This is a genomic window from Absiella sp. AM29-15, from assembly GCF_003434225.1.
Lineage (GTDB): Bacteria > Bacillota_I > Bacilli_A > Erysipelotrichales > Erysipelotrichaceae > Hoskinsella > Hoskinsella hominis.
The window spans coordinates 3,662-49,612 of record NZ_QVFL01000025.1 but is presented as its reverse complement, the minus strand read 5'-3'; the positions used below and the strand labels follow the sequence as shown (position 1 = coordinate 49,612).

The 45,951-nt window shown below is 33.0% G+C and carries 48 protein-coding genes and 2 pseudogenes; 6 read left to right on the top strand and 44 right to left on the bottom strand.

What is annotated here, in order from left to right:
• Positions 1-123 precede the first annotated feature (123 nt).
• Genes DW761_RS19625 through srtB form a run of 5 tightly spaced genes read right to left on the bottom strand, consistent with a single transcriptional unit; the run spans position 124 to position 2,633 of the window.
• Entirely contained in the window at positions 124-408 is a 285-nt protein-coding gene (locus DW761_RS19625) for a hypothetical protein (protein WP_117453519.1), read from the bottom strand.
• A gap of 21 nt (positions 409-429) precedes the next feature.
• Positions 430-633 (bottom strand): hypothetical protein, encoded by a 204-nt coding sequence (locus tag DW761_RS19620; RefSeq protein ID WP_117453518.1) that lies wholly within the window; start codon positions 631-633, stop codon positions 430-432.
• A complete protein-coding gene (locus tag DW761_RS19615; protein ID WP_117453517.1) occupies positions 581-1,642 on the bottom strand; it encodes an XRE family transcriptional regulator in 1,062 nt (353 codons plus the stop codon). Before DW761_RS19615 ends, DW761_RS19620 begins: the two co-directional genes overlap by 53 nt.
• A gap of 8 nt (positions 1,643-1,650) precedes the next feature.
• Positions 1,651-1,776: a hypothetical protein gene (locus DW761_RS21720; protein ID WP_255411932.1), complete on the bottom strand. Its 126-nt coding sequence runs from the start codon at positions 1,774-1,776 to the stop codon at positions 1,651-1,653.
• Positions 1,777-1,835: 59 nt separating this feature from the next.
• Positions 1,836-2,633, bottom strand: coding sequence for a class B sortase (srtB, locus tag DW761_RS19610; protein ID WP_117453516.1), 798 nt, complete (start codon positions 2,631-2,633; stop codon positions 1,836-1,838).
• 183 nt (positions 2,634-2,816) lie between these two features.
• Here srtB and DW761_RS19605 point away from each other — a divergent pair, with 183 nt between their 5' ends.
• From DW761_RS19605 to DW761_RS19585, 5 genes are read left to right on the top strand one after another with little or no spacing between them, the layout of a single operon-like run.
• On the top strand, positions 2,817-3,086 hold the full coding sequence (locus DW761_RS19605) for an autorepressor SdpR family transcription factor (protein ID WP_117453515.1): 270 nt from the start codon (positions 2,817-2,819) through the stop codon (positions 3,084-3,086).
• A gap of 1 nt (position 3,087) precedes the next feature.
• Positions 3,088-3,735 (top strand): SdpI family protein, encoded by a 648-nt coding sequence (locus tag DW761_RS19600; RefSeq protein WP_158552332.1) that lies wholly within the window; start codon positions 3,088-3,090, stop codon positions 3,733-3,735.
• A gap of 17 nt (positions 3,736-3,752) precedes the next feature.
• Entirely contained in the window at positions 3,753-4,478 is a 726-nt protein-coding gene (locus DW761_RS19595) for an ABC transporter ATP-binding protein (protein ID WP_117453513.1), read from the top strand.
• Positions 4,471-6,117, top strand: coding sequence for a putative ABC transporter permease subunit (locus DW761_RS19590; RefSeq protein ID WP_117453512.1), 1,647 nt, complete (start codon positions 4,471-4,473; stop codon positions 6,115-6,117). The genes DW761_RS19595 and DW761_RS19590 overlap by 8 nt, the downstream gene beginning before the upstream one ends.
• Positions 6,118-6,122: 5 nt before the next feature.
• Positions 6,123-6,677, top strand: coding sequence for a DUF3783 domain-containing protein (locus DW761_RS19585; protein ID WP_117453511.1), 555 nt, complete (start codon positions 6,123-6,125; stop codon positions 6,675-6,677).
• Between the two features lie 306 nt (positions 6,678-6,983).
• Here DW761_RS19585 and DW761_RS21565 read toward each other — a convergent pair whose 3' ends face one another.
• From DW761_RS21565 to DW761_RS19385, 39 genes and pseudogenes are all read right to left on the bottom strand, one after another.
• Positions 6,984-7,121 carry a hypothetical protein gene (locus DW761_RS21565; protein WP_158552732.1) on the bottom strand — a complete coding sequence of 46 codons (138 nt, stop codon included), beginning with the start codon at positions 7,119-7,121 and terminating at the stop codon, positions 6,984-6,986.
• 950 nt (positions 7,122-8,071) lie between these two features.
• Entirely contained in the window at positions 8,072-9,457 is a 1,386-nt protein-coding gene (locus tag DW761_RS19580) for a lipopolysaccharide biosynthesis protein (RefSeq protein ID WP_117453510.1), read from the bottom strand.
• The gene (locus DW761_RS19575; protein ID WP_117453509.1) at positions 9,450-10,646 is read right to left on the bottom strand and encodes a Coenzyme F420 hydrogenase/dehydrogenase, beta subunit C-terminal domain; all 1,197 of its coding nucleotides are present in this window, start codon (positions 10,644-10,646) and stop codon (positions 9,450-9,452) included. Before DW761_RS19575 ends, DW761_RS19580 begins: the two co-directional genes overlap by 8 nt.
• A gap of 116 nt (positions 10,647-10,762) precedes the next feature.
• Positions 10,763-11,887, bottom strand: a complete 1,125-nt coding sequence (locus DW761_RS19570; RefSeq protein ID WP_117453508.1) for a polysaccharide pyruvyl transferase family protein — start codon at positions 11,885-11,887, stop codon at positions 10,763-10,765.
• 15 nt (positions 11,888-11,902) lie between these two features.
• Positions 11,903-12,991: an EpsG family protein gene (locus DW761_RS19565; RefSeq protein ID WP_117453507.1), complete on the bottom strand. Its 1,089-nt coding sequence runs from the start codon at positions 12,989-12,991 to the stop codon at positions 11,903-11,905.
• Positions 12,992-13,429, bottom strand: coding sequence for a serine O-acetyltransferase (locus DW761_RS19560; RefSeq protein WP_117453506.1), 438 nt, complete (start codon positions 13,427-13,429; stop codon positions 12,992-12,994). It abuts the gene before it with no gap.
• Positions 13,430-13,443: 14 nt separating this feature from the next.
• A complete protein-coding gene (locus tag DW761_RS19555) occupies positions 13,444-14,529 on the bottom strand; it encodes a glycosyltransferase (protein ID WP_117453505.1) in 1,086 nt (361 codons plus the stop codon).
• Positions 14,530-14,532: 3 nt separating this feature from the next.
• Entirely contained in the window at positions 14,533-15,315 is a 783-nt protein-coding gene (locus DW761_RS19550) for a glycosyltransferase family 2 protein (RefSeq protein WP_199483635.1), read from the bottom strand.
• Positions 15,302-16,107: pseudogene (locus tag DW761_RS21560) on the bottom strand (ATP-grasp fold amidoligase family protein). The gene DW761_RS19550 and the pseudogene DW761_RS21560 overlap by 14 nt, the downstream one beginning before the upstream one ends.
• Positions 16,108-16,207: 100 nt before the next feature.
• Positions 16,208-17,452: a nucleotide sugar dehydrogenase gene (locus tag DW761_RS19535; RefSeq protein ID WP_117519098.1), complete on the bottom strand. Its 1,245-nt coding sequence runs from the start codon at positions 17,450-17,452 to the stop codon at positions 16,208-16,210.
• 28 nt (positions 17,453-17,480) lie between these two features.
• Entirely contained in the window at positions 17,481-17,918 is a 438-nt protein-coding gene (locus tag DW761_RS19530) for a hypothetical protein (RefSeq protein ID WP_158552330.1), read from the bottom strand.
• A gap of 292 nt (positions 17,919-18,210) precedes the next feature.
• Positions 18,211-18,342: pseudogene (locus DW761_RS19520) on the bottom strand (sugar phosphate nucleotidyltransferase); the annotation flags it as partial.
• Positions 18,339-19,796 carry an LCP family protein gene (locus DW761_RS19515; RefSeq protein WP_117519097.1) on the bottom strand — a complete coding sequence of 486 codons (1,458 nt, stop codon included), beginning with the start codon at positions 19,794-19,796 and terminating at the stop codon, positions 18,339-18,341. The gene DW761_RS19515 and the pseudogene DW761_RS19520, both read right to left, overlap by 4 nt.
• A 9-nt stretch (positions 19,797-19,805) precedes the next feature.
• Complete coding sequence (locus DW761_RS19510; RefSeq protein WP_117519096.1) at positions 19,806-20,372, bottom strand: hypothetical protein; 567 nt, start codon at positions 20,370-20,372, stop codon at positions 19,806-19,808.
• A gap of 15 nt (positions 20,373-20,387) precedes the next feature.
• Positions 20,388-21,113: a CpsD/CapB family tyrosine-protein kinase gene (locus DW761_RS19505; protein WP_117453498.1), complete on the bottom strand. Its 726-nt coding sequence runs from the start codon at positions 21,111-21,113 to the stop codon at positions 20,388-20,390.
• 1 nt (position 21,114) lies between these two features.
• The gene (locus DW761_RS19500) at positions 21,115-21,906 is read right to left on the bottom strand and encodes a tyrosine-protein phosphatase (RefSeq protein WP_117453497.1); all 792 of its coding nucleotides are present in this window, start codon (positions 21,904-21,906) and stop codon (positions 21,115-21,117) included.
• A gap of 3 nt (positions 21,907-21,909) precedes the next feature.
• Complete coding sequence (locus DW761_RS19495; RefSeq protein WP_117453496.1) at positions 21,910-22,602, bottom strand: YveK family protein; 693 nt, start codon at positions 22,600-22,602, stop codon at positions 21,910-21,912.
• Positions 22,603-22,718: 116 nt separating this feature from the next.
• Positions 22,719-23,243 (bottom strand): antiterminator LoaP, encoded by a 525-nt coding sequence (loaP, locus tag DW761_RS19490; protein ID WP_117453495.1) that lies wholly within the window; start codon positions 23,241-23,243, stop codon positions 22,719-22,721.
• A 4-nt stretch (positions 23,244-23,247) separates the two neighbouring features.
• On the bottom strand, positions 23,248-23,931 hold the full coding sequence (locus DW761_RS19485; protein ID WP_117519095.1) for a sugar transferase: 684 nt from the start codon (positions 23,929-23,931) through the stop codon (positions 23,248-23,250).
• Positions 23,932-24,294: 363 nt separating this feature from the next.
• Entirely contained in the window at positions 24,295-26,157 is a 1,863-nt protein-coding gene (locus tag DW761_RS19480; protein WP_117453242.1) for an ABC transporter ATP-binding protein, read from the bottom strand.
• Positions 26,150-28,396: an ABC transporter ATP-binding protein gene (locus DW761_RS19475; protein ID WP_117519094.1), complete on the bottom strand. Its 2,247-nt coding sequence runs from the start codon at positions 28,394-28,396 to the stop codon at positions 26,150-26,152. The genes DW761_RS19480 and DW761_RS19475 overlap by 8 nt, the downstream gene beginning before the upstream one ends.
• Positions 28,393-28,857 carry a MarR family winged helix-turn-helix transcriptional regulator gene (locus DW761_RS19470; RefSeq protein ID WP_117453240.1) on the bottom strand — a complete coding sequence of 155 codons (465 nt, stop codon included), beginning with the start codon at positions 28,855-28,857 and terminating at the stop codon, positions 28,393-28,395. Before DW761_RS19470 ends, DW761_RS19475 begins: the two co-directional genes overlap by 4 nt.
• A gap of 186 nt (positions 28,858-29,043) precedes the next feature.
• Positions 29,044-30,309, bottom strand: a complete 1,266-nt coding sequence (locus DW761_RS19465) for a hypothetical protein (RefSeq protein ID WP_117453239.1) — start codon at positions 30,307-30,309, stop codon at positions 29,044-29,046.
• A 95-nt stretch (positions 30,310-30,404) separates the two neighbouring features.
• Positions 30,405-31,994: a putative ABC exporter domain-containing protein gene (locus DW761_RS19460; RefSeq protein WP_233509551.1), complete on the bottom strand. Its 1,590-nt coding sequence runs from the start codon at positions 31,992-31,994 to the stop codon at positions 30,405-30,407.
• A complete protein-coding gene (locus DW761_RS19455) occupies positions 31,972-32,664 on the bottom strand; it encodes an ABC transporter ATP-binding protein (RefSeq protein ID WP_117453237.1) in 693 nt (230 codons plus the stop codon). The genes DW761_RS19460 and DW761_RS19455 overlap by 23 nt, the downstream gene beginning before the upstream one ends.
• Entirely contained in the window at positions 32,661-33,374 is a 714-nt protein-coding gene (locus tag DW761_RS19450; protein WP_117453236.1) for a DUF2812 domain-containing protein, read from the bottom strand. Before DW761_RS19450 ends, DW761_RS19455 begins: the two co-directional genes overlap by 4 nt.
• Complete coding sequence (locus tag DW761_RS19445) at positions 33,364-33,702, bottom strand: PadR family transcriptional regulator (protein ID WP_117453235.1); 339 nt, start codon at positions 33,700-33,702, stop codon at positions 33,364-33,366. The genes DW761_RS19450 and DW761_RS19445 overlap by 11 nt, the downstream gene beginning before the upstream one ends.
• A 130-nt stretch (positions 33,703-33,832) precedes the next feature.
• Complete coding sequence (epsC, locus tag DW761_RS19440; protein WP_117519093.1) at positions 33,833-34,387, bottom strand: serine O-acetyltransferase EpsC; 555 nt, start codon at positions 34,385-34,387, stop codon at positions 33,833-33,835.
• A 1-nt stretch (position 34,388) separates the two neighbouring features.
• Positions 34,389-35,267 (bottom strand): cysteine synthase A, encoded by an 879-nt coding sequence (cysK, locus tag DW761_RS19435; RefSeq protein WP_117519092.1) that lies wholly within the window; start codon positions 35,265-35,267, stop codon positions 34,389-34,391.
• 286 nt (positions 35,268-35,553) lie between these two features.
• Positions 35,554-36,243, bottom strand: a complete 690-nt coding sequence (locus DW761_RS19430) for a manganese catalase family protein (protein ID WP_117519091.1) — start codon at positions 36,241-36,243, stop codon at positions 35,554-35,556.
• A gap of 66 nt (positions 36,244-36,309) precedes the next feature.
• A complete protein-coding gene (locus tag DW761_RS19425) occupies positions 36,310-37,704 on the bottom strand; it encodes a glutamate synthase-related protein (protein WP_117519090.1) in 1,395 nt (464 codons plus the stop codon).
• 118 nt (positions 37,705-37,822) lie between these two features.
• Positions 37,823-39,388, bottom strand: a complete 1,566-nt coding sequence (locus tag DW761_RS19420) for an AAA family ATPase (RefSeq protein WP_117519089.1) — start codon at positions 39,386-39,388, stop codon at positions 37,823-37,825.
• A gap of 80 nt (positions 39,389-39,468) precedes the next feature.
• Positions 39,469-40,104 carry a lactate utilization protein gene (locus DW761_RS19415; RefSeq protein ID WP_117519088.1) on the bottom strand — a complete coding sequence of 212 codons (636 nt, stop codon included), beginning with the start codon at positions 40,102-40,104 and terminating at the stop codon, positions 39,469-39,471.
• A gap of 3 nt (positions 40,105-40,107) precedes the next feature.
• Entirely contained in the window at positions 40,108-40,614 is a 507-nt protein-coding gene (locus DW761_RS19410; RefSeq protein ID WP_117453229.1) for a gamma carbonic anhydrase family protein, read from the bottom strand.
• A 40-nt stretch (positions 40,615-40,654) separates the two neighbouring features.
• Positions 40,655-40,849: a FeoB-associated Cys-rich membrane protein gene (locus DW761_RS19405; protein WP_233509553.1), complete on the bottom strand. Its 195-nt coding sequence runs from the start codon at positions 40,847-40,849 to the stop codon at positions 40,655-40,657.
• Positions 40,850-40,889: 40 nt separating this feature from the next.
• Positions 40,890-42,905 carry a ferrous iron transport protein B gene (gene feoB, locus DW761_RS19400; RefSeq protein WP_117519087.1) on the bottom strand — a complete coding sequence of 672 codons (2,016 nt, stop codon included), beginning with the start codon at positions 42,903-42,905 and terminating at the stop codon, positions 40,890-40,892.
• Positions 42,906-43,139, bottom strand: a complete 234-nt coding sequence (locus DW761_RS19395) for a FeoA family protein (RefSeq protein ID WP_117519086.1) — start codon at positions 43,137-43,139, stop codon at positions 42,906-42,908.
• Between the two features lie 132 nt (positions 43,140-43,271).
• Positions 43,272-43,874 (bottom strand): DnaJ domain-containing protein, encoded by a 603-nt coding sequence (locus DW761_RS21785; protein ID WP_117453225.1) that lies wholly within the window; start codon positions 43,872-43,874, stop codon positions 43,272-43,274.
• On the bottom strand, positions 43,861-44,724 hold the full coding sequence (locus tag DW761_RS19385) for a DUF5685 family protein (RefSeq protein ID WP_317286401.1): 864 nt from the start codon (positions 44,722-44,724) through the stop codon (positions 43,861-43,863). The genes DW761_RS21785 and DW761_RS19385 overlap by 14 nt, the downstream gene beginning before the upstream one ends.
• Positions 44,725-44,893: 169 nt before the next feature.
• Here DW761_RS19385 and DW761_RS19380 point away from each other — a divergent pair, with 169 nt between their 5' ends.
• A complete protein-coding gene (locus DW761_RS19380) occupies positions 44,894-45,787 on the top strand; it encodes a haloacid dehalogenase-like hydrolase (protein ID WP_117519084.1) in 894 nt (297 codons plus the stop codon).
• Positions 45,788-45,951: the final 164 nt, after the last annotated feature.

Below are 45,951 nucleotides of genomic sequence, written 5' to 3'. Positions count from 1 at the left end.
CAACCAGTATTAATATCTCAATTGTTAGTCGTCTGCTTTTTTTATTGAACATGGGAAACCACCTCATCCAAGTGTATGCGAAAAAGCAAAAAAAAGTAGTTTTTCTACTTTTTTCATGTTTCCTTAGTGATTGGTTTCTTTCAAAATATACCTTGTATTTTTTGACGCACCAATCCTTGTGATTATATTTTTATCTATCATTTCTTTTAATATCGCACGTGCCCTTCTTTGTTTTACTCCTAATAGATTTTCCACTTCAACCGTGGTAACTTCACCTTTTTCTACAATTCGTTTATAAATAATTTGTTGCTGCTTTGTTAACTCGACTTTAATATAGTTGCCAACACTTTTTAGTAATCCATTATCACTTTCCGGCACTTTTTCGGCACTTTTTCGGCACTTTGCCATCGCTTTCCGGCATCTCTATTTTTAGATATCTATATCATTTTTTCTTTGAATTTCTTCAATTTTGTTTTCAATAAACGTCACAACATCCATCAGTTTTAAATCATCAGAATGGATCATCAAACGATCTAATTGAAGAGATTCACCTATCAGAATACATAATCCACCTTTTTCTTCATTCCCTGTAAACTGATAACGAACACCAAGGAATTCTCCTTGTATAATCATCCGTATCTGTATCTTGTTTGATTACTTCTTTTTCCCCATGAAGAATCAATTCACTTAATTCTATGGAACGCATATAAATATAATTTTCCAGTATTTTTAATCGCTCATCACTCAAATTATAGTGTGGATGCTTATAGAAATGAAAATTATACAGTTTCTTTAGATATTTTATATCCTCATGATCACAAAACCATGTAATCAGTTTTTCATGCGTTGCTCCAAGCGCTGATTGACTATGTGCTATCTTGTATTCATCAAAGCGTTTTTTATTCATGATATCTTCATCTTTCAAATAAGAGAATAATGAAATACCATGGTCAAATAAAGGCGCAAACCCTGTAAATTTATTTGTTGCATTATTTTTTAGTAATCCAAAATTGCCAAAGTGACGATCTTCATTTAATATCAATGCATCAAACAAAATCATGTGCTTAAAATCTTTTACAAAGCCTAACTTTTTGACTTTATCCACTAGGCATGAAATAGAATATTCTTCCAATACATGACCAATAGGTACATAAGATATATCTTTTGATGTAAAGTTTTCACAAACAGATGCCAATATGCCTTTCCAAATTTCTAAATCATATGAAACATGTATAATTCCCATAGCCTTCGCTACTTGTGCTGCATAACATTCTGAATAAGGTTCTCTTCCTCCATTTGAATATAGTTCTGCATTTATTCCCCCTTTATATAAATATAAAGTATTTTGCACTCTTTTCCATGCTTTTGGCAACATACCATTGGTTGTCATTTCTGGACTAGGGCTAAGTTCTTTAAGTGTTTCACTGTATCCGGTAAATGCCACCAAGCTTAATGCCTCTGAAAAACTATTATCATAAAGATTATAATCATCAAAGCGTCCATGAAAGTCTTCTTCTACCACCCAATAGATATCATTCACAGACAATGCCATGCAGATTTTCAAAGATTCTTCTAAGTCATTTTCATTTAATCCCTGACTCATCAATATTTCTTTTACAAACGCTCGATTACGAGGAATCATTCTGCTCTTCAACCATAATCAAATACATCCTTGCTTTTCCATAATATTTCCACAATCATTTCATCATAAAAATTCTTATGCATCTCAAACTTGATAAGCTCTTTATCATATTTTTTTAAAATAAACACACTCATTTTTAAACCTCCCTTCTTTACAAAATCAGGCACAAAGTCATTTCTTCGTGCCTTTTATATTATTTTTTATTTTCTTTTACTTTATATTCTCCATTCCATGGTACCATCTTCGCATGCAACAAATATCTGGCATCACTTGCTTCCCCATTAACTTCATAGGAACAGGTTGATAATGTAATCATACGATCACTTGCATTCATTTCGACATCTCGTTTGTTTTCTGCCAAGCCTTTAATCATATCAATATATGCTAAATAGCTTTGTTCATCTCCGGAATATGTGGTATAAGATGGACTGCCATCTTTTGTAGAATACATACTGATGACTTCACAACGATAATTGCCATCTGGTGTAAACAGATATACATATGGATGAGATGTATAGAATCCAGCATCCTTAAAATTTTCTAATTCCGCAAACATCGTTCCATGTTTAACATTATGTCCAAAAATAAAAGTGTTATTATCCTTAAATTCACCATTTGCCTGATAATCCATGAAAATCGCACCCGCATAGTTTTCAGCCTTTAAAAAAGTATGTGTCAAATAGAAAGAATTATCACTTCCATGAACGATGGGATAATTGATATCCGTATCAGGAATAATGATCCATCCAACAATTTCAGGATTTGCTTCTTTTAAAGCCTTCCAGTTGATTGTAAAAGGTTCTTCTTCCGGTTTCGGTTTTTCTGGTATCTCTGCAATATTAATTAATTCCGCTTTTTCTTTTCCTTCTTCATGATTTTGAGAAAATATATCATACAGCTGGTATCCACTATAAATGAACACCCCCAGTGCAATTACAAATAAAATACGCCATATCCATGGATTTTTCTTTTTTCCTGATTTTTTACTCATGCGAATCACTCCTCGTGTTTTATTTTACCATATATTTTACATACTGCCATTCCATTTGATATAATAAGAAAAATAAGATTTATGCAAATAGATAAGAAATGTGCAATTTTGATTTACAAAGTTTTTTGATTGTGCTATCATACATTTAGACATTTATCTAAATGTTCTAGTCGAGGTGATGAAATGGGATTTCAGGAAACTTTTAAAGCGTTATCTGATCCTACTAGAAGGGAGATCATCACGTTGTTGAAGGATGGAAAAATGAGTGCTGGTGAAATCGTCTCGCACTTTTCTATGACAAACGCAACTATCTCCCACCATCTGTCAGTTCTTAAGCAGGCTGATTTGATCAGTGATGAGCGAATCGGCAAGCATATTTATTATGAGCTGAATACCAGTGTGATTGATGAAATCATAGGATGGATCACATCTTTGAGGAAAGGAAATGAATGATATGGGGAAACAGAAAATCTTTTATGTATTATTCTTTGGCATGATCATTGTGAACCTTTTATTTTACACAAAACTGCCTGATCAAATTCCTGTCCATTGGAATTTAAACGGTCAGATTGATGATTATGCATCAAAATTATTTATCTTCTTTCCAGCAGTATTCTTATTATTGATGAAAATCGGTTTTGCTATCTTGAAGTATATTGATCCAAAAGGCAGCAACTACGAACGTTTCAAACATACATTGGAAGTGATTCAATTAGCAGTTTACCTATTTATTTTTTGTTTATGGGTAATCACGTGGGTTGCATGTTTTGATCCTGATTTAATCAATATCTCTTTTATGATGAGTTTATTATGTGGTGCTGTATTCACAATCATGGGTAATTTGATGCCAAAGTTTAAAACAAATTATTTCATTGGTATCAAAACACCATGGACATTATCCAATGAAACCGTATGGATGAAAACCCATCGCATGGCAGGAAAGCTTTGGTTCTTTGGTGGAATCCTGATGATTATCATAACTATGTTTCTTAAAAGCAGTCACATGATCATGGACTTATTTATGATTACTATTTGTATATTAGCAATTGCTCCTTGTATCTACTCTTATGTATTATATCGTAAAATCACACAAAACGTGTGAAAGAAAGGATGAACAACATGATTGAAATTAAAAATGTCACAAAAGTATATGGAGGAAAACATAAAGCCGTTGATGCTATTTCATTAACGATACCAACTGGTGAAATCATAGGCTTTATCGGACCAAATGGTGCAGGTAAAACCACAACGATCAAAATGATTACTGGTGTATTGAATCCAGATGAAGGGGAAATTTTAATCAATGGCAAAAACATTGTAAAAGAGCCATTAGAAGCAAAAAAAGAATTTGGCATCGTACCTGACAACGCAGATATCTTCTTGCGTTTAAAAGGAATCGAATATTTAAATTTTATGGGCGATATTTATGAAGTAGAAAGCAATGTAAGAAAAGAGCGTATTGCACATCTTGCGAAAGTATTTGAAATGGAAAATGCTTTAAATGATAAGATCTTATCTTATTCTCATGGTATGCGTCAGAAAATTGTCATTATGGGTGTATTGATTTCTGATCCAAATGTATGGATTCTGGATGAACCAATGACTGGTCTTGATCCACAATCTTCTTACTCATTAAAAGAAATGATGAAGGAGCATGCTGCCAAAGGCAATACAGTATTCTTCTCTACTCACGTTTTGGAAGTTGCGGAAAAGCTTTGTGATAAAGTTGCGATCATTGATAAAGGTCATATCATTTTCTTTGGCACTTTGGAAGAATTACAAGCACAGCATCCTGATTGTGATTCTCTGGAATCCTTATTCTTAGAGGTCATTCAACATGCGTAAGTTTTTATCTCTGACCAAAGTTCTTGTCAAGAATACAATGGGGTCATTAACGGATGGAAAAAGTAAAAAAGGATTCCAGATCTTTATGTATATCATCTTATTCATCTGTTGTTTCCCTATGGTATTTGTATTCTATTACATGTTTGATGAACTAATTAAAGTCTTAGCACAAATTCACCAGGAAGGTGTAATGATTGGTTTTGGATTCCAGATTGCAAATTTCGTCACATTCTTATTTTCTATCTTTCTGATTCCAAGTGTCTTTTATTTCAGTAAAGACAGTGAAACATTATTGTCCCTGCCTATTAAGCCACAGACCATTCTGGCAAGTAAGTTTACGGTCTGTCTGATTTATGAATATATATTCTCTTTGGCAGTTGCGATTCCCTTACTTGTGGCATATGTACACAATGTAGATGTTACCCCTTTATTCTATATTTTTGCTGTGATTGTAGTTTTAACACTACCTGTTTATCCACTAATTTTAAGCAGTATCATTTCAATGTTAGTTATGCGTTTTGTGCCATTCTTTAAGAATCGTGATCGTTTTAATATGATTGGTGGTATCGTAGCAGTTATAATCGCCATGGGATTTAGTTATTTCATGAATTCTGAGAGTATGCAAAATATAGAGCCACAACAGTTGATATCTATCTTGATGGATGGAAATAATTCCTTGATCAATATGTTGTCTTTGATCTTCCCTGGTGTCCCATACGCCGCAAAGGCCTTGTATAACGCTGATATTCTCTCATTTATCATAAATATCGTTATCACCATTGCCGCAGTAGCATGCTTCTTGTTTATTGGCAAAATGGTATATTTCAAAGGTGCTATTGGATTTAATGAAACCGGAAGCAATCGTAAGAAATTATCTGACAAAGAATTTGATAAAACAACACATCAGAAAAACAAGGTACAGACCTATATGATGAAAGAATTCAAATTATTGATCCGCACCCCTGTATATTTCTTGAATTGTATTGGTACAAGTGCTATCATGCCTATTGTATTTATCATCATATACTTTACAAGTGCATCGGACATAGATTTATCTGCATTATCAGGATTCTCTTTTGAAGGCTTTTTGCCTTATGCCGTTTTAATTGGTCTTGCTGGTGGTATCCTGTTTGCGAATATGAATCTGATTTCAGCGACAGCTATTTCTCGTGAAGGCAGCAATGTGATGTTTATGAAATACATTCCGATGGAATTTAAGCAGCAGATTCATGCGAAAACAAACTGCGGTATTATCGTTTCCCTGATTTCCATGCTGGTTACGGTAATTATCGCCTATGTGATTTTCCCTTACCTGCCAATCTATTATTATATTGTTTGTTTCTTGGCAAGTATCATTACGACACTTTTAGGAAATTATGCTGGTATCTTAGTAGATATGGCACATCCAAAGCTTGTTTGGGAACAGGAAGCTGCCGCTGTTAAACAAAACATGACCGCAATGATTGCCATGATGGGTGGTATGGCTTTATGTGGTTTAATGGTATTTGCAGTATTTATGTTACCATTTGATGATATCACAATGACTACTACCCTTGTTACTGTGGTATGTATTGCTTTAACACTTGTACTTCGTATACTTGTTGATAAATCCGCAAAAAAACTATTTGAAAGGATTTAATACACATGAAAAACGTACTATTATATTTTGGTGCAAACCCTGAAAAGAAAGACAATGTTTGTAAAATATTAGAAGATTTACATTTAACTCCGATTGTTGTAAGTGATGAAGAAAACAGCCAGCAGGTGGGATATCTGATGAAACTTGCAGACTTTACGAAGCAATCAGAAAAAGGTGAACGTATCGCTATGGATTTGATGGTATTTGAAGACGTGGATGATGATACCATTAGAGAATTCACAAAATTCAGTAAGTTATTACATTGTGAAATGCCACAAAAAGCAATGCTTACCGAACACAACAAAAACTGGAAGCTATGTGATCTATTACAAGAAATCGAAAAGGAACACGCCTATTTCGCTTATGTAGAAAAGATTCACACCATGTTAAATGAAAGTCAACATCTAATCATTGATGATTATACCAAAGACTCCTGGAAAGCTTACGAAACAGCCTTCTACGCAGCCTATGATGCCATCCAGAAGCAATGTTCTATGGATGAGATAAAAGCTGTCTATGAGCGTTTCTATAAGGCTAAGGAAGGATTGAAAAAAGCATAAAAATAAACCCCGTCAAAATGAATTGGCGGGGTTTATTTTATATATTGCCTTTTAGATATGAGATGATATCTACTATTTGAATATTATTCGTTGATAGTTTTTTCGCAAGGCTTATTAACTGATTATATGTTAACTCATTACATTTTTCAATATCAAGCAAGATGCGGTATGCAATAGATAACTCATTAATAGAAAAGCCATATTTTTCATGAAACAGTTCTTCTTAATTTGCTAAATACATTGCCTTATATTGTAATTTCCAATACATTCCACATGCCTTTTGTCTAACTTTATCATCGCTACTCTCTAATGATTTTTCTCTACAATCTTTTTCACCATGGAATCATCAAAGATAAGTTCTTGTTCATACTCTTTCATGGATGCCTTGTAAAAGTCATGAAATTTTTCTTTAAATGCATGAAATGCATCTACAACATCTGTCATTAGATTAATTTACAAAACTCAACATTTTTCTTTAGTTCTTCTTCTGTCATATTCTTGGGAATCATACTCATGTTCCTCCTATTCTTTAAGGAAATTATAACACTCAGTATTTTCTGCTTCAATATAATATTTTTAAAAATTAATTAATTGGCGCCTGAAACGATTGTTTTCGGTTCTAACCATAAAGTAAAGACAACATGATATTTTAGAAGATTTACATTTAACTTTAATTCAAAAAGTGATATGTTGTATTTGAAGATGCTAATGATGACATTAGAAAATTCACGAAATTTACTAAACTACTTCATTGTGAAATGCAAAAAAACTATATTCATCAAACATAACAAAAACTGGAAGTTGTAGGATCTATTAAAAGAAATAGAAAAAGAACACGTCTATTTCTCTTATGTAGAAAAGATTTATAGCTCATTAAAAATGAAAAGAGCAAAAACTGTCTATGAGCGTTTCTACGGACTAAAACGATTGTTTAAAAAAATCTGAAAAATTGATAATGTAATTCTTATTAGCATATTAAAAAATTATTATCCTATATGTACACAACAAAACGCATTTAATTTCATATTTCTTATTTTTAACCTAATTCAACAAATCCAGTTTATTCATTACTACATTCTTCATTAATTTTATTTTTCATTTGTAATATAATTGATTCAATTTGATGTTTTTTTTACATTCATCTTCTCGGATGTTAATTATATTGCTTCAATATTCTATTTGTTCTTCCATATTTTGTCTTGGCATTAACAGTACCTCCTTCATCTTATTTGAATTTTATAAGATTCAGTTAACGTTTACTAGCTACGAGTTATTTGATGTTTACTTCGTAAAATAGTCCTAAAAAAAGACACAGATCATAATTTTCTGTGTATTCTATACTTTGTTCTGATAATATTCTATTAAAAACAGCATTTACAAAAAGTAATATGATACTATTTTAGTTTAACTAATTTTAATATATATTTAAAATTTAATAAACACTCAACTAATGCAATTAAAATCATCATAATTGTACAATATACGTTTTTTTGATAAAATAATGCAAATATAACTATCATTAATATAACGCTTTTAAACATATATTTTCTATCCAAATGGATATCAATCATTTTTTTGATGTCAAAATGTCGATAAATAGCCATAACAGCATACGCAATTAAAGTTGAAATTGATGCAGCATATAAACCAATATAACTAATTAACAATAGATTAATTATTATATTAACGATAGCTGAAACAATTGATGTATTCATTACCTGTTTCGTCATTTTTTTTGCAATGTATATAGCACTATATAATCCAACCGCAACATTGAAAATCATTGCAACTATTAATATTGGTACATTGTCTAAAGCTGCATTATATTTATCATCTATGAACAATCTGAATACTATTGGCATTACTGCAATCAAAAGCATACCTAGACAAGTAAATGCTTTTAATACTATATTAATCACATTAGATATGAATCTATTACTATCATTTTCATTTACATGTAAACTAACTGATTCAGCCCATGATAGCTGAAATACGTTAAACACACCTATAAAAAGAGAAGAGAACTTATTAGATACAGCATAAATACCATTTGCCGATACACTAAGCATTATTGATATAATTGTTCTATCCGATGCATTCACTATCCACCATGATATACCATTTGGAATTAATGGTATTGAATATGATAATATTTCTTTCAAATAGTTTAATCTTATAGCATTAAACGATATATATTTTTTTAAATCTAGAGAATAGAAAAGATAACTAATAGTCATAATATTTGCTATTATCATACTCAAAAGCATTCCGTCAGCTTCCATTTTTAAAACTGGAATAAAAATTACATTTAAAAAAACCGTAGTTATACCATTGATGCAACAAGATATTGAATAATTAATATTTTTCCCTAAACCTCTAGAAACTTGAATAAAATATTGAGAAAAATAACTCATAATTATCACAATATATATTAAATATTTGTATTTAATATTAAGAAAGAAAGAAAGTGGAATAAATAAAATAGTGCAAAAAATTGCAATAACTGTTAAAGTAAAAAGAATGGTAGTAATAATGCGTTTCGATTCTTCAATATCTTTTCTTTTATCAACTAAAAATCTAAATGCTGCCATTTCTAAATCAAGTGATAGTATAGGTACAAACAACGATATATAAGTAATTACTAAATCAACTATTCCAAATTCAGATGAAATTAAATACTTTGTATATAATGGTAATAATAAAATCGTGATAAACTGTGTACAAGCTTTCCCAATAAAGATTATAATGGTATTTTTTACCAGTTCTTTATTTTTATTCATTGATTAATCCTCTACGCTTATACTTTTCACTAAATAGTTTATTTCTAATAAATCTAGGTAGTAGATAAGCATGATCATTTATAAAAAATGACAATTTTCTTTTTGAACTAGTATATTGTTCTGTATAGTATTTATTAATACAGTAATTATATCCTTCTTTTTCATAATCTAGCCAAAAATCAGTATACAATTTATTTTTCTTGAATGCGCTTGTTAAACATTTATTACCATTTTTTGCTTCAATGAAATTTTTTTCAAACAATTTTACATTTGGTAACTTTTTAATAAGATTATTCCCTTTTTCTGAATTTATTAATATTAAAGAAATTCCTTTTTCATCATTACGTAGTTGCCTTGTTTCAGAAACATATCCCCAAAAATCTGCTAATGTTATATCAGATACTCTCTCTTCACCAACATATTTGCATGTGTCGCATACGTCATTTGTTATCAAGTCGGTCAAAAACAATCTCAAATATGGATCAACACAAGTATTTTTTTCATATACTCTATTATCCTTCAGATCAATTCTCATACTAAATACATTCCAACTTGGTTTTTTATATCTAAAATTTATATTATCAATCTTAGTTAATTTGTTATCTTGTAAATAATCATTAAATACTCTTGGAGATGGTGCTCCGTGACACAAAACATCAATTGTAATTAAATTTTCATATTCTTTTCGTAAATATTTTTTTAAGCCTGCGATTTGACAAGCAACACCACTAAATAAAACAAATTTCCCTTGTATTAAGTCCTTTTCAACATCAATAAATATATTTCCGACATAACTTTGAACGTATTTACTACCTTGTGATTTCTTTATATCATTAATATTTACAAAACGTTCGTGCTTTATTAAATTTCTATCGTCTATGCTAACGCCATAAACAATTCCGCCAATTGAAATAATTACTGAAGCCATCTCAAAAAATAGACCTCCGGAACTACTTTTTTCTCTAACACTATCGTTTTTTGTCCATCCTGCATAGCATTTTTCCCATTTACTTTTACTTATTTCACTTAATTCTGGACAAACATGCTCACATTGATGACAACCAACACATAATGAATCATCAATTAACGGAATGTAAAACCCTTTTGTATTTTGAGAAATTTGAATAGCATTTTTTTTACATGTAGAATAACATGCCATGCATCCAGTACATCTTTTTGGTAAGTTCATAACTACAAAATTCACTCCTTAACTCTTCTAGAAAATATTTTAAAAGAAAAAAATCAAACTCTTTATAAAAATTTTCATTTGGTTTAATACAATAATTAGATAACATCTATAATGATTTAAATTTTTTCAAAAATACTCTTAAGTTTATCGTAGTATTCTCGTTTAAAATAAGGTTTAATTTCAGTATTATTTTGCGAAGATATTATATTACTTGCTAAATTACTAATATTTTTAATATCATCGCAGTAAAAGGCATAATCATCATATATGTTCTTAAACCACTTTACTCCTGTTGAAACTTTGTGATCTTTTGTTTTCATAACAATTACAGGTGTATTTGAAATTAAAGAAAAAATAGTACCATGATATCTATCTGTAATCATTAATTTATAATTTGCAAAAGTATCAATTTTTTTCCATACAGCAGTTTGAATGGAATTTGAGTTTATATCAATTAATTCACGATCATTTGTATCAGTAACATTTACAGATGATATTTTTCTTAAATCATTTTCTAAAGCAGAAATTTCTCCATAAGAATAATATTTTTCTCCATCATTCCTTACACACAACGCTATGCCATTTCTCTCTTGAGAGTATACTTTTTTACCGATTAGTGTTGTAACAATATCTGGAAATAATTCAATATTGATACCTTTAAAATTTTGACTTGCATAATCATAAGATAGTTGGTCTCTAGTCAATAAAAGCAATCGTTCACATTTTTTTAAAGTTTCATACATACTTAACATATTGTTATTATTTTCATATAAAATTGTTTGCGGAAAAATCAAAACTCTATTCTTATAAAATTCATTCAATATAGTTAATCGAACTTTATCATCTGGATGACCGTCCGTCATCGTATATCCACTTTGAAAAATAATAACATGTTCTTCTTTTAAGTACTTTTTCATTAGATCAAGCATTTTCTTATTAAATCTATTTACGACTGCTGATGGAATTTCTATCACCCTAAAATTCGAATAATTTTCCTTACACCAATTTTCAATACACATTCTTTGTGCTAAATCACCTAAATTGTTATGTTCTGGTGCACAAAAATACCATATTATATTTTCTTTCTCAATAGTATTAATGTCACTACAAACACGAGCAAACATTTTTTTTACTTTTGGATAAGACTTTACACTTCTAAAGTATATTACTGGAATCTTAATGATTTTTTTTATGTTTTTATTTTTATTCAAGAAAAAAGTGATTTTATTTTTTAAATCCATTCTATTTATCTCCTTCTATTCCCAAAAAACATATGGAATAATACCAGACCAATATGGTCTATATACCAAAATAATTATATAGTAACTTAAGCAAATAATTATCAATATAACAACAAATAATCGTCTATTATTTATTGATTTGAAAGTAAATATCATATTAGGGATTGTAATACAATTGATAATTGAAAAATAGACAGCCATTCTATCCAATATTGCTCCATTAATTGAAACAAAACTGATGACGCAAGACAACAGTGAACAATAATAACCTATTTTCAAAATACTAGATTTATTATTCTCATAATTTCTTTTATATGAATAATTAACAAATACAAAGAAAAGAAATTGCAGAATAGCTTTTAAAATTGTTCCAATTTGATTTTCTAAATAGTATTTATCTGAAGTCAAATAAGATGTATATTTAGGTACAATTCTTATCACTAGATTTATCAGCTGATTAGCAAATAATGTAGATATCAATGCAACTGCAATAATTATTCTTCGATTACTATTTGTAATTTCAATTTTCATTAATGGATATAATAGAATTGTTATAATAGCAGAAGAATGAAATAAAGATGCTAAAATTACTAAACCAAGAAATTTAAATCTTTTTTGTTTTTCCAAACAAACAATAGCTAAAAATACAAATCCTATAGCTAAATATTGTCTTAATAAACACATTGAATTTGAATAATACATTAATCCAACAAACATTAATAAAGACATCCATGGATATTTAGACTCTTTATAAAAGAAATAATATGTCATTAGAAGAATTAGGACTGAACTAAAGAATAACAAAAGGTGTGGATTATCACTTAATTGCTTAATCATTACATTAAAAAATCTATAGCCTACCTCAAATCTATCTACATAATATACAAACATATCTTGAATTGATTTTACAGCATTAAACGCCCTTACATACATATTAGTATCTGTACCAATACTTAATCCACGACAACCTGAAACAATCAATAAACTAATAAATGTAATGCATAAATATACTCTGGAATATAATTTTTTATTTTTATAATTACTATCATAAAGGATAATTGCAAGTAACAAAATCAAAAAAATAAGAAATAAAAAAATAGTCATTTATTTATCCTCTATTTTTTTTATGACCTTTGCAGGAATACCAACTGCAACTGAATTACTTTCTATATCATTTAGGACCACAGCATTTGCACCAATTGCAACATTATCTCCGATTTTTATTTTTCCAAGAACGACTGCACCTGTGCCTATTAATACATTATCACCAATTACAGGAGCCCCTGGTTTTCCACTTCTACCACCAATAACTACATTTGATTGTATTTTACAGTTTCTACCAATAATTGCCTCTTCATGTAGCACAACTCCACTTGCTCCATGTGGAAATATTGTACCATCACCTATACTTGCTTTATATGGTATTGTAGCTCCACAAATAATCCTAATTGACATTTTTATAATCTTTGGCAAAATTGGTATTTTATGTTCATATAACCATCTTGAAATTTTATAAATTTTTAGTACACCTTTATTCTCCATAAACTTCTCCTTCACTAATTATAAATTGATAGCCATTTGATTGCTGTGTTTTTTATATCAAAATTATCATAACATATTGATTTTGTTTTTTTATTTTTGCATTCTTTTATCGTACTTATCCATTTAGCATCGTCATTAATGGATATATAGCTAACATTTCCTAAATTTGCTTCTTTACTAACATTATCATTTGCAATGCAAATACATTTATCATTTACTATTTGTTGTTCAATTAATACTACAGGTAATCCTTCACCGTATTTAGATGGTAACAAATGGCAATCAAAAAGAGACATGTAATCATTTACATTTTTAACTTTACCCGTGAATACTACGTTATTAATACTTTCATCAATAACTTTTTTTTCTAAATTATTAAATAAAGGCCCTGATCCAATCAATATAAATAAATATTTATCCGAATCCAATTTTTTTGCTAAATCTATAGTATATTCGAAATTTTTCATATCATTAAATCTTCCAACTTGACCAACTACGATTTTTGAATCGGATATACCGTATTTCTTTCGTATATCATCCACTTCATTCTTGTCAATTGTCTTATATTTTTGAATATCTAATCCATTATACAACATATCTACATCAGCATTTTGAAAAAATAAATTATCAGCAGCAACTTTGCTGCATGCCACTAATTTTGTTGAATATCTATTAATTAATAACTTACATATTGGAAGATATATTATTTTTTTTAACTTACTGCACTTTCTTTGAACATCTGATGTGTGTGAATGACATATTCTGGTATTTACATTGCATTTTTTTGCAGCGTATAAACCAACACAAGATTGAAATGACGTATGAAAATGAATAATGTCATATTTATTATTTTTCAAGATACTTAATATTAATCTATAATACTTTAAAACACCAATTTTTCTTACATCACCTTCTAAAATGAATATATTTGATCCTTTTTTCCTTAATTTTTCAACCAGTTCCAAATCACAACCATCATGGGTAATAAAATCGAACATAAATTGTTCGTTACCGTTTTCTTGAGCATTTAAAACATTTAAGATCGCTGTTGTATCTCCACCATTTCCCAAAAAACCGACAACATGCAAAATTTTTTTCATTCACTACTCTCCTTTATTTTTGAGGTAAATTCTTTTTATACTTGCGTGGTAAGCCCAACCAAAAATACATCTAATAGATTTAAATATACTTAACTTTTCAACGCCCCTATATAAATACCAAGTTCTTTTTAATGCATTTAATTTGTTACTACTTAAAGAATTATTCACACGTCTATATGCAGCTAACACTTCGTTTTGACCATTAAACTTAACACCATTCTTCAACATTTGAAGCCAAGTTGCAGAATCTTGGCCTCTTCTAACATTAGGCATGACAAGTAGTTTCTTATTAACTTTTTGTAAATCAATAAATACACCAACTGTCTGAATAATTGTATTGCTCAACAACTGATTATAAGTAATAGATTTTGGCATTTTGACAATTTTATTTAATTTAGAACCATCTTCATTAATTTTTTCGTAATCACAACAAATAAATTGCGCGTTGTTTTCATTAACGTAATTCACCTGTTTTTCTAATTTTTCAACATACCATAAATCATCTGCATCTAAATATGCAATATATCTACCTGTAGATAATTCTAATCCTTTATTTCTAGCCACAGCAGCTCCACTGTTGCATTCTAAACAATAGTACCTAATCCTATTATCTAATTCTTCATACTTCTTGATTATTGTAGCCGAATTATCAGTAGAACAATCATCAACCAAAATCAGTTCCCAATCTTTATAACTTTGATTAATTACACTTTCTATAGTTTCCGATATTAATCCTGAAGCATTATATACAGGTGTTATAATTGAAACCTTACTATTCATTTCCATATGTATTTCCTCCCAAACTTCTTATCTTTAGTTTATTTCCAAAATATAAATCATAATGATCTAGAGAAAAAGGCATAAAATCAGAGCAAGGAGAAAACGTAAGCTCCGAAAAATATATTTTCTCATTTATACAGAATAAATCCACTCTTACAAAATCAAAATCAGCAGATAAATCTCTTGCTATTTTTTCCATTTCTTTAATCTTTTTAGGCAATCTTATTTTACCTTTTATTGGGTCATGATCTTTTCTGGTAAAAGGCGAAACTTTTCCATCCATATCAAAAAAAGTTGCTTGCATATTTCTAAAACTTCCTTCAGGAGCTACAGATACATAGAACATTAATGGTTCCCCATTAAAACAAAAAACTTATAATCTTTAATCTCATCTTCCAGGAATTTTTCGCAAATAATCTTTCTTTTAATTTTGCTATAATGAGGCTCTACAGAAACAAGCCCAAAATCTTCATTTATCCATCTATTTAGTTTTACTTTTGCAGCCTTGTAATCAAAAACGTTTTTATCATTACATAAAATGTTATAACCAGCGCCATGATTGCATTTTAAAACAAATTTTTGAGGAAGATTTTCCCATTTGATTTCGTCTACAGAATTACATGAAAAATACAAATCATTTAATAAATAATCGTAACCTTTCTCTCTTATATATTCTCGCACCAGATATTTATCTGTACATTTAATTACTAATTCATTATTTTGATAATTATTAAGCTTAAGCCAGTTAATTTTATCGTTAAATGTTTTAGGATTTTTAATATTTAGTTTTTTATGCATTCTTACTCTATACATTATTTTGTTCGAAAATACAGGAGAAATTCTAGAGACACATTTTCTTAAAATTCTAATAATATTTTTCATTTTATTCATTAGTTCTTTAATCCCTTCTAAATAAATCTCTTGTGTATACTTTATTTTCAATATCATTTAGACACTCATCATATCTATTTGCAACAATTGCATCACTTTGTTTTTTAAAAATTTCTAAATCATTTACAATCTCACTTCCAAAGAACGTTTCACCATTTTTTAAAGTAGGTTCATAAATAATTACTTTTGCGCCTTTAGCTTTGATACGTTTCATTACACCTTGTATAGACGATTGTCTAAAGTTATCTGAATTAGACTTCATTGTTAATCTATATACACCAACGGTAATATCTTTTTCATTAGATGAATCATATTCGTTGTTATCTTGATAACTGTAATATCCTGCTTTTTCTAAAACACGATCTGCAATAAAGTCTTTTCTTGTTCTATTTGATTTAACAATTGCACTCATCATATTTTGTGGTACATCTTGGTAGTTAGCTAATAATTGTTTTGTATCTTTAGGCAAACAATATCCACCATATCCAAATGATGGATTATTATAATGCGTACCTATCCTAGGATCTAAACATACTCCGTTAATAATTTGTTTAGTATCTAGACCTTTCATTTCTGCATAAGTATCTAACTCATTAAAATAAGATACACGTAAAGCTAGATAAGTATTTGCAAATAGCTTAACTGCTTCAGCTTCAGTAAATCCCATAAATAATGTATCAACATTATCTTTAATTGCACCTTCTTGAAGAAGTTCAGCGAACACATGAGCTGCCTCCAAAAGTCTATCATCATTTATATCTGTTCCAACAATAATTCTTGAAGGGTATAAGTTATCATATAAAGCTTTTGATTCTCTTAAAAATTCAGGAGAGAAAATAATATTTTTACTTCCTGTTTTTTCACGAATACTTTGTGTATAACCTACAGGTATTGTTGATTTAATAACCATAATAGCATCTGGATTAATTTCCATTACTAATTTAATTACTGATTCAACAGCACTTGTATCAAAGAAGTTTTTCTTTGAATCATAGTTAGTAGGTGCTGCAATAACTACAAATTTAGCATCTTTATATGCTTCAATTGCATCTAATGTAGCTATTAAGTTTAATTTTTTTTCAACTAAGTATTTTTCAATATAATCATCTTTAATAGGCGATTTTTTATTGTTAATTAATTCTACTTTTTCTGGGATAATATCAACCGCAACAACTTCATGATGTTGAGCTAATAATGTGGCAATACTTAATCCTACATATCCTGTTCCTGCTACTGCTATTTTATAACCCATATAATCATTCCTTCCGATTTGATTTTCACTATTTTAAACATACTCTATTACAATCTTCGAACCAATCATTAAAAGATTCTTCTAGTATCCAATGAAATTGATATCCTGAATTTTTCAATTTGTCACCATTGATGTTTGTACTAACCATTATTTTTTTAACTCTAGCCGGATGAATACCAACTGCTTTACCACCAATAGGACCCACAATTGCAGCAACTCCCATTAAAAATTTATCATTTACACTAGGAATCCAACTATTCATTCCAGTAGCTTTTTTCATTGTTTCACAAATTTGTTCAATATTATAGGCTGGTTCAAACATACAATTCCATACTCCAGATTTCCCATTTTCTAAACTCCACATAAAGAAATGAACTAACTCTTTAACATAGATACATGCTTTAATAGTATCTTTTCTAGTATAGAAGAAATAATGTTTTTTAATTCCAGAGTAAAGACGTGCCATATTTCCATGTTCTCCTTTACCATACACAATACCAAGCCTTTTTTATTTATGGTTGGCACAGTTCTAAGGTTTACTCCCTTATATTCATTTGAAGTATTACCATCAAACTCCTGTCCACTTACATGATGACCTCTTCTATTGAAACATGTAATACTATGGCCTAAGGCAACTATCCTTGTACTTAATTCTTCTACAACGATTTCTACACCCCCTCTCTTGATGGAATTCTTTTTTGCCCTAACATTGCTATTCCTAATTTTTCTTTCAAAATTTATTTATCAAAAAGCAGAAGGATCCCAGCGCTCATCAATAATGGATAATATATAATTGATTTATCATAAATAAGAAGCAATTTTTTAGAAATCACCATGATTAATGGATACAATCTTTTCCCTGATCCTCCTGCTAATATAATTTCTTTCATTTCTTTACTTCATTTTGTTTGATGATTTCATTTATAAATATTTTTGCAGAACTAATAGAATCAGTATACGGTCGCATAACATAAAGTGGTGTACTTCCATATGAGTATGTAGGCACCATATCTCCTTTACCATCTACCAAAGTGCTTTGCACATCCCATTTCGCCATATCATTTATCTGCATTTGTATTAATGCTGTTATCTCATCTGTTTTCATGTTTGTTTGAAACATACCTTGTACTGCATTCAAGATTGATTCATAATTCTTAATGATATTGGTCGTTGTCATCTTATTGATCATTGCACGAATGACTTCCTGTTGATTTTCTCCACGATGACGATCTCCTGCATTATAAGCATATCGCTCTCTCGCAAATCCTAATGCACATCTTCCATCCACATGGTTTTCACCTTGTTTAATATTACATCTTGGTCCATTGCGTAAGTTAACATCTTGATCTGAATTGATGTCAATACCACCTAATGCATCTACCATCGTTGTTAAAGTATCAAAATTGATTCTAATATTGTAGTTGATATCTACTCCAAGAATATTTTCAATAGTGGCCTGGCTTACTTCAACTCCATACAATCCAGCATGTGTCAGCTTATCCATTGCTCCAGTTTCACATACACCATCATGGCATTGTAAAGGTACATAATAATCACGTGGTATAAAGACTAATCCAATCTTTTTCTTCACCGGATTGACTGCCATTAACATATTGACATCGCTACGACTTGTTGTTGTAATAGGCCCTGTTGTATCGATTCCTGAAATATAAACAATAAAACTTTCTTTTGTGACAGAAGCTGATTTTAGATTTTCAATCGTTTTTTGTTTATCCAATGTATAAATTACCTTTGTTTCAGATTCAAACTTTTTATCAATCAGATTAAAGCTATCACGAAATCCTTCATTCATGATGATGGCATCTGTTTTATCATTTAATAGATCTTGAAGCATTTCTTCACCACTTGCATATTCCGTTTTTGATACCTGATTTGAGAATTTTTCATTCAAACGGTTTAACATAAAATCTGTATTCTCACGATCTATGTTTTTCATAATACCAAACTGTTTTCCATCTAAATCTTCTATCTTCTGGAATGCACTGTCTTTCTTCACTAAGACAGAAACAGTAGTTGTTTGAATATTTCCATTTGAGATTTTATTGATAGTTTCTTGAGCTTTATTGATAACTTTTACATTCACAAAAATCATCAACACACTTAAAAAAATCGCTAATACTTTACTATCTATTTTCACTGTTTTATTCGTTTTGCTAGACAATTGCATAAAGATAACTAATCCTAATAAAACAGCTAATATCAATATAACGATTGCTAGGTATTTCAATGGCAATAATTTGTAAACACTATATGTTAAAACAAGACTTACAATTAACTGTATGATCCAGAAAATATGCTTTCCTATCTTCTTTATATTCTCCATGTAAGCCTCCTATTTCTTATCATCCTTGCTCCATGAATCTTTGACTTCTTTCACGATCTTGTAATATGTAGATCGTTTCATTCCCAATTGCGCTCGATAAGCATCGTGGCTTAATTCTTTTCTCATAATCCTTTTGATGTTTTCTTCAAAATCATCTGGTACTTTTATTCTTGGTCTGCCAAAACGACCTTCTCCTTTGTATTTCTTTTCTAGCGCCTTATCGATGCCTGCACGTTGAAGTTTTCTTGCTCTATTCTTTCTACTTACTTCAATGAAATCCATAAGTTGTAACATTACATCGACATCTAAGTCCTCATCATCGATTGTTAATAATTGAGCATGAATGTCTTTTAATGTTTGTAGCTTATCTTTTAGACTAACTTCTTCTGATGAGATACAATCAATAGATGGAACCAGTAACTTATCGTTATCTTTTAATTTTTTAACAAGATCATTCCATCTAATATCATCATTTTCTGTATCATCGATATAGATTTGATTTTCCTTCAAATTCAATGAATTTAAAACGTTCTCTTTTTCATTTTTATTTGGTAAGTATGCATAAAAATATTCCATTTTTATACACCTTCCTTATGACTCACTATTATAGTAATAACCATAATAGTGTTTTGCTTCTGCTTCTACTTTTGTAAGTACAGTTCCTAAGATATTTGCACCGTTTCTTTGTAGCTGTGTGATTGCTGCTTTCGCATCATTCTTATTAGTTTCTTTCGCTGAAACTACATAAATCGTTCCATCCGTTACTGTGCTTATTGGAATCGCATCTGCTACTGCATCTACTGGTGGACAATCAATTACGATAAAATCAAATCTTGTTCTTAGCTTTTCAATTAGGTGTTTGAATTTTTCACTAGAAAGTAGTTCTAATGGATTAGGCACTTTCATCCCGCTTGTTAGTAAATAAAGCTTTCCATCACTTGTGTTATCCTTGAACTTCTGGAAATATGTATCATCATTCACATCAAAGCTATCAAAATTCTTCATTAAGTTGCTTAATCCAACTTTATTTGAAACATTAAAAATCTTATGTTGTACTGGTTTTCTTAAATCACAGTCCATCAATAATACATTGTGATATTTCGCAATACTGACTGTCGCAAGATTACTCGCTACGGAGCTTTTTCCTTCTGCTGGATTTGTACTTGTTAGATTGACTACTTGAATATCTCCCTCAAATTGGGAATATTCAATATTCGTTCTTAACTGTCGATATACTTCTGAAAAATCAAACTGTGATTGTTTTACTGTTTTCTTCTTTTTCTTATCATGTCGCTTTGGCGCAAGTTTTCTTTCCATCCTATCTTCCTTTCTTTCTTAATCTATCGAAGATAGATTTTTTCTTTATGACTTCCATTTCTTCTAAATGTTCGTTGTTGATGATATGCATTGGATTTTCTTGTAATAAAAGAATGGCATTTGCTTTTCCATATTCTTTTTCTATAATTGCATAGATATCTGATAGCTTTGCGATTCGATGGCCTTTACTTCTATGAGTATCACTTGCTATCACATGTACCATACCTTCTTTTAAAATCTTTTCTGCATTCTTCCTACATACATCCCCATGTGTTCCTAAAAGACTTGTTCGATTGACTTGTATATAACAACCTAGTTCTATCCAAGACTGTACTCTGTCTAAATCAATCCCTTTAGGAAAGTAACGTTCCACATGTGCGATAATAGGTCGATATCCTCTGACTTTTAATTCATACAGATAATCTTCTGCATAATCGTTATGATCCATGTTTCGTCTAACATCAAACTCTACAAGTAAATATTTAGAATCAGCTAATGTGTTAAAAGCTTTAGAATCAATCATATCTAAATACTCATGGTTTAAAAATACCTCTGAACCACTATATATTTCGATATCATAAGTTTTTGCTAATTCTTTTAATTCATCAATACGATCATTGATGATATCGATATTGGATACATCGTGCGTTCCTGGCACAAAATGTGGTGTAGATATAATTGTTGTAATACCATCTTTTCTTGCCTGTTGTAATGCGATGATGGCATCCTCTTTTGAAGGCATTCCATCATCAATTTCCCATGCTAGATGATTATGTATATCTATAAACTCCATATCTTAATCCTCAAACCAAGGAATTTCTCCTAATACTGGTACACCTAAGAAGCTTTCTGCTTCTGCTTTTGTTTTCAAACGTTTATCAAATAGATATTGTAAGAACACATATCCACAAGACAATAATAATCCAGCCATAGAACCAACAGCTGTATTCATCTTTTTGCTTGGTGATACAGGTACATCATTGACTTTTGGTTGATCAGATATCGTCATATTCTTGATATCCAATTTTTCCTGCATTTCCTTAAAGAATATATCCACTGTTTTACTAACGATTGCCTGTGATTTTTTAGGATCATCTGTTGTTGCTTTTACATCTATAATTTCTGTTTCATTCACGTTTGTAATAGAAAGTGAATTTTTCACTTCTTCTACATTTTCAATATTCAATTCATCCGCAACTTTAGATAAGATCGTTTCACCTTGCATCAAAGAAACATAGTTATTCACCATCTTTGAATTTGAGTTTACCGCATTATAATCTGCATACCCTTGTTCGGTTACTTTTGGTATCAGATAGATTCTTGCGGAACTTGCATATTTCTTTGTCATAAAGAAATTGGTCACAAGAAATGCAATGACTGCACCTAATACTGTACAGATCACGATCATCTTGATATTCTTCTTCAAAAGCTTCATTAAAGCACTGATATCAATTTCTATTTCATCATTTGTTTTATTTATATCTTCCATACATTACTCCTAACTTGTAAAAAGGACACACTCCTCCCTTCCCCCACATAAAGTGTTGAACGGTTTAAGTATGTCCCTGTATATTCCATAATGTGCCCCTGGCAACTTTTACTTCTTTATTCAGTTCGTTTTATGATTTCTAGTGGTATCGTTACATTGATCTTCTTGTGTAACATCTCTGCCTCTAATACTGCTTTGCGTTTATGTCTGTCTATCTTACTGATATGACTTTCATAACCTTTCAATGGTCCTTCTGTTATGATCACATGGTCATTTTCTATAAATCCTACGGATTTCTTTAATGTATGTTTTTCATCCAACAGACCTTTTAGATATTGCTTTTCTTCTTCATATAATGCTGGTATTTCATCTTTATAATTTAATTCTTTTACGATGCCTTTTTTTCTTGTTTTGAGTTCTCTTAGTTTTGTTTGAAAGTCTTGATGTTTATCTTCACTTTCCACAAAGATATAACTTGGAAATAATGGTTTCTCTATGATACGGTCTACACTGTTCTTTCGTCTGATTAACTCTATCTTAGGATAGAAGGCATACCAGTTTTCTTCTTGATTCAAGAAGTCACACAGCTGTCGTTCCTTGCCACCCATAACAAACAATACATACCAGTTTGATTTAGACATAGTTTTATTTAGCCCCTTCTTTACGAATTACTGCACCTATTGTTTGAAATATGATTTTAATATCTAACCAAATAGAACAATGATCTACATAATATAATTCCATTGCGACTCTTTCTTCATAAGTCGTATTACTACGTCCATTTGCTTGCCAATAACCGGTTAATCCTGGTGTTACACTTAATAGTTTATCAACTTGATCTCCAAATTTTTCTAGTTCTTTTTGAACAACTGGTCTTGGTCCAACAACACTCATATTCCCTATAATAATATTTAATAATTGTGGCAACTCATCCAGACTTGTTTTTCTAAGAATTTTCCCTATTTTGGTTATTCTTGGATCATTTTCTAATTTGAAATTTTCTTCATACTCTTTTTTCTGTTCAGGAGTCAATTTTTTCAGTAATTCTTCAGCATTTGTTACCATTGTACGAAATTTATAAGTTGGCAATGGTTTTCCATTTTTTCCTACACGCATATGTTTAAAGAATACTGGCCCTTTTGAGTCTACCTTAATTGCTATCGCTATAATTAAAAATATTGGCGAAATTATAATAAATAGTGATAACGCACTTATGAAATCAAATATTCTTTTGATAAAAAAATAATCGTATCTACTTTTTATGTTCTCTTTTGTTTTAGTCATTTCCAAACAACCATCCTGTTCATATTGAACAGTTGAATCCTTCATTTTCTCCCTCCTCCTTAAATGCTACATGTAATTTGTCTTGAAATGTATAATTATTGAGATACATGAATTTTTATGATTTTATGTCTATAAATATGGGGAATTAGATAGAAAAAAGCACAAAAAAAGCCGATTTTCATCAGAAAACCGACTATATATTATCCTATACATTATGAAACATATAATTGTAGAGATACATCATATGACTCCCATGTAACGTTTATAATTCTACTACATTTATAGTCTTTTATCAATAAAAAAATTACATTTTTCTATTCATTTCTAGACCGATAAGATTTCCTTATAATGAAAGCGGTTAGATAATGAAGAGGCAAAGAAAAAAGCGCCAAAGCGCTTTTTGAGATATTATTCTTCTTCAAACTGAGAGTTATAAAGTTTCGTATAGAAACCATCTGCTTTCATCAATTCTTCATGATTTCCAGCTTCTACGATATCGCCATCCTTCATAACCAGAATCAAATCAGCATCACGAATGGTAGATAAACGGTGGGCAATCACAAAGCTTGTACGATTTTCCATCAGTTTTTCCATACCCTTCTGAATCAATACTTCTGTACGGGTATCAACGGAGGATGTTGCTTCATCCAGAATCAAAATCTTAGGATCTGCCAAGAATGCTCTGGCAATTGTTAATAACTGTTTTTGTCCCTGAGAGATATTACTGCTTTCTTCATTGATGACAGTATCATAGCCATGATCTAAGGTACGGATAAAGTGATCTACGTAAGCAGCATCAGCAGCTCTCATGACTTCTTCATCTGTGGCATCTAATCGACCATAACGAAGGTTTTCCATAATCGTTCCATTAAACAGCCATGCATCCTGAAGTACCATACCAAATAAGGCACGTAAGTCACTTCTTCGCATATCCGTTGTCTTAATGCCATCGATATAAATAGCACCGCTGTTTAGCTCATAGAAACGCATCAACAATTTGACAATGGTTGTTTTACCAGCACCAGTTGGTCCAACAATCGCAATCTTTTTACCTGGTTTGATATACATGGAGAAATCATTGATAATGATCTTATCATCTGTATAACCAAAGTGTACATTTTCAAATGTAACCTGTCCTTTGATTTGAGTATTGCCATTTTCATCAAATACTTCCACAGGGTTTTCTGTTTCAGGCAGCTGTTCTTCTTCCTCTAAGAACTCAAATACACGTTCTGCGGCTGCGGCAGTTGACTGCAACATATTCATAACCTGAGCAAGCTGTGAAATTGGCTGGTTAAAGCTTCTTACATACTGGATAAATGCCTGAATATCACCAATGGTAACAGAGCCTGCGGCTGCTAACCATCCACCTAACAAGCAGACACCAACATAACCAAGGTTTCCCACAAACTGTGTAATAGGCATCATCAATCCTGATAAGAACTGTGATTTCCATGCTGTTTCATATAAGTGATCATTGTGTTCATTGAATTCTTCAACAGAGCGTTCTTCTCCATTAAATGCTTTCATAACAATATGTCCACTATACATTTCTTCTACATGTCCATTGACATCACTTAAATACTGCTGCTGACGTTTGAAATATTTTTGTGAACGTTTTACAACCTGTGATACCATCAACAAGGATAATGGTACGATACACAAAGCCATTAATGTCATCTGCCAGCTGATGGTCAACATCATGATTGGATAACCAATGATAGAAACAACACTAGTAACAATTTGAGATAATGATTGACTCATAGACATCTGTAAGGTATCAACGTCATTTGTAATTCTTGACAATACATCACCATGAGAAGTAGAGTCAAAATATTTAAATGGCATACGATCGATTTTTTCAGAAATATCTTTACGTAGCTTATACGCCGTTTTCTGTGTAATCGTCGCCATCATGATACTCATGATATAACTTAGAATACCACTAATGATATACATACCAACCAGAATTAAAATGATTTTTAAGATATAATCAAAATCAATGGTACCTGTATTATACACAATACGCATAAATCCTTCAGCAAGTTCTGTTGTGGCTTTTCCTAAAATTTTAGGTCCTAAGATAGCTAAAATCTGACCAACTGCCGCAAACAATACCGCTAAAATAATCACTGGATAATATGGTTTCATGAAACGAATCAGTTTCTTCATCGTTCCGGAAAAGTCTTTAGCCTTTACAACTGGGCGGCCACCACCCATTGGTCCATGTCCTCGGCGGCCCATAGGACGTGTAGTAGTTTCTTTACTCATTTCCTAGTTCCTCCTTTGACAACTGACTATATGCAATTTCCTGATAAACTTCACAGCTTCTCATCAATTCATCGTGTGTACCAATACCTGCGACACGTCCCTTATCCAATACAACGATACGTTCGGCATGCATGATACTGGAAATACGCTGTGCAACAAGCAATACAGTTGCTTTTGTTTCTTTCGTTACTTGAGATAAAGCAGCACGCAGATTCGCATCTGTCTTAAAGTCTAAGGCACTAAAGGAATCATCAAAGATATAGATTTCTGGTTTCTTGACAAGTGCACGGGCAATGGATAGACGTTGTTTCTGTCCACCGGAAACATTGGTTCCTCCCTGTGCAATCGGTGAAGCATAGCCTTCTGGTTTACTTTCAATAAATTCAGTAGCCTGTGCTACATCACTGGCCATTTGCAAATCTTCTTGTGTTGCGTCCTGTTTTGCATATCGTAAGTTAGATTCGATATCACCTGAGAACAAGATACCTTTTTGTGGCACATATCCGATTTTATTACGTAATTCATGTTGTGTAACATCACGAATATCTACACCATCGATTAAGATTCTACCATTTGTAACATCAAAGAAACGTGGCACCAAATTGATAATCGTAGATTTACCACTACCGGTACTTCCGATAAAGGCCGTTGTTTCTCCTGGTTTTGCGGTAAAGCTGATATCATGGAGAACATCTTCTTCTGCACCCGGATATCTAAATGATACATTTTCAAAATCGATATATCCTTTTTGAGAATCATCAAAATGTTTAGGATTTTTTGGATCCTGAATCATATTCTTACAGCTTAATACATCATAAATACGATTTGCACTGACACTTGCACGTGGCAGCATGACAGCAATCATCGCAATCATTAAGAAGGCCATGATGATCTGCATACTATATTGGATAAATGCTAACATATCACCAATCTGAATATTGCCATCTGCAATCTGATGTCCACCAACCCATACGATCAATAAACTGGCACCATTCATGATAAACATCATGGCTGGCATCATAAAGGACATGGTACGGTTGATGAATAAGTTTGTTTTTAATACTTTTTGATTGACATCATCAAATTTCTTTTCTTCATATTTCTGTGTATTAAATGCACGAATAACCGGCATACCTTCCAAGAATTCTCTTGTGACACTGTTTGTCGCATCAATTAATTTCTGATTGATTTTGAATTTTGGCATTGCTAAACTCATCAATACACCAATCAAACTCAATAACAGAACTACACATAAAGCAATGATCCATGTCATACTTGCTTCTGTATTCATGACATGAATAATGGCACCGATTCCTATGATTGGCGCATAAGCTACCATTCTTAAGAACATGATGATGACCATCTGAATCTGCTGTACATCATTGGTTGTACGTGTGATTAATGATGAAGTAGAGAACTTATTGAATTCACTGCTAGAGAAACTTTCTACTTTCGCAAATACATCTTTACGTAATTTTCTTGCAAAACCTGCACCAATTCTGGAAGCAAATAAACCAACCAGAATAGCAGCAACTGCACTGCATAATGCGACCAATAACATCTTACCGCCAGCATATAAGATATAATTGCTTTGCATAGCATCTACATCCATACCGATTGCTTTATATTCAGCCTTTACCACACCGGATCCGGCAGCATTATAAGAAGTATCTCCCATCGCATTTAACTTTGTGCTAGTTTCATCTTCTAACTTTTGTAGTTCTTCTTTTGGCATCATCGGCAAGATCGTATAAATATCCACACCAGATTCCAACATCTGTTTCACCTGCTCTGGCATTTTTTCCATCATTTCACTTTTTGGATCTTTTACTGCCTCATCAATTCCATTGACTAACGTCATAGGAATGACCATGATTTTATTGATGTCTTGACGTGTATCTTCATCAATATCTTTTAACTGATATACATTTTCCTTTGCTAATGCTGGATAATCATCTTTCTCATCAGCACTCGCTTTATCACTTGTTAATAATGTATAATTTGATTCAAATAATTTCTGTTGTTTTTCATCCATAAAAATCTTCATTTTATTGTATTGACTTTCACGAATTACAGAAGGTACACCATCAATGATACCTCCCTTTTGAATCCCTGTATCAACGATATCTGACATTAAATCAGGTAACGCCAATTCACATTGTGCCTGTCCAAATAATAACGCCACAACAACAATCAATGACACGATAAATGGTTTTAAATACTTCACTAACTTTGTCATTTGCAGGCTCCTTTCTTTTTCGTTTCTTTTTTCTGCTTAGAAAACTCCACCGCTTTTTCCATGATACGAAGGAAATTTTCCGCATCCTCTTCGCCCAGTGCTTCAATGAATTCATAAAGTGATTCCGTCATGTGCTTTTCACAGCCCTTCATGACTTCCTTGGCCTGATCGCTCACTTTGATATACACACTTCTTCTATCATTTTCTAATACCACACGTTCTACCCAGCCTTTTTTCTCATAGCCTTTAATAAATTGAGAAACAGCTGCAGGGGTTACCTGAAGATAAGCGGAGATATCACTCATCTTTACCAGATCACCTTTGTTGATAGAAAGAATGGCATCTAACATCATGATATCTTTGTGTCGGATTCTTGGATGATCATCTAATCCTGCTGCATTTTCTTTACGAAATGCATAAAACAAATGTGTCAATCTTCGTACTACTTCCATTTCATCCATTGTATCACCTCACGAAATTAGTTAAGTTGCTTAACAATTAACTGCCTTAACTATTATATGCATTCTCGCCCATTAGTCAACAGTTATTTTTCACTTCACACAAATTTCACAAAAAATGTAATTACACAAGAGTATTCTTACTTGTATTCATACAAACATCAAAAAAAAGATACTCATATGAGCATCTTAGTCTTCTTGGGTACGAATCTGATCAATCATCAATAAAAACTTTCTGGCTTTCTCTACAAAATACATGCCATTGCCATGTGCAATCACATATTCAAACTGTGTTTTTGCTTCCCAGATATCTTCTTCCACAAAAGCGATCAGTCCTAGATAATAACGAAAATCTACTTTCTGAAACTCCATATTGGTTGTCTGCAATACCTGTTGATAGAAAGTTCTTGCTTTATCAAAGTCTTTATTCATCAGGTTCAGTTTGTTTTCAATACTTTGTAAATATTGTTGTTTGATCATAGCTAATGGTGAATTTACACCACGTACATTCAATTTTTCACATTCATCATAATGACGCTGTACTTCACTTGCATCACCTAACTGATAGTTTGCATACGCCATAATAGAATGATATGCCATCATAAGATTCACATTGTTGCGTTTTGTACATGTTAACACATCAATTGCTAAATGAGGATCATTCATATAAATCATGCATTGTGATAAATATTGTCCCAAAGGGAAATTCTTTTTCGCATGCATCCGTTTAGCTAACGCAAAGATAGCACTCGCACAGGCTTCTGGATTACATTGTTCATATAATAACGAAATAATCGGCTGTACATTTTCGTTTTTCTTTTTGATTACATAAAACAGTATAATAATATACACAAATAACACTGCCATCATGATACCATAACTATCTACATATAAGCTTAAAATCAAAGCCAATACACCAAGTGCATATAAACATGTGATAGAAATATTTGTGATAAATAAGCGTTTTGCTAATCCTTCATATTCATCTAAATAAGTATGATGTAAACGATAAACACGTTCAATTTCACTTACAGAGGTTACCTGATTCTTTTCAAATTGTTTGTGTTTGCCACGATTTGGTGTTGTTAAAATTCCATAAATACATACAATGATTGCCGGAATCAAACCAATTACACCAATTGCCATAGCGATATCTACGACTGGATTGATAAAAATCATTGCTAAGAACAGCACCAATGGATTAAAGCGCTGCATCAGATAATAGATCAATAAGAATGTATTGACCATTCCACCACCACACAGCATACTCATTATATAGATCATGGTATCACTTTTCATTGTCGCAATCATTTCCGCATCTGTAAAGCCCTGTTCACTCATTTGGGCCAATACATCAACAATCATTGTTTTTGATATATCATGAAATACAAACAAACCTACTACCATTCCTATTAAAACCGCGATTAAATGCCTTTTACATTGATATTTCCACATAAATTTACTACCTTCCTAACTACGTTACATACTATACCACAATCACGTTAAAAGAAAAAGGGGAAACCTTGTTTTCACTTGATTTCCCACATGTTTTACTCACTTTTCAATTCTCGCCCATTCATCATGCCTTTACAGAAATATAGAATAGCGAAGGATACGACAAAGTTCATTGCCAGATTTACGATTGTTACAATATTCATCATATTCAAGGTAAGTACGCCACTTGTTAAAACCATAGGCAAAATAACTAAAACACTTGGCACACTGCATAATAACACGATTAACATACGCAGCATATTTTCTACCATCGCATTACTGCGGGACTTTAAGATACGTAAACTTAAAACGGTTGCACTTATGAATACAAATGCATATCCACAAATCATAATCAGATATTGTAAGATGGAAAATACATCCATTTGATAGATTAAACCGGTTCCTGTAATACAGATGATCAAGATGATCCATAGTTTATAAAGGGTCGTAGATATCGTATACCATAGTTTTTTAAGTGGTGAATCCGGAATCAGATAGATTTGATAATTGTTCATATCACGCATAAAGTCACTATTTTGGATGGTAGAAAACAACCAGAATACAAGCATATAACAGAAGAAGAAAAAGCCCATATCCAAAATAATTGTAATTAACAGATAAACTGCCAGAATAACAATATCTGATATACGAATGAAATCATTGGTTTTTCGCATAATCAACAGATTTTTAGAATAGATAGCTTTCGCACCTTCTTTAAAATCCGCCTTAACTCCTTTGACTTTTTTATCATTCATACTATTACGTTTACCAGCTTTTATATCTTTATACATAGCAGTAAATTCTTCTGCATCAAGCATTGCCTGTTCCACAAAATCACCCTGATATCTTGTCATACAGATAAAGATAATGATACATGCGACAACAACAAGTGCAACACCCAAAATAAGCATGAGCATATCCCCGCTTACATAAGATACCAGTGCAAGTTTGGCCCATCCAAACATGGGGATGAAATAAAATAAATCACTTTGTAAGAATGCAAATCCTGCTTCTTTCATATGGAAATCATACTGAAATGCTTCTATCATAAATACTGCTAGGATTATAATTACAAACATTGCCACAATTAATCTTCCAACATTTTTCAGCTTTTCATTTTGCATCGCCAACAAATAGATATAATCTTTCATAACCACAAAGAAGAAGGTCACAAGCGATAATAATACAAATGTCAACAATAGGAAAGGAATAGTGAAGCCAACACCTCCACCAAAGAATACCAACATCAAAACAGAGATTGCCCCAAACATACATGAGGATAAGATAGAGCCACTCATTAGAAAGCTCATGATCTGGCTTCGTTTAAAAGGTCCAGTAAACATATAGAAAGAATCGTTTTCAAAGAATAATGCACTTCGTTTCTGCATCAGTACAGAGCCAACCATCAAGGCATTGAAACCTATCGCAATCATAATCGCCATTTGAATGTTTGCGATATTGACCATACTCATTGCCATATCCGGATGCAAGAGAATCATGACAAAACCACCAATATAAATCAACAACAACAAGGTCGTCAGAATCGCACTGCCTGGTTTGGAATAAACATTACGAATCTGTCCTTTTAATTTTAGTAAATATAATAACACAAGTGATTTCATACTATTCACCATCAGTACTTTCAAAGAACATCTCTTTCAAACTTTCCTCGCCTAATCCCTCACGTGATACATGACGAACGATTTTGCCTTTATTCATGATATAAGCAACATCCCATATATCATCAATGACATCTATGATATGGGTAGAAATCAGGATAGATACACCTTCTTCTTTTAATTTTGTGAATAAGTGAAGGGTTTCTTCAATACTGGCAGGATCTAAGCCAACCATTGGTTCATCCACCAATAATGCTTTAGGTGATATGATCAACGCCAACAACATACTGACTTTCTGTTTCATCCCTTTACTTAATTCTTTTACGATCTTCTTACGTTTTTCTTCTAAATGAAACATGCTGATATAATGATCCGCAAGTTCTTTATAATTTTTACAGCGATATGCTTTTCCAATAAATTCTACATGTTCATCAATCGTTAACAAGTCGTATAACACTGGTGCTTCAGGAATATATCCAAAGCTTTTCTTTGCTTCTAGGGTATCATTGTCATATCCACAGATTTTGATTTTCCCTTCATATTTCAATAGATTGGTAATACTTTTGATCGTCGTACTTTTTCCTGCCCCATTTGGTCCCAACAGAATGGTGATTTTACCATCCTCTGCACATAAATCAATATCATCAACTGCTTTAAAACTTCCATAACATTTTGTTAAATGAGATACTTCAATCATCTTTTCTTTCCTCTACTTTCTTTTCCATCCCGATAAATGCGATATGTTGTTAATGCATACATGCCACCAAATATCGTAAAACAAATACCGATAAGTCTACTTAGTTTACGAATCACGCTCCATGCATCTGGCATAATTTCTGATATCAAAATCAACAATGCTCCTACCACCAGGACTTTTACAGCCTGTGTAAAGGTGAGATAAAAAATCCATCGTTTATGTTGAAGTCTTAGATAAGAGCCTGCCAGTAAAACACCTCCCCCTCCCATGCATCCACCACCAATTCCTGCAAACACATTTGGTAACATCATTTTTATAGAGCCGATAAAAAGAATGATACCAATTAGGGTAATGATGAGAGAAACATAAAATACGGTTTTAAATTGTTCACTTCTTGTTTCTGAATTGCTGTGTAAAGCTACAGTTCCATTTTTTGCACAAAAGAAGTGAAGGGTATTATCTTTGCATGGAATCATTTCCCACCCGGCTTCTTCAAAGATTCGTAAATAATCCTCTTGTTCTTCTTTTTTCACTTTCTGCATATCATAACTGAATATCAAATCTTGTGGCTCCTCTTTATATAAGACGTAACATATTCCTTTGAATTCTTTGAAGATCCATCCATCAAGTGCATATTGATGCAGCATTTCCATATCTTCCTGATCAGCGAATGCCAAGCCACTACATATAATATATTTCTTATTCTTCATAGCCTGCCTCCCTTAATACTCTTGCGCCTTCTTCCACCATATGTTTTCTGCGTTTAAATTCACGTATTAAAACATTTCTTCCTTCTTCGCTGATTTGATAGACCTTTGTACGATCACTGTCAAGTGATGTTAACGTGATCCAATCTGCCTTGCTTAATTTTTTCAATAGTGTATACAGCGTACCTGGTCCCATACTTACTTCTCCATTTGTCAATTCTTCTATGAATTTCATAATGGCATATCCATGTCGTTCTTCTAATAAAGAAAGAAGAATATAATACATAGGATCTGTCAACTGTTCACTTTCCAGTGCGTTATTTTTTGACATGTTTTTTCCTCCAAACAAATATATCCATTCATGATGTATCCATTAATGATATATCTATTATGGATATAGTTTACAATAGATAATTTCGATTGTCAAGCATATAAAAAAAACAGGTGAAAATTTTCACCTGTCATTCTATGATGCCATCACATACACATGCGTGTTTACAACGTTTATCTTTTGCGGCTAGACCAATAAAGGTTGTGCCTTCTGGCACATCTGTAATCACAACTGCATTTGCGCCAATTTTAGCGTTATCACCAATATAGATATTACCCAGACATTTTGCGCCTGCACCAATCATCACATTGTTTCCAACTGTTGGATGACGTTTGGCATGCTGCTTGCCCGTTCCACCAAGTGTTACACCATGATATATCTGGCAATCATCACCGATTTCTGCTGTTTCTCCGATTACAACACCCATGCCATGATCAATCAACAATCCTCGTCCGATCTTTGCGCCTGGATGAATTTCAATGCCTGTCCAAAATCTTGCGATATTTGAATTCAGGCGGGCTAGAAAAAACATATGATGCCGATAAAGAAAATGAGAAACACGATGAAATGCCAGCGCCTTGATATGTGGATACAACAATATGACTTCCAGCTTGCTGTGGGCAGCGGGATCATTCGCCAAGGAACGATTCAGATTATGGTTAATATCTTTCAATACGCGAAACATATTAAAACTCCAATACGGACAAGTATTTCTCTCCGCCATCTGGTGCTATGGTAACAATTGTTTTATCTGGATAATATTTTGCAAGGCGTTTTGCCAGAGCAATATTGGCTCCTGAACTGATACCTACCAAAATACCTGTTGTTTTCGCAAATGCGACGGTTTCTGCCAAGGCATCTTCATCTGAAATCATCATGACATCATCACATACATGCTCATCAAAATTCTTTGGGATGAAATTTGCGCCAATCCCCTGAATCTTGTGTGGTCCGGCTTCATGTCCACTGATTAGTGCACTGCTTTTTGGTTCTCCGGCTACACAACGAATATTTGGATTGGTTTCCTTTAAACGACGTGAGATACCGCTGAATGTTCCTCCTGTTCCCACACATGCGACAAAGATATCAACATCAGGTACCTGTGCAAGAATTTCTTTTCCTGTTGTTTCATAATGAATCTGTGGATTATAGGGATTATCAAATTGTGATAATGCTACATAATTAGGATGTGCATCCATCAGCTCTTTCATTTTATAAATAGAACCCTGCATACCTAATGCCCCTTGTGTTAAAATCAGCTCTGCGCCATACGCTTTGATCATCTGACGACGTTCTTCAGACATTGTTTCCGGCATAAGAATGATGGTTGGTATATGATATACTGCACCAAGCATTGCTAAAGCAATTCCTGTATTGCCAGAAGTTGCCTCGATCAATACACTGTCTTCTTTGATTTCACCTGTTTCGATAGCATGTTGAAGCATTCCCATGACAGCGCGATCTTTGATACTTCCACCTGCATTGAATTTTTCAAGCTTCACATAAATATTTGTATCTTCCATATGATACACAGGTGTATTTCCAATAAGTTTTAAAGTTTCCATGTTTGTTTCCTCCTATTATTGTACGTGGTCTTTTTTGCATGATAAAAAAATGTGTCAGCGACAACATCGTCCACGTAAAAGGACAGTTTCACATTTAAAACCCGCTACTTTTATTTGATACACGTTTTTCATTTTCGCATCCATCCTTCCTACTCAATAATAGTATATGCATGGCAATTCTCTCCATGTGCTTTCTATTATGCCACAAAAAAAGAAAAAAGAAAACAATTATGCTTTCTTTTTTTCTGAAACAAAATGAAAGAAGTAATATTTCTACTCATTTTACTTATTTTTTCTTTTTTGTTGTCTTTTTCTTACGATCGATCTTCACAGCTTCAGGATCTGGGTCTTCAAAATAACGGCCAGGTTTTGATAAATCAAAATACAAACGACTGTCTTCACTCATACCAAAGTTCTTATTGCTGCCATCATCACTGATTTTATTTAAAGCCTCACAGAATAATGCATTATGTGCTTCTTCACGTTCTAATAAAAACATAATGGTTTCTCTTACATATTTATCTTCGATTTGATGATATAAATATTCGTACACAACTTTGGCACGCTGTTCACTGGCGATATCCGCCAATAAGTCCGCTGCTAAATCACCTGTAACTGTTACATAATCAGCAGTCCATGGATTTCCACTGGAATTGACCAAGGCTGGATTCAATCCAAATGTTACCATGGTTTCGATTTCACCAACACCGACTTTCTTATAGTCAACATCACCGCCATTTAACAGATTAATAGTTTCCGCAACCATTTCCATATGGCTTAATTCTTCTGTCCCAATATCCAAAAATAAATCTTTGAATACAGGATCGTTTGCACGAAAACTCTGAGAAAGGTATTGCATAGCTGCTTTGACTTCACCATTACAGCCACCTAACTGTTCCTGCATCAAAACAGCATACTGTGGATTGGGTTTTTCTACTTTTACTTCACGCATTAATTTTTTATCATGTTGAAACATCGTTATCACCTCATCCATAGTATGGGTAATGGAAAAAGGCTTTATGCATGAAACTTTATGATTTTTCTAACAATGTTTGATACCGGTATAATGCGCAATTTCTTCACTCGTTGTACACAGGTCTTCTTTACTTAATTTATGAACATCATCATAGCCACATACTCTGGCAAAAGATTTCAATTCTTCACATAATACATGCAGATAGTTTCCAAGGCGTTGTGCCCCTTTTTCTATATTGAAACGTTTACGCAATTCTTCATCCTGCGTCGCAATGCCCATAGGACATTTTCCATTTTGACAGATACGATACTGTTGACAACCAATTGCCATCATTGCAGCACTGGCAATCGCAATGGCGTCTGCTCCCATAGCAAGTGCTTTGATCATATCACCGCTGTTTCTAAAGCCACCTGTCATCACCAACTGCTGTTTCATATCATGTGCATCCATATAGGCTCTTGCACGGGCTAAAGCATACATCGTTGGTACAGTTGTATTATCTTTTAAATATTTTGGAGAAGCTCCTGTTGCACCGCCTCGACCATCAATCGTGATAAAATCAGGATTGGCATAGTGGATCCATTCCAGATCTTCTTCGATTCTTCCTGCCGCAATTTTGATACCGATTGGTCTGCCATCACTGCGTGTTCTCAACATTTCTACCATCGCCTTTAAATCATCTTTACTTTTAATTTCCTCAAAACGACTTGGTGATATCACATCTTCTCCTAGAGGTTTATTACGAATGACCGCAATTTCTTTTGTGACTTTTTCTCCAGGCAAATGTCCACCCATTCCAGGTTTACTGCCTTGTCCGATTTTTATTTCAATTGCATCCGCATTTTTTAGATTTTCATCTGTGACACTGTATTTATTAGGGACATATTCAAAGATAAAGCGATAGCTTGCCTGTTGTTCTTCTTTCAAAATACCGCCTTCACCACTACACTGGGCGGTTTTTGCCATTGCACTACCCATGGCAAGTGCTATTTTTGCTTCTTTTGATAATGCCCCAAAAGACATATGGGATACATATACTGGATGTTCTAATACCATTGGCTTTTGTGCAGAAGCTCCTATGATCGTCGTTGTGCTTACTTCTGCTTTATCTGGTAATGGTGGATGCGCTAGTTGTCCTCCCAGCAATAAAATATCTTTAAAATCAGGTACAGCTAAACGTGTACGCATTGCTTCGATTCGACTATGGGCACCAATTGCCATTTCATGAATCAACTGCATCTGTGTTTCCAATGGATCATCATGTCTTGCATATTGCATATCTACCTGTAAATCAGATACGTTTTCTTTTACCTCAGACTTTGCTTCCTCCTGTTGTTTAAAACAGGTTTTTGGCGCAGTACAAAGTGGACAGCACCAGTCATCTGCCAATGCACTCCATTTTGTTTGTTCATTTTCTTCATCGTATACATAACCACATATTTCACATACATATGTTGCCATAAAAGCCACCTCCTGCTTGTTAGCGCTATCATTACTGTTATGGTAACACATTTTACAAAGAAAAGATACAAAAAGACGGTTTCCCGCCTTTCTTATATCATGCCATCTTACTGGTTTTTCATCTATTTTGATATTTTTCAATTATGCAGCTATGTTTCTTTGTATCTTTATCATAGTTGATATCTACCAACAACAAATTATCTAAATACTTTTCTAAGCCAAAGAAATATTTCTTTTCTTTTATTTGTTTGATTGCAGTATCAGCATCTTTATCATACTTCAATTCAATAATCATCGCCGGCTTATCATATCGTGGAATAAATATGACATCCGCAAATCCTTTTCCACTTGGAAATTCTCTCACCATTATATAATCATTTCGGGCCATAATATAGGCTAAATAAATCGTATATGCCAACGCGTTCTCATCGTTGTATTGTAAAATACTTGTTTCTAAATGAGCCTTTTCTATATACTCTGCGACAAGATTAATATTACATGTATAAGTAGCCTCCAACAAATCTATAGAGTTTTTTAATGATTCACTTACTGATCCCCAATGACTTTCTTCTATTGAATTCACAAAAGAATCTACAACTTCATTGTTCGGTATATATACTTTTCGTGCTTCTTTATCATATCCTAAATAACCTAAGTGAACTAACAACGTAAATACATCATCTTTGGATTTAAATGTCGTCATATCATTTTGAAATTTACCTGGATTTACAGTTACTCGTTCTTTTGCCAATAATTTAATGATGTCATCCTTTAAACCATCAAAATTCATATCAATATATACTTTTAATGATTCATATGTTTCTGTAGATGTCCAATAATTTGAATATTCTTGATTTAATAATGAAGATACTACAGACTTTGGAGATAATATAGATATATCTTTCTTTAAGTGATATCCATCATACCAAGCTTTCATTTCTTCAAAATTCATTTGATATTTCTGACATAGTTTTTGTACTTCATCTTCAGTAAAACCCATAAATTTACCAAGAGATTGTGGATCTAGCATAGATATTTCATCAAACATATTTAAAGCACTATGTGTTCCATATTTTTTAATCGGCAAAATACCCGTCATATAGGCAAGCGATACATACTTCTGATCTCTTAACAAATCTCTTAAAAAATCAAGATATACTTCTTGAGCTTCCTTGTTTGCAGAATACTCCCTAAATATACAATCCCATTCATCTATAATAAAGATGAATTGTTGATTTTTAAACATATAAATATCATTAAGACAAAGCGCTAAATCAGATTCATCAAAAAACGAAATATCCGAATATACCATTTTTAGTTCTCTTAAAATTAGCCTTGTAAGTAAATCAATCATCTCATCTATATTTTTTCGTTTACTTAAAAATTTTTGAATATTTAAATTAATAACATTATATTGGTTTAAATTTTTTTCATACGATTTACTTTTTGAAATTTTCAAATCGTGAAAAAGCAAGTCAGATGAACACCCTTTTGAATAATATGCCACTAACATATTCGCATCTGTGGATTTTCCAAATCTTCTTGGTCTTGATACACATATAAAACGGTTTGCTTTATTTAATCTTGAATTTGTATATTCAATTAATAATGATTTATCTACATAAATATCTTCATTATAAGACATATAGAAGTTTTCGTTATCTGGATTCAAATAGATACCCATAAATCACACCTCGCTTTCTTTTCTTATTGTACCACATTATTCCACAAGCATAAGTCCTGTATTTTTTTGCTAAACAGCGATTAGTAGCCTGCTTCTTCTTCCATGATAATGACACGGATTCGATCATACATATCATGATCGATTTTTACGTAAAAGTTACAGATACGATCTTTACTTTCACAATCCTGACAGCTTCCTAGTTTTACACATGGAGTTTGGCGATGCAATCTGACACAATTGGCTGGTGCCGCTACTTCCTGAATACGTTTTTTGGCTTGTTTTTCATTTTTCACAAGCTTGTTACTGCCAACGATCACAATGACCTGATTAGGGCCATAAATCATTGCTGCTACACGATTTCCATGTCCATCCACATTAATCAATGCTCCATCCATAGTAACAGCATTGCTGCTGCAGATAAAGGTATCCGCATCAAAAGCCGCATGTGCTTCTTTCTCGCTTTCCTCTTTACTTAATGGTTCATTATGTGAAATATAGGCTACATCCCTGCTCTTCAAAAGCTGGGACAACCCAATTTCACTAATCGTCATACTGCCACCATCACTTACTTTTTCTTTATCTTTGATCATAGAAGAAGCCAGAGCACAGGCTTCTTGCTTGTCTTTTACAAGATAAGTCTTAATATGATGTGCCTCTAACGCTTTTTTTGCCTGTTCCATATGCAGACGTACGATTGTTTTTACATTTTCATCCATTTGTTACATCTCCTTATATTCTTTCCCTAATGCAATATAATGCTGTGCATTTTCTATGATATCCGCAATCTGTGCATCACTTACCTGTTTGATCACCTTGCAGGGACAGCCAACAGCAAGACTATTTTCTGGTATTACCTGGTTTTCTTTCACAAGTGCACCTGCTGCAATGATCGCATGTTTGCCTATTTTAGCGCCATTTAAAATAATTGCCCCCATGCCAATCAATACCTCATCATCGATCGTACAGCCATGTAATATCGCATTATGTCCAACAGTTACATTTTTTCCAATCATCAGTTGATGATCAGGGTCTGTATGTAAGGTACAATTATCCTGAATATTACTGCCTTCTTTGATATGGATATGATCCTTATCTCCTCGTATAACACTATGAAACCAGATGGACACATCCTTTTCCAATGTCACATCGCCAATGATTGTCGCATTTTCACTCAGATAACAGCTTTCATGGATATCTGGTGTATGTGTACGATATGTTTTTATCATAGAAATCACCTCGCTACAAGTATAACATAAAAAAGCCAGATTACTCTGACTTTTCTTCACTCTCTGGATGATCTTTTTTATATTCTGAATAAAGATTAGAGAAACTGCCACAACTAGAACAATCTGCGTGACACCCACTACATCCATTTGATTTTTTAGGTCTTGTCACATAGAAAATAATCACTAATAATGCCAGTATGACAAGTATAACTGCAATATCTACCAGATTCATCATAACACCTCTCTAACAGGATATGAACCATTGTTTATAATGTTCAAAAAAACAAAGAGCCAATCTGAAATACCAATAGAGCAACAATATATGCGACACCTGTTTGGAAAGCAACAGTGGCAAACGCCTGTTTTAATGAACCAAGTTCACGTTTTGTGGCCGCAAAGGCTGCCACACATGGCATATATAATACCGTAAAACATAAGAATGCGAAAGAAGAAAGTGGTGTAAAGATACTTTGTAAAGCTGCATTTAAGCCGGCATCACTTGTTGTATTGGTTAAAACTGATAAAGTAGATACCACACTTTCTTTTGCGGTGATTCCAGTCACAAGGGCTGTGCTTGCGCGCCAATCTTCAAAGCCAAGTGGCGCAAAGATATGAGAAATCCATGTACCGATACTTGCCAGAATACTCTGTGATGAATCAGACACAAAATCAAAGGCAAAGTTGAAGCTTTGTAAGAACCAGATGATGATGCTTGCGACAAAGATAATCGTGAAGGCTTTCCTTAAAAAATCCTTTGCTTTCTCCCACATATGCAATACCACACTTTTACCTGCGGGAATACGATATGCTGGCAATTCCATCACAAATGGAACACTTTCACCTTTAAATATCGTGCTCTTTAATAAGATAGCAGATAAAATCGCCACAATGATTCCAATGATATAGACACTAATCAAAATCAATGCGGTATGATGTGGAAAGAAGGCCGCTGTAATCATACCATAGATGGGAAGCTTGGCACTGCATGACATAAATGGTGTTACAATAATCGTCATTTTACGATCACGCTCACTGGATAAAGTGCGTGCAGACATAATGGCAGGCACACTACAGCCAAACCCGATCAGCATCGGCACAAAACTTTTCCCGCTTAATCCGATTTTTCTTAACATCTTGTCCATGACAAAGGCAACACGTGCCATATAGCCACTGTCCTCTAATAATGAAAGAAAGAAAAACAGCGTGACAATGACTGGTAAGAAAGATAATACACTGCCAACTCCGTTACAAATACCATCAATGATCAACGCACGTAGCCATTCAGATACATGAATAGATATCAATAAATTACTTAACGCATCTGTTGCCATTGCGATTAAATTTTCCATAAGTCCTTGTAAAGTTCCACCAATCGGTCCAAAGGTCAGATAGAATATACAAAGCATGATAATGATAAAAATAGGAATTCCTAAATATTTATGGGTCAGCCAGCGATCGATTTTTTCACTACGAATCTGGGCAGTAGAGTCATGATGCTTAATGACACAATCTTCTACCAGTTCTTCAATATAACTATATCGCATATCCGCAAGTGCTGCTTCCCGATCGGTACCCAATGCATCTTCCATACTTTTTACAATTTTTTCTATAATATCCAAATCATCCTGATGCAGATGAAGTGCCTGTTGCATCGGCGCATCTCCTTCTACTAATTTCGTAGCCGCAAAACGGGTTGGATACCCTGCACGGTTGGCATGATCCTCTATAATATGGGCGATGGAATGAATGGCACGGTGAACTTCACCTTTACAAAAATCCAGATGTACTGCCTGTTCATGATCTTTTATTTCTTTTTTCATGACACGAATCAACTCATCAATACCTTCATTCTTACTGGCACTGATGGGCACAACCGGTATAGATAAATGCTGGCTCAGCTTTTCTACATCAATGCTGTTGCCACTTTCAATGACTTCATCCATCATATTTAATGCGATTACCATTGGTGTATTTAATTCCATCAATTGAAGAGATAAATACAGATTACGTTCAATATTTGTCGCATCCACGATGTTCACAATCAGTGCTGGATGATCTTTTAATATAAAATCACGTGTCACAACTTCTTCGCTTGTATATGGTGATAAAGAATAAATGCCTGGAAGATCCACAAGACTTGCTTCTTTAAATTTCTTAATGGCTCCCATTTTCTTTTCTACTGTGACCCCGGGAAAGTTTCCAACATGTTGATTGCTGCCCGTCAATGCATTAAACAATGTTGTCTTTCCACAATTTTGATTACCTGCAAGTGCAATTACTACATCTTTCATTTACGCTTCCCTGCTTTCTACTTCGATTTTACTGGCATCGTCTAATCGGATGGTTAATACATATCCACGTAAACTTAATTCCATGGGATCCCCCATAGGAGCTACCTTATTCACAAAAACACTGGTCTTTGGTGTCAATCCCATATCCAATAATCTTCGACGCAGCGCCCCTTCTCCGCCAACTTTTATGATCATTCCACCATGCCCAGGCTTAATTTTATCTAATGTTGTCATCTTCTATCAACTTCCTTCTAAATGTTATCCTAAACTAATTTATTCATATATATCATACTCAAATTACATATAATGTCAATCTTTTCACAAAAATAAAACTCTTTTCCATTCAAGAAAAAGAGTTTATACATATTAAATACAACAACAAAGTGGTCCTCCACAGCCTCCACAGCACATCTGAAGCAGCAATAAATCACAACATAAATTACTGCCGCTGGCACCAAATGGTGACTGCATATTGCGATATTGTGTACGTGAATTTGACAATTGTGCATATAATTGACGATATTGCTGGTTAGATGGATCCATTTCACAGGCTTTCTGCGCTGCATCCAATGCCGCAATCTGATTGCCCATACCATAATTAGCGATTGCATAAAAATAATACCAGGAAGCATCACGTTCACTCATGGATTGTAAAATCTGATATGCCTGGGCATAAGCACCCATGTTCAAGTATGAAATTATGGTCTGATATTTCTGAGATGCAGAACCTCCATAAGAACCATATCCTCCACCATATCCATTGGTATTTTCCCAGAAATTAGAAGTATCTCCACGTTTTCTAGCCTCCATGATCTGATCATATGCATTCTGTATCTGTTTAAATTTTTCTTCTGCGCCTGGCTCTTTATTTACATCTGGATGATATTTTTTCGCCATTTGGCGATATGCTTTTTTTATTTCATCATCACTTGCATTTCTATCTACACCTAATATCTTATATGGATCCATCTTCTTCACCTAATCTTTTCTTTCTAATCATTTCATATTTTGTCCAGATACCGGAATATATAATATTTCTTAAAATATCCTGATATTCTAATATCGGTAATTTTTCATATTCGATTGCAGCTTCCGCAACCATCGTTTCTAATATCAGTTTGCTACGATCCTCAAAATAAGTTTCACCGAAATCTTTTTTCAAAGGATTATATTGATTATGCGCGATATCATCTTCAACATCATCATACGCATCCAAAAGATAAATAAATCTTCCCAAATAATCTCCCATACGATAAAGCCCATGCTGCCATTCATCATTTTGATAACTGAGAATTTCTCCCATGACTTTTCCAAACAGCGCAGACATACGATCAATATCCATCTCATTCTGTTGTTCTTTTTGTGTCAGCTCTTTCATCGTATCCTCAATAGCATCTAATTTTTCTGGATAACGTGCCTTAACTTGTCGATAAGCTTTTGCCAGCAGCTTTTCATATGCCAGGCGGGTAATTTTTTTGTCATCGTTCCAGTCATCTTCACACTTCATATATGTAAGAAGAATCGTCATATCCGCTGCATATTCAATACAGGGATTGCTTCTGATCATCCGTTTTGTGGTAGGATGAAATCCACATCGAAACACTTTCTTACGTTCATTTGGTTCATATAAAGCACTTAACAGTATTGCGACAAAAGTCATATCAAAGTTCAGTGTCGTCTGCGCAATCCTGCCATATCGCTCATGCAGACATTGGCATAATCCACAATAAAAAGACTGATATACATCCATGTCTTTGATTTTCATTTCCGGCTTATTGACAACAACGTATCCAAACATGACAAAAACCCCTTTCGCCATACACCTGTCATATAGTTTATACTTATCGAAAGAAAAATTCAAGTTTTACAAAACAAATAACATAAAAGCACACAATTTCTTCCTATCAATGGGAAATAGCTTACATCCGTATTCACAATAAAATCTGTTATGATGTATACATAAATATATAGGAAAGGATCAAGATAAAATGAAACGATTATTAAGTTGTCAGCCAAGTGAAGTGCTGAAGATGAATGGACAGGAGTTAAAAGCTGCCATCGCGGCAAGTGAAGGAAGAACAATTTTAACTGAAACAGTGAGCACGGTACAGCCAATGCTAGGTTCTATTTCCAACGCTGAACTAGCTGCTGCCTTTGGCTCTGATATGATATTGTTGAATGGATTTGATGTATTCCATCCAACCCTGTATGGTATCCCGGAAAGTGAAGATCCAATCATGACATTGCGTGAATTATCAGGAAGACCTATTGGTGTAAACCTGGAACCTGTGGATGTTGATGCTGAAATGATGGAAACTCGTATTGAAATCTGTAAAGGAAGAACGGCATGTAAAGAAACTTTTGAAATGGCTGAAAAGCTTGGATTTGGCTTTATCTGTTTGACAGGCAACCCTGGAACAGGTGTTACCAATGCCAAAATTGCAGAAGCAATCAAGGAAGCAAAACAATATTTCAGTGGATTGATTATCGCAGGCAAAATGCACGCTGCCGGTGTTGATGAACCAGTCATTGATTTAAACAGCATTGAAACATTTGTGAATGCAGGTGCTGATGTTATTTTAATGCCAGCCTGTGGTACAGTACCTGGTCTGCAGGAATCTATGATTCATGAAGCCTGTGAATGTATTCATGCACATGGGGCTCTAGCAATGACAGCTATTGGTACCTCTCAGGAAACCAGTGATCTTGCGACTATTCGTGAATTTGCATTATCTGGTAAACGTGCTGGTGTTGATATCCAGCATATTGGAGATGCTGGCTGGGGTGGGATTGCCTTGCCTGAAAATATCATGGAAATGTCCATTGTTTTGCGTGGTAAACGTCATACATATTTCAAAATGGCGCAATCTGCAAAACGCTAAGTATTTCATGATATTAGAAAGTGAATTTACACATTGACTTTTTATGCATGAATGCATATAATATAAGTGCACACAGTTTTCTGCATAGCGAAAGGGATGAAGCTGCTACTTCATCCCTTTCTTTTTGTAGGTGGTGTCTGAAATTTATGCCTGTCCACGAAATT

Bases quoted from the DNA above. Each gene is read 5' to 3' on its own strand.
- DW761_RS19625 (WP_117453519.1), bottom strand. From the start codon at position 408: ATGGCAAAGTGCCGAAAAAGTGCCGAAAAAGTGCCGGAAAGTGATAAT.
- DW761_RS19620 (WP_117453518.1), bottom strand. From the start codon at position 633: ATGATTATACAAGGAGAATTCCTTGGTGTTCGTTATCAGTTTACAGGG.
- DW761_RS19615 (WP_117453517.1), bottom strand. From the start codon at position 1,642: ATGATTCCTCGTAATCGAGCGTTTGTAAAAGAAATATTGATGAGTCAG.
- DW761_RS21720 (WP_255411932.1), bottom strand. From the start codon at position 1,776: ATGAGTGTGTTTATTTTAAAAAAATATGATAAAGAGCTTATCAAGTTT.
- srtB (WP_117453516.1), bottom strand. From the start codon at position 2,633: ATGAGTAAAAAATCAGGAAAAAAGAAAAATCCATGGATATGGCGTATT.
- DW761_RS19605 (WP_117453515.1), top strand. From the start codon at position 2,817: ATGGGATTTCAGGAAACTTTTAAAGCGTTATCTGATCCTACTAGAAGG.
- DW761_RS19600 (WP_158552332.1), top strand. From the start codon at position 3,088: ATGGGGAAACAGAAAATCTTTTATGTATTATTCTTTGGCATGATCATT.
- DW761_RS19595 (WP_117453513.1), top strand. From the start codon at position 3,753: ATGATTGAAATTAAAAATGTCACAAAAGTATATGGAGGAAAACATAAA.
- DW761_RS19590 (WP_117453512.1), top strand. From the start codon at position 4,471: ATGCGTAAGTTTTTATCTCTGACCAAAGTTCTTGTCAAGAATACAATG.
- DW761_RS19585 (WP_117453511.1), top strand. From the start codon at position 6,123: ATGAAAAACGTACTATTATATTTTGGTGCAAACCCTGAAAAGAAAGAC.
- DW761_RS21565 (WP_158552732.1), bottom strand. From the start codon at position 7,121: ATGACAGATGTTGTAGATGCATTTCATGCATTTAAAGAAAAATTTCAT.
- DW761_RS19580 (WP_117453510.1), bottom strand. From the start codon at position 9,457: ATGAATAAAAATAAAGAACTGGTAAAAAATACCATTATAATCTTTATT.
- DW761_RS19575 (WP_117453509.1), bottom strand. From the start codon at position 10,646: ATGAACTTACCAAAAAGATGTACTGGATGCATGGCATGTTATTCTACA.
- DW761_RS19570 (WP_117453508.1), bottom strand. From the start codon at position 11,887: ATGGATTTAAAAAATAAAATCACTTTTTTCTTGAATAAAAATAAAAAC.
- DW761_RS19565 (WP_117453507.1), bottom strand. From the start codon at position 12,991: ATGACTATTTTTTTATTTCTTATTTTTTTGATTTTGTTACTTGCAATT.
- DW761_RS19560 (WP_117453506.1), bottom strand. From the start codon at position 13,429: ATGGAGAATAAAGGTGTACTAAAAATTTATAAAATTTCAAGATGGTTA.
- DW761_RS19555 (WP_117453505.1), bottom strand. From the start codon at position 14,529: ATGAAAAAAATTTTGCATGTTGTCGGTTTTTTGGGAAATGGTGGAGAT.
- DW761_RS19550 (WP_199483635.1), bottom strand. From the start codon at position 15,315: ATGGAAATGAATAGTAAGGTTTCAATTATAACACCTGTATATAATGCT.
- DW761_RS19535 (WP_117519098.1), bottom strand. From the start codon at position 17,452: ATGGGTTATAAAATAGCAGTAGCAGGAACAGGATATGTAGGATTAAGT.
- DW761_RS19530 (WP_158552330.1), bottom strand. From the start codon at position 17,918: ATGGCACGTCTTTACTCTGGAATTAAAAAACATTATTTCTTCTATACT.
- DW761_RS19515 (WP_117519097.1), bottom strand. From the start codon at position 19,796: ATGGAGAATATAAAGAAGATAGGAAAGCATATTTTCTGGATCATACAG.
- DW761_RS19510 (WP_117519096.1), bottom strand. From the start codon at position 20,372: ATGGAATATTTTTATGCATACTTACCAAATAAAAATGAAAAAGAGAAC.
- DW761_RS19505 (WP_117453498.1), bottom strand. From the start codon at position 21,113: ATGGAAAGAAAACTTGCGCCAAAGCGACATGATAAGAAAAAGAAGAAA.
- DW761_RS19500 (WP_117453497.1), bottom strand. From the start codon at position 21,906: ATGGAGTTTATAGATATACATAATCATCTAGCATGGGAAATTGATGAT.
- DW761_RS19495 (WP_117453496.1), bottom strand. From the start codon at position 22,602: ATGGAAGATATAAATAAAACAAATGATGAAATAGAAATTGATATCAGT.
- loaP (WP_117453495.1), bottom strand. From the start codon at position 23,243: ATGTCTAAATCAAACTGGTATGTATTGTTTGTTATGGGTGGCAAGGAA.
- DW761_RS19485 (WP_117519095.1), bottom strand. From the start codon at position 23,931: ATGAAGGATTCAACTGTTCAATATGAACAGGATGGTTGTTTGGAAATG.
- DW761_RS19480 (WP_117453242.1), bottom strand. From the start codon at position 26,157: ATGAGTAAAGAAACTACTACACGTCCTATGGGCCGCCGAGGACATGGA.
- DW761_RS19475 (WP_117519094.1), bottom strand. From the start codon at position 28,396: ATGACAAAGTTAGTGAAGTATTTAAAACCATTTATCGTGTCATTGATT.
- DW761_RS19470 (WP_117453240.1), bottom strand. From the start codon at position 28,857: ATGGATGAAATGGAAGTAGTACGAAGATTGACACATTTGTTTTATGCA.
- DW761_RS19465 (WP_117453239.1), bottom strand. From the start codon at position 30,309: ATGTGGAAATATCAATGTAAAAGGCATTTAATCGCGGTTTTAATAGGA.
- DW761_RS19455 (WP_117453237.1), bottom strand. From the start codon at position 32,664: ATGATTGAAGTATCTCATTTAACAAAATGTTATGGAAGTTTTAAAGCA.
- DW761_RS19450 (WP_117453236.1), bottom strand. From the start codon at position 33,374: ATGAAGAATAAGAAATATATTATATGTAGTGGCTTGGCATTCGCTGAT.
- DW761_RS19445 (WP_117453235.1), bottom strand. From the start codon at position 33,702: ATGTCAAAAAATAACGCACTGGAAAGTGAACAGTTGACAGATCCTATG.
- epsC (WP_117519093.1), bottom strand. From the start codon at position 34,387: ATGTTTCGCGTATTGAAAGATATTAACCATAATCTGAATCGTTCCTTG.
- cysK (WP_117519092.1), bottom strand. From the start codon at position 35,267: ATGGAAACTTTAAAACTTATTGGAAATACACCTGTGTATCATATGGAA.
- DW761_RS19430 (WP_117519091.1), bottom strand. From the start codon at position 36,243: ATGTTTCAACATGATAAAAAATTAATGCGTGAAGTAAAAGTAGAAAAA.
- DW761_RS19425 (WP_117519090.1), bottom strand. From the start codon at position 37,704: ATGGCAACATATGTATGTGAAATATGTGGTTATGTATACGATGAAGAA.
- DW761_RS19420 (WP_117519089.1), bottom strand. From the start codon at position 39,388: ATGGGTATCTATTTGAATCCAGATAACGAAAACTTCTATATGTCTTAT.
- DW761_RS19415 (WP_117519088.1), bottom strand. From the start codon at position 40,104: ATGGATGAAAATGTAAAAACAATCGTACGTCTGCATATGGAACAGGCA.
- DW761_RS19410 (WP_117453229.1), bottom strand. From the start codon at position 40,614: ATGATAAAAACATATCGTACACATACACCAGATATCCATGAAAGCTGT.
- DW761_RS19405 (WP_233509553.1), bottom strand. From the start codon at position 40,849: ATGATGAATCTGGTAGATATTGCAGTTATACTTGTCATACTGGCATTA.
- feoB (WP_117519087.1), bottom strand. From the start codon at position 42,905: ATGAAAGATGTAGTAATTGCACTTGCAGGTAATCAAAATTGTGGAAAG.
- DW761_RS19395 (WP_117519086.1), bottom strand. From the start codon at position 43,139: ATGACAACATTAGATAAAATTAAGCCTGGGCATGGTGGAATGATCATA.
- DW761_RS21785 (WP_117453225.1), bottom strand. From the start codon at position 43,874: ATGGATCCATATAAGATATTAGGTGTAGATAGAAATGCAAGTGATGAT.
- DW761_RS19385 (WP_317286401.1), bottom strand. From the start codon at position 44,724: ATGGCGAAAGGGGTTTTTGTCATGTTTGGATACGTTGTTGTCAATAAG.
- DW761_RS19380 (WP_117519084.1), top strand. From the start codon at position 44,894: ATGAAACGATTATTAAGTTGTCAGCCAAGTGAAGTGCTGAAGATGAAT.